Here is a 55,448-nt window from a genome sequence, read left to right as displayed (position 1 = left end):
GATACATCACCAGCGACGACTGCACCGACATCATCGACCGATAGCCGCTGTCCACCCGCTCGATCTCGCGCGCCACCAGGCCGTACGAGACATAGCCCGCGCCCAGGCCGCCATATTCCTCGGGCACGGTGATGCCCAGCAGACCCATCTGCCCCATCTCGGCAAAGATCTCGGGCTCCACCCGTTCCTCGTTGAACGCGGCGATCACGCGCGGCGCCAGTTTCTCGGCAGCGTAGGCGCGCGCGCTGTCGGCGATCATCCGTTCGTCCTCGGTCAGCTGATCGGCCAGACGGAACGGGTCCTGCCAGTCGAACCGGCCCAGGTCGGGCGCGTCCTTGGCTTTCAGGGTCGGGGCGGATTTGCTCATCTCGTTCATGACGGTCTCTCCTCTTGGCGCCAGCATAGCGCATCACGACCCAAGGAAAACGCCGAAAACTGCGGCGCTTTGGCTTGCACGCGCGCCCTGCCCGCGCCAAACAGACGCCATGACGAACGCCCCCGACATCCTGTGCATCGGCTCGGTCCTGTGGGACGTGATCGGGCGCTCGCCGTCGCAGATGCGGGTTGGCTCGGACGTGCCGGGGCGGATCACGCGCGTGCCCGGCGGCGTGGCGCTGAACATCGCGATGACGCTGGTGCGCTTCGGTCTGCGCCCTGCCCTGCTCAGCGCCGTGGGCCGCGATGCCGAAGGCGCCGAGCTGGTGGAATCGGTCAGCCGGATGGGCATCGACTGTGCCCTGCTCTACCGCTCCGAAGACCTGCCCACCGATGTCTACATGGCGATCGAAGGCGCCGGCGGGCTGGTCGCCGCCATCGCGGATGCGCATTCGCTGGAAGCGGCGGGCAAACGCATCCTGAGCCCGCTGTTGGACGGGCCGCTGGGATCGCCGGATGCGCCCTATGCGGGCCGGATCGCGCTGGACGGCAACCTGACCGAGGCGCTTCTGTCCGACATCGCCGCCAGCCCGGCCTTCGCACGCGCCGATCTGCGCATCGCCCCGGCCTCGCCCGGCAAGGCCGAACGGCTGGCGCCTTTCCTGCGCGCAAGACGCGGCACGCTTTACGTCAATCTCGAAGAGGCCGGCTATCTGTGCCAGGCGCAGTTCGACGATGCCGAAAGCGCAGCCCAGGCGCTGCTGAAGCGGGGCGCGGCCCGGGCGCTGGTCACCCATGGTGGTGCGCCCTGCTGCGACGCGACCCAAGACGGCACCCTGAGCCACCAACCGCCCGAAGTGCTGGTCCGCCGGATCACCGGCGCGGGCGACACCTTCATGGCCGCCCATATCGCCGCCGAGGCCGGTGGCGCCGAGCGCGGCGCGGCGCTGGAACGCGCATTGCAAGCCGCCGCCGCCTATGTGTCCGGAGAGATCGTCTGATGCTGACCCTGTCGCCCCCCGTCAAAGCCGCGTTGGCCGACAACCGCCCCGTCGTGGCGCTGGAATCCACCATCATCACCCACGGCATGCCGTGGCCCCGCAATGCCGAGGTGGCCCTGCAGGTCGAAGCGGCCGTGCGAGAGGCCGGCGCAGAGCCAGCCACCATCGCCGTGATCAATGGCACGTTGCATGTCGGCTTGGACACCGCGCAGATCGAGGCGCTGGCCCAGGCCAAGGGGGTCGCCAAGCTCAGCCGCGCCGATATGGCCGTCTGTATCGCGCAGGGCCGCACGGGGGCCACCACCGTGGCCGCGACGATGATCGCGGCCCACCGCGCCGGGATCTGCGTCTTCGCCACCGGCGGGATCGGCGGCGTGCATCGCGGCGCCGAGCACAGCTTCGACATTTCCGCCGACCTGCAGGAACTGGCGCAGACGCCGGTCACCGTGGTGGCAGCCGGTGCCAAGGCGATCCTGGACCTGCCCAAGACGCTGGAAGTGCTCGAGACGCTGGGCGTGCCGGTCATCGCCTATGGCCAGGCCGCCCTGCCCGCCTTCTGGTCATGCGACAGCGGGATCAAGGCACCGCTGCGTATGGACAGCCCAAGCGAGATCGCCCGCGCCCACGTGGCGCGCGCCGAACTTGGCCTGCCGGGCGGGCAGTTGGTGACCAACCCGATCCCGACGCGGGCCGAGATCGCGAAAGCCGAAATGGATCCGATCATCGCCACGGCGACCGCCGACGCCATGCGCCACGGCATCGCCGGCAAGGCGCTTACCCCCTATCTGCTGCAACGGATCTACGAACTGACCGGGGGGCGGTCGCTGGAGGCCAATATCGCGCTGGTCGAAAACAATGCGCGGCTGGCAGCCGCGATTGCCCGGGAATTGACCGAAATCGCCGGGTGAAGCGCCGTTGCGTCACCCTGACCATTGTGAGGGCCGGAACAAGTGCCTAGGTTAGGCGCATTGCAGTCCGCGGAAGATCATGACAACGCCCTTCGACCCTGAAACGCGCAAGCCCGGCCTGTTCGCCAGCCTGCGCTCCTCATTCCTGACCGGCATCGTGGTGATCGCCCCGGTGGGCCTGACGATCTGGCTGATCTGGACATTGTTCGGCTGGGTCGACGGCTTCGTGCTGCCGCTGGTGCCGGACCGCTTCAACCCCGAACAATACATCGGCATCAACCTGCGCGGCGTTGGCGTCATCTTCTTCCTCGTCTTCACCATCCTGGTGGGTTGGGTCGCCAAGGGGCTGATCGGGCGGTCGCTGATCCGTTTCGCCGAAAGCCTGGTCGAACGCACGCCGGTGGTGCGGTCGATCTATTCCGGCATCAAGCAGATCGCCGAAACGGTGTTCGCCCAATCCGAACGCAGCTTCGAAAAGGCCTGCCTGATCGAATACCCCCGCAAGGGCATCTGGGCCATTGCCTTCATCTCGACCGATACGCGCGGCGAAGTGGCCGACAAGGCTGCAGTCATGGGCGGCATGGTGTCGGTCTTCGTTCCGACCACGCCGAACCCGACCTCGGGCTTTCTGCTGTTCTTTCCCAAGGAAGACGTGATCGAACTGGACATGACGATCGAAGACGCGGCCAAGCTGGTGATCTCGGCCGGCCTGGTCTACCCCAACGGCAAGGACGCCAAGGCGGCGGTCGAGGATCTGCGCAAGGCCTCCTGACGTCGTTCAGCCGAACATCGCGCGCAGATCGACGGTTTGCCGTTCGTTCAGGTCCTTCTTGTGCAGGCGCAGGAATTCGCCCGTCGCACGGCGCCCGGCCTCTTTCAGTTGCGCCAGCACGGTGGGCACCGGAACCAGCTTGGTCGCAACCGACAGTTCGTTCATCAGCGCATCGTCCGCGATCATGTGCACGCGCACATCCTTCATGCGCCCCGGCTTGACCGAGCCGTCCGCCAGAAGGCGCTGGACGAACTCGATCGCGCGCAATTCGCGCAAAAGCGACGAGTTGAAGCTGATCTCGTTGATCCGGTTCTGGATCTCGGGCGGCGTGACCGGCACGTCGTCGCGGCGCAGCGGGTTGATGTTGACGATCACAACGTCATCCGGCAAGGCCTTGTCATACAACGGAAACAGCGCCGGATTTCCTGTGTATCCGCCATCCCAGAACGCGTCGACCACACCGGTTTCGGGGTCTTCGACCTCGACCGCCTGGAACAGCGTCGGCAGGCAGGCCGAAGCCAGAATGGACTGCGTGGAAATCGCGTCGCCCTGGAACACGCGGATCTTGCCGTCGCGCACATTGGTGGCACAGACGAAAAACGCCGGCCCCTCATGCGCGCAGACCCGCCCGAAATCGAACCGTTCGACGATCCGCTCGAGCGGGTTGCGGTAGAGCGGCCCCCAGGCATAGGGCGACACCATCCGGCCCACCGCCTCGCCCGCCGTGTATCCCGGCGAATAGGCCAGCGACTGGCTGATCAGCCAGGGATCGGGCAGCCAGGCCTGCATCCAGTCCGGCATTGCGGCATCGTCCATCGCCCCCATCTGGTCCCACAGCCAGTCGAGGTTCTCGCGGGCGCCCTCGCGGCCGCCGGCCAGCAGGCCCGCCTTCAGCGCCGCGCCGTTCAGCGCACCGGCCGAGGTGCCCGAGATCGCCGCGATTTCGACATCGTCTTCGTCCAGCAACCGGTCGAGAACACCCCAGGTGAACGCACCATGCGCGCCGCCACCCTGCAGGGCCAGGTTGATCCGCTTGGTCATCGCCGCTGCTCCTGCTTCATCTTGCCAGATAAACTCCGGGGAGCGCGAGGGGCTGGCCCCTCGCACCCGCCACCGCTCACAAGGCGGTCCAGCCGCCATCCACGGAAATCGTCGTCCCGGTGATCTGCGCCGCCGCGTCGGAACACAGGAACACCACAGTGCCGCCCAGCTGTTCCACCGTTGCGAATTCCTTGGAGGGCTGGCGTTCCAGCATGACCTGTCTGATCACGTCCTCGCGGCTCATGTCGTATTTCTTCATCGTGTCCGGGATCTGCGCTTCGACCAGCGGGGTCAGCACGTAACCGGGGCAGATGGCGTTGGCGGTGATGGGCTCCTGCGCGGTTTCCAGCGCCACGACCTTGGTCATGCCGACGACGCCGTGCTTGGCCGCGACATAGGCGGATTTGTAGGGCGACGCCGTCAGCCCGTGGGCCGAAGCGATGTTGACCACCCGGCCCCACCCCGCCTTGCGCATCATCGGCAGCGCGGCGGCGGTGGTGTGAAAGGCCGAGTTCATGTTGATCGCGATGATCGCGTCCCATTTGTCGACCGGAAATTCGTCGATCGGTGCGACGTGCTGGATGCCGGCATTGTTGACCAGGATATCGCAGGCCCCCGCCTGTTCGACCAGCGCCCGGCATTCGTCGGCTTTCGACATGTCGGCCTTGATGTAGCGCACCGCGACGCCGTGTTCCTCGGCGATCTCGGCGGCCAGCGCGTGATCCTCGGGGCGGTCGGTGAAGGAATTGATCACGACCGACGCGCCGGCGCGTGCCAGTTCCCGCGCAATGCCCAACCCGATGCCGGAATTCGATCCCGTGACGATTGCGGTCTTGCCTGCAAGCGACATGCGTGCCTCCTGATGCTGCTTTGCAGCAAGTCTAGGCGCTGCATCTGCGAGGTAAATCGCTTTTTTCCGAACCCGACCGCGCGCCCCTGTGCCCGGGCCCGTGCAGGGACGATCACAGCGCAGAAAAAAACCCCGGCGCAAGGCCGGGGTTCAGTTATTGAGGCAGGTTTCATACAGGCAAGAAACCTATCGAGCAGTGCTGTTGTTATACGCAATTCACCGCCGCAGTCCAAGCTAAAAGTTTGAAAAGACGTAAAAGCCTCGGTAGTCTCCGCGTCAACAAAACAAGGGCAGACAGGGATTGTTGCGAAAATGCGCTCAGTTTTTTTCCTCTCGTTGCGGCAGCTTGCCGCGACCGTAAGCGTCATCGCCATCGGGGGATTCGCCCTGGCCGAGCCGCAGCATGGCATTGCTATGTATGGCGATCCGCAGCTTCCACCGGATTTTGTGTCTCTGCCCTATGCCAATCCGGATGCACCGAAAGGTGGACGGATCGTTACCGGTGAGGTCGGCAGCTTCGACAGCCTGAACCCGCATATCCGGAAAGGCTCGACGCCATGGCAACTGCGGTTCCTCGGCAGCGAGTCGCTGATGGGGCGCAGCTATGACGAACCCTTCACCCTTTACGGCCTTCTGGCCGAATCGGTGGAAACCGGTCCGAATCGGGAATGGGCGGAATTCACCCTGCGCGAAGAGGCGCGGTTCTCGGACGGCTCGCCCGTGACGGTCGAAGATGTGATGTGGTCCTACGAGACGCTGGGCACCGTCGGACACCCCCGCTATCACGGCGTCTGGGGCAAGATCGCCGGCATGGAACAGACCGGCCCTCGATCCATCCGCTTCACCTTCACCGAAGAGGACCGCGAACTGGCGCTGCTTGTCGGCATGCGACCGATCCTGAAAAAGGCGCAATGGGAGGACGCGGATTTCGCCGAGAGCGGGCTGGACGTGATCCCGATCTCCAGCGCGCCCTACGTGATCGATGATTTCGAAGCCGGTCGCTTCGTCAGCTTGCGCCGGAATCCGGATTATTGGGGTCGCGATCTGCCCTTCATGCGCGGCCAGGCCAACCTGGACGAGATCCGCATGGAGTTCTTCGGCGACGGCACCGCGATGTTCGAGGCGTTCAAGGCAGGCATCCTGAATTCCAACCGCGAATTCAATGCCGAGAAATGGGAAACGCAATACCAGTTCCCCGCCATCGATAGCGGCGATGTGGTGAAATCGGTGCTGCCGCACGAACGGCCCTCGGGCATCACCGGCTTTGTCATGAACACCCGCCGCGACGTGTTCAAGGATTGGCGGGTACGCGACGCGATGCTGCACGCGTTCAACTTCGAATACATCAATGAAACGATGACCGGCTCGGCGCAGCCGCGCATCACCTCGTATTATTCGAACTCGATACTGGGCATGCGCCCCGGCCCCGCCGAAGGCCGCGTGCGCGAATTTCTCGAACCCTTCGCCGCCGATCTGCTGCCCGGAACGCTGGAAGGTTACGAACTGCCCAAGGGCGACGGTTCGGCCCGCAACCGTGCCAATATCGCCAAGGCGATGGACCTGATGGAACAGGCGGGCTGGACGGTGCAGGACGGCACGATGAAGAACGCGGCCGGCCAGCGCTTCACGTTCGAGATCGTCCTGTCCAGCGGCTCGGCCGAGGAACAATCGATCATCGACCTCTATGTCGAAGCGCTGAAGCGGATGGGGATCGAACCGACGGTGACGGCGATCGACAGCGCGCAATACAAGGAACGCGAGGCCAAGTTCGATTTCGACATGACCTATTACCGACGCGGCCTGTCGCTGAGCCCGGGCAACGAACAGCGGCTTTATTGGGGATGCGATGCCGCAGCGACCGAAGGGTCGGGCAATTACATGGGCATGTGTTCGCCGGCCGCCGAGGCGATGATCGACCGGCTGCTGACATCGGAAAGCCGCGATGATTTCCTGGCCGCCGTGCGCGCCTTGGACCGGGTGCTGACCGCGGGGCGCTACGTGATCCCGATCTACCAGTGGAACATCAGCCGCATCGCGCACGCGAAAGAGCTGAAATTCCCCGAAAAGCTGCCGATCTACGGCGATTGGATCGGTTGGCAGCCGGATGTTTGGTGGTACGAGGAATGATGCTATAACATCCCCCACAACCAAGAAAACACGGGCAGAGCAGATGAAAACCAAACTGATGATGATGGCGCTGGCCGCTATTCTGGGCGGCTGCGCAACGATCGACGGGATCGGACAGGACGTTTCGGGCGCGGCGCGAACGGTGCAGGGCTGGTTCTGACCCGGTCACGGTCGCTATAGGACCATTGGGTTAGAGACCGCAGACCTGTCCCGGTCTAAGCTGGCGGAAACTCAGGAACGCTTCCGGAATGACCGAGATCCAGCGCAATTTCCATGAATCCTCGCCCGGCACCGCGCTGGTCGTGGATGACCATCCCCTGTTTTGCGACGCGCTGTCGCTGACACTGCAATCGCTGGCCGATTTCGACGCGATCAGGACCGCGGGAACCTTGGAACAGGCATTGGACATCGTCGGCACGCCGAAGGGCGTCGATCTGATCGTGCTCGATCTCAACCTGCCCGATGTGAACGGGCTGGACGGTCTGGTGCGGTTGCGCAATGCCGCCCCCAAAGCCGCAATCATCATCGCTTCGTCGATGGCCGACAACCGGATGATTTCCCACGCGCTCAAGGCCGGTGCGGACGGGTTCGTGCCGAAACATTCGCAACGCTCGGTCTTCCGCCGCGCCTTCGAAGCCGTGGGCAAGGGCCAGGCATTCGTACCGGACGGCTATATCGACCCGACCGCGGGGTCGGATGACGATCCCGACGACGCATTGGCCCGCCTGGCATCGCTGACCAACCAGCAGGCGCGCATCCTGCACCTGATCTGCGAGGGCAAGCTGAACAAGCAGATCGCCTATGACCTGTCGATCGCCGAAACCACGGTCAAGGCGCATGTCACCGCCATCATGCGCAAGCTGGGCGTGCACAGCCGCACCCAGGCGGTTCTGATCGCGCAGGAGGCGCGCTTCAGCCGGGTCTTGCCAATCGATACGTGACGCTCCTATCGTTGACGCAGCCAACCGGAAGGGAAGCCAACACTTGGACGGAGCGCAGACAAGCTCCGCGCGGGAGGAGACCAGCCGAACCAAGGCTCTGTGCATCGCCGAAGTGGCGTGCACGGCCGTCGACCCCCTGCGCGAGATCAAGGCCCAGCTTGGCGCGGGGCCGTTCGCGCTTGTGTGCCTGTTCGCTTCGCCGCGCACCGATTTCCGGGCACTGGTCCAGGCGACGGCGGGCGGATTCGGCGATGCCGACGTGCTGGCCTGCACCACAGCGGGCGAATTGGGCCGCGGCGGATATGCCGACGGCTTGATCATCGCGGTGGCCTTTCCGGCCGATCTTTATGCCGTGTCCACGGTGCCGATCGACAATCTGGGCGCGCTCGATGCGCCGGTGCTGATGGACATGCTGATCCGCAAGCGGATGGCATTGACGCAGCGGGCCGCCGACATGCCGTTCGAGTTCGGGTTCCTGATGGTCGACGGTCTCAGCCAGCGCGAGGAAAACCTGACCGAGATCCTTGCGTCGGGGCTGGGCCCGATGCCGCTGTTCGGCGGTTCGGCCGGTGACGGGGCGGATTTCAGCGCCACGTGGTTGGCGCATAACGGTCGGATCCGGCAGAACGCCGCGTCGCTGGCGCTGATCCGGTCTCGCTGTCCGGTCAGGGTCTTTTCGCTCGATCACCTGCGTCCGACGGAAACACGCATGGTGGTGACCGCGGCCGATCCCGACAACCGCATCGTGCACGAGATCAACGCAGAACCCGCGGCACTGGAATATGCCCGCCTGCTGGGCAAGGATCCCGAACAACTCGATCCCTTCACCTTCGCCGCGCATCCGGTGGTGGTTCGGCTGGGCGATTCCCATCATGTGCGGTCGATCCGGATGGTCGGCCCGAACAACGAGTTGTATTTCTTTTCGGCCATCAACGAGGGCATGGTGCTGACGCTGGCCACCCATGACGACATGGTCACCGATCTCGACCGCGGCCTGACGGCGCTGGCGGCAGCCGAGCAGCCGGAACAGATCCTGGGGTGCGATTGCCTGCTGCGCCGGATCGAGGCGGAACAGACGCAGAAATCCCGTGCGGTGTCGGACATCCTGGTCCGACACAACGTGATCGGCTTTTCCACCTATGGCGAACAGATCGGCGCCTTGCACGTCAACCAGACCCTGACCGGCGTGGCGATCTATCCCCCGCTTCAGACGGCACCGGGCTGAGCCATGTCGTTGGTCAACCCCTTGGACAGCCTCGAGCGTCAGAACGAGAAGCTGATCAAGATCGCCAGCGCGTTGATGGACCGGGTCGAATTCGGCGCCACCCAATCGGGCCAGGCCTATGCGCAGTTCGAACGGGCGGCGCTGCTTGAGAAACGGGTGCGCGAACGCACGCTCGAACTGGAACGCACGCTTGATCTGCTGCACGATTCCAACGCGCAGCTGTCGCGCGCCAACCAAGCCGCCGAAGCGGCGCGCCGCAACCTCGCCGATGCCATCGAGACCGTATCCGAAGGCTTTGCCCTGTTCGATCCCGACGACATCCTGGTGATGTGCAATTCGCGCTTTTGCAGGGATTTCCGCGACACCGCCACCGACCTTCGACCCGGCCTGCCGTTTTCCGGCTATGTCGACCGGATCAGCCGGTCGCGCTATCTGGCTTTGCCCTCGGGTCAGACCCCGGAAAGTTGGGCCGAGCAACGCAACCGCCGGCACAAGGATCAGCATGTCCTTTTCAATGTCGCCCTGACGCACGATCGCTGGCTACAGGTCTCCGAGCACCGGACCACCAACGGCGGCACCGTGATCCTTCAGACCGATGTGACCGACCTCGTCCGTATCGAACGCCAGGAACGCGACCGGTTGCGGGACAAGCAGACGCGGATGATCCGGGCGACGCTGGACCACCTCAACCAGGGTGTTGCCGTATTCGACGACGGCGCCCGGCTGGTGGGTTGGAACCAGAAGATCGGCAGCCTTCTGTCTGTGCCCGCCCGACGGATGCAGATCGGCGCGTCCTTCGCCGCCCTTGTCGACCAGCTGGACGACGCGGTCGCCTTCACTCGCGGCATAGATCGCGATGGTTTTCGCCGATGGGCGGCACAGGACGGCCCGCGCGCCGCGATCAGCTTTGAAGTCCGCAAGGGCGATCGGATGATCCTGCACATCTTCGGGCGCGGGATGCCGGATGGCGGTTTCGTGATCTCCTGCACCGATGTGACCGCCGAACGCGAGGCGGCGGCCAAGCTCTACGAGATGAACGAAATCCTCGAAGCCCGCGTGATGGAACGCACGCTGGAACTGGAGGACGCACTGAGCGCGGCCGAGCGCGCCAACGCATCGAAATCGCGTTTTGTCGCCGCTGCCAGCCACGACCTGCTGCAACCGTTGTCAGCCGCCAAGCTGTTCGTGTCCTCGCTGGGCGATCGCTGTGCCGACCCGTCGGATGCGGCGGTTCTGGCCAAGGCGGAATCGGCGCTGACCAGCGCCGAACAGATCATCGATGCGCTGCTCGACATCTCGAAACTGGACGGCGACGGTGTCCAGTTCGATATCCGCCCCGTCGCGCTGCGCGACATCCTGCGCCCGCTGCGAGACGAGATGGAGGTGCTGGCAGCGCGCAAGGGATTGCGTTTCGACGTGGTGGAAAGCTCGCTCAAGGTCGAAAGCGACCCCGCCTATCTGCGCCGCGTGGTGCAGAACCTGCTGGCCAACGCGATCCGCTACACGCAAAGCGGCCGGGTGCTGGTGGGCGTGCGCCGCAACGGCGGGTCGGCACGGATCGAGGTCTGGGATACCGGTCCGGGCATCGCCGAGGAACACCAGAGCGCGATTTTCGAAGAGTTTCGCCGCCTGGACGAGCGCGCCAGCACCAATGACGGGTTGGGTTTGGGCCTGGCGATCGTCGAACGCGCCTGCGCGCGCCTGGGCCATCCGCTGGGCCTGTGGTCCGAACTGGGCAAGGGATCTTGTTTCATGGTCGGCCTGCCCATTGCCGGTCTGGCCGATCCGGTCAGCGCCGCCGCGAACCGCCGCGCCCGGCCCAGCGGGCTTGCGCAGTCGGGGCTGATCGTGCTGTTGGTGGAAAACGACCCGGCCATGCGGCGTGCGATCTCGATCCTTCTCGAAAGCTGGGATGTCAACGTGATCGAAGCGGAAACCGCCGACGACGCGATGGACCTGCTGGCCGATCTGGAAATCGCTCCGGACGCGTTGCTGCTGGATTACCAGCTGGGCGCCGGCGATACCGGGCTGGTTCTGTACGACCGCATCGCAGCCCGCCTGGGCCCCCTGCCCTGCGCGATGATTTCGGCCGACCGGTCGACGCAATTGCGCAACGCCTGCAAGGCCCTCGGCCTCGAACTGCACGCAAAGCCCATCGACCGGCACAGGCTGGGGCAATTCCTGGACGCCGTTGCACGGCAACTTTCCACCGGCTAGCGCGCGATCACGATATCCGCCCGCAATCCGCCCAGAGACGCACTTTCGCCCAAACGCAGGACCCCGCCATGGGCCCGCGCGATATCCGCGGCGATGGCAAGCCCCAGGCCCACGCCCGACCCGCGATCCTGATTGCGCGCAGGGTCCAGCCGCACGAAGGGTTTCAAAGCGGTTTCGCGATCCTGCGCCGGAATGCCCGGACCGTCATCCTCGACCCGGATGCGCAACGACCGCGGCGACAGCGCCACCGACACTTCGCAGCGGGTGCCATAGCGCACGGCGTTGGAAATCAGGTTCTCGACCGCCCGGCGCAGCGGGCCTGGGCGCAGTTGTACACGGCCTTCGCCCTCGCTCGAGACAAGCGACACGGTTTGCCCCGCCCGTTCCGCATCGGCGACGATTTCGGCAACGAAAGACAGGGGGTCCACCGGCTCCGGTTGGGCCGCCGCGGCGTCGCCCCGTGCGAAGTCGAGAAACGCGTCGATCAGGCGCTGCATGTCCTCGACATCGCGCTCCAGCGGCTCGCGGTCCTTGTCCTCCAGCATCGACAGACCCAACCGCAACCGCGTCAGCGGTGTGCGCAGGTCGTGGCTGACCCCGGAAAGCATCATGGTGCGCTGTTCGATCTGCCGTTCGATCCGGTTGCGCATGTCCAGGAACGCGTTGCCGGCGGCCCGCACCTCGACCGCACCGGACGGAGAATACGGCAAGGCCCGACCGCGGCCGAACGCTTCGGCCGCCTCGGCCAGCCGGGTGATCGGGCGCAACTGGTTGCGCAGGTAGAGAAAGGCGATCAGCGTCATCAACAGCCCGAACACGACCATGTTGACCAGCAACTGGTGCGGGTTCGACGCCGACATCCGCCCGCGCGGGATATCGGCGCGAAACAGCTGACCGTCATGACGCACAAAGGCAACAACGACGCTGTCATCGGGGATCAAGACCCGTTCGAGACCAGGCAGTTGCTGCCGCAAGGTCCGGATCACGATCGCGCCGGTCAGGTCGTACCAGCGGCGCGCGTTCTGTGCCGGAAGCGCATTGTCCTCGACCGCCGCCAGCCGCAGGTCCAGCGCCTGCGCCAGGGCTTCTGTCGTGCCGCCACCGGGCGCGTCCAGCGCCACGGAGATCGACCGGGACAATTCGCGGGTGAGCTTTTGCGTCACACCTTCGAAATGGCGTTGAATGAACACGACCGAAACCACCAGCTGCAGCGTGACCACCGGAAGGATCAGGATCAGCGCCGCCCGACCGTAAAGGCTTCGGGGCATGTAGTGTTTGAGCCATTGGAACGACATGCGCTAAAGCTATCGCGCCTGCCTTCGGCGCACCATCTCGAAAAGGCCCCGCGATGACCGACCCGCAACCCGATTTCCGGCCCGTCCCGGGCACGGCCGAACAGCTGGAACCCGGTCTTCGCCGGATCGTGGCGCCGAACCCCTCACCGATGACGTTTCGCGGCACCAACACCTATCTGCTGGGCGATCGAGAGATCGCCGTCATCGACCCGGGCCCTGAGGACGATACCCATCTGAAAGCCATCCTCGACGCGGTGCAGGACGGTGCACGCATCAGCCACATCTTGGTAACCCATGCTCATCTTGACCACTCGCCCCTCGCCCGACCGCTGGCGCGGGCGACCGGTGCACCGGTCCTGGCCTTCGGCGATGCGAAGTCTGGCCGATCGGCCATCATGCAGGAACTCGCGGCCACCGGACGGATCGGCGGCGGAGAAGGCGTGGATGCCGGTTTCGCGCCCGACCACCAAATCCGCGACGGCGACCGCATCACCAGCGACGAATGGGTCATCGACGCGCATCACACGCCCGGCCATTTCGGCAACCATCTGTGCTTTTCCTGGAACGATGTCCTGTTCTCGGGCGATCTGGTGATGGGTTGGGCGACTTCGCTGGTCTCTCCCCCCGACGGCGACCTGACCGCCTTCATGGCGTCGCTGAAGCGTTTGCAGAACCGCACATGGCGGGCCTTTCACGCCGGCCACGGGGCGCCGGTCGCCGACCCGGCCGCGCGGTTGTCCGAACTGATCACGCATCGCGACGGCCGGGGCGCGGCAATCATCGCGGCCCTGCAGGACGGTCCGGCCGATGCCGCTTCGCTTGCAGCCCGAATCTACACCGACATCCCGGCCACGCTTCTGCCCATGGCCGAACGCAATGTCCTTGCGCATCTTGTTGACTTGGTGCAACAAAAACGCGTTCAACATGACGGCCCACTGCGCGCCGACGCGGTGTTCCGCAGGCTTTGACCCGACCCGCGCGCGCGGCGAAGTTTTTGTGACAAACCCACTGGACGCGCGGAATCGAGGTTGCTATACGGCCCCCGTGTTCCGGCGTAGCTCAGCGGTAGAGCAGTTGACTGTTAATCAATTGGTCGTAGGTTCGATCCCTACCGCCGGAGCCATATCTTCCTGATGTTGATGAAAGCGGCCGTCCGGTCTGGTTGTTCAGCGAATGCGGGCTAGCATTCCCCATACACGCTGAGGACTGGCCATGTACGATCTTGTGTTCCCTGCGCTGGCATTGCTGACCATTGCGCTGGGCCTTTTCGGCCTTGTCGCGCCACGCTACACGGCGGGCGCGCTGGATCTGGAGACGACCCGCAGCACAATGGGTTTGTCCGAGCTTCGGGCGTCGGCAGGCGGATTGTTCGTCGCGATGGGGATTGTCTGCCTGTGGACCGGCGATCCGGGCGCCTATGCCATGCTGGGCGTGGCTTATGCCGGCGCGGCAACGGGCCGGCTTGCCTCAATCTTCATCGATAACCCACCGAAAAGAAAAGCGTTTGTCTTCTTCCTGTTCGAAGCCGTGCCGGCCGCCATCCTGATCGCGCCGGTCCTAACAAACCGTTGAACAACGCGCAGCGCGCGCCTATATTCAACCTGTTCCGCAAGGAACTATGGACATAAACGCGCGTGAAATAAACGGATCGGACCCGGGGGCGGTACCCGGCGGCTCCACCAAATTCCTTCGTTGGGGGATCATGGGGCCGAAATAGGATCGACGAACGCGTAAAGACGTTGCTTTGTCCCGGTGAGGTACCACCGTTATCGGTCCGTAAAGCATAATTGCCAACGACAATCGTGCTCCGGTTGCTCTGGCTGCGTAAGCAGTCCGAAAAACCGAAAACTAAGCCCTTGCGCCTAGCAGCGTAAGGCGGGGTTCGCAGGCACCTGGCAACAGAAGCCTGCACCTTATCCAGTCACAGCGCCGGCAACCCCGTCACAACGCCTTCGCGGATCACCTCGGGGTCATGGGCCTTGCGGGCAAAGACGGCCCGCACCATCGGTTCGAAATGCGCGATGGGTTTGGTCGGAAAGTCCGGGTCGAACGAGGCCTGGTCCCAACGTTCGCAGAAATCGGCACAGACCTGAAAGCAGGGATGGTCGCGGAACCGGTCGCGCGCGTGGCGATCCCAGCCGTAATGATGCGCGTAGTACAGCATCTGGAAGATGCCGTGATGTCCGACAACCCACGCCACCTCCCACCGCACGAATGGCCGGATCACCTCGGCCGAGAACCGGTCGTGGTTCTGAGGCGCCAGCCCGTCGCCGATGTCGTGCAGCAACGCGCCGACGATCCAGTCGATATCCGCCCCCTGGGCCTCGGCGCGGGTCGCGGCCTGCAGCCCGTGCCCGGCGCGCGTGATCCTGTAGCCCGGCAGCGTCGCCTCGGCCTGCCGTTTCAACTCGTCCAGAACCCGGTCGGCGGTCAGCGCGAGATAGGGTTTTTCCAGTTCTTCCAGCAATAGGTAGTCGTCGCGGGTGCCATCCTTCATCTGCGTGAAGGCCACCGTGCGTTCGCCATTGCCCATGACCGCCTCTCCTTTGCGGCGATCCTGCCGCTATATGCGCCAAAAATCCATCGCCAACTTGACCGCCGCCGCGCTGCCGATCAGGGTCGAACCATGCTGCGATCCGCGCTTCTTGCCCTTCTTCTGCCCTACCCCGCCATGGCCTGTCAGACAGCGCTGCTGCTGGCCATGGACGTGTCGAACTCGGTCGACCCGGCGGAATACCGGCTTCAGGTCGATGGGCTGGCCGCGGCGCTGCGCGATGGCGAGATCGCCGAGATCCTTGTTCGCGACCGGGTGGCGGTGGCGGTGATGCAGTGGTCGGGCGTCGACCGCCAGCAACTGACCATCCCCTGGATCCGCATGGCTGCACCCAGTCAGCCTGCTGCCCTTGCCAACCGGGTCGAGACGATGGAGCGCGCTTATGTGCTGTCCGACACCGCGCCTGCCGAAGCCCTGTTGGCCGCGATCGCGCAGTTCGAAACCGTGCAGGATTGCGCACGCAAGGTGATCGACGTATCGGGCGACGGCACCCCCAATGCAGGGTCCGATGTCGGACGCGCCCGCACCAGGGCTCAGCTGGCGGGCATCACTGTGAACGGTCTTGCGATCGAACATATCGGCATCGCCATCACGAATTTTTACCGCCGGCAATTGATTACCCGCGATGGCTTTGTCGAAACCGCGCAAGGCCACCGCGATTACGCGCGCGCGATCCGGGTCAAGATGCTGCGCGAGATCAGCCGCATCATGGGGGATTCCGGGTTTGACGTTGACGGACGGCGGCACGCGGCCGTATCAAACCCCAAGGGGTCGGCGAACACCCCATGAGGCCACGGCCCAAGATTCGCATCCGCTGAACGTGCTCAGAAAGGATGCGCCATGCCCGCCCTCAACCAGATTTCCGTGACGCAACTCAACCGCCTGATCGGAACGCCCGACTGCCCCGAGATCGTGGATATCTCGATCGACCCGGACTTCGCAGAAGACCCGTTCCTGATTCCCGGTTCGTTCCGTCACCCGCATACCGACATCCCCGGCCTGATCCGGCGTCTGAACGGACGGACTTGCATCGTCACGTGCCAGCGCGGCATCAAGCTCAGCCAGGGCCTGGTCGCCTGGCTGCGGCAAGACGGGATTGCCGCGGAATACCTGCAAGGCGGGATGTATGCCTGGCGGGATGCACCCGACGCGCTGCGCGTCCCCGCCCAGGCGATTCCCGCCCCGATCGACGGCGCCACTCTTTGGGTGACCCGACACCGGCCCAAGATCGACCGCATCGCCTGCCCCTGGCTGATCCGGCGCTTCGTCGATCGGCAGGCGCGGTTCCTGTTCGTTTCGCCGGCCGAGGTCATGGGCGTGGCCGACCGCTATGGCGCGACCCCCTTCGACATGGTCGGTGTGCCGTTCTCGCATCGCGGTGCCAATTGCACCTTCGACACCATGCTGGACGCCTTCGCCCTGCATTGCCCCGCGCTCGACCGCATGGCCGACGTCATTCGCGGCGCCGATACCGACCGGCACGACCTGCATCCGGCTGCGGCCGGCCTGCTGGCTTTGTCCGTAGGGCTGTCGCGGCAATACCGGGACGACAACACGCAATTGCAGGCCGGTATGGCACTTTATGACGCGCTGTTCCGCTGGGCGCGCGATGGCCATGACTGGCCGCACACCACCGGTACCGATCATGGCTGATGTTCCCTTCGCCGATCTGGTCCGCGTGTTCGGACGGATCGGTCTGCTGTCCTTCGGCGGCCCCGCGGCGCAGATCGCCCTGATGCACCGGGAATTGGTGGATGAACGCGACTGGCTCAGCGAACGGCAATTTCTAAGCGCGCTCAGCTTCTGCATGTTGCTTCCCGGGCCGGAGGCGATGCAATTGGCCACCTATGCCGGATGGAAACTGCGGGGCGTCCCGGGCGGCGTGATTGCAGGCGCGCTTTTCGTTCTGCCCGGTGCGCTTCTGATCGCCGTGCTCGCGCTGGCCTACGGCGCCGTCGGCGCGCGCCCGGCAACCGAAGCGCTGCTGCTGGGCGTCAAGGCCACGGTGATCGTCATCGTCATCGAGGCGCTGGTCCGGGTGTCGAAAAAGGCGCTGACGTCGCGCGACTCCTACGGCATCGCAGCTTCGGCCTTCGTGGCGATCTTCGCCTTTTCCGCGCCCTTTCCTCTGATCATCGCCGCGGCCGGAATGTGGGGCTTTGTTCGTGCGCAGGCGGTCGACACCGCGCCGCAACCCGTGGCCCCGCCGCGCCCGACACCAGCCTTGACGCTTGCGATCTGGGCGGCACTCTGGCTGGCTCCCCTGCCCTTGCTCTGGCTGGCGGGCCAGACCCTGCTGTTCGATCTTGCGCTGTTCTTCGGCAAGCTGGCCGTCGTCACCTTTGGCGGGGCCTATGCGGTGCTGGCCTACATGGCGCAAGAGGTCGTCCAGGTGCGGGGCTGGCTGGACGCGACGCAGATGGTCGACGCGCTCGGACTTGCCGAAACCACGCCTGGCCCGCTGATCCTCGTTACACAATTCGTGGGCATGCTGACCGGCTTTGAAAAGGGCGGCGTCGGGCTTGCGCTGGCGGCAGGGGTGGTGACGCTCTGGATGACTTTCGTGCCCTGCTTTCTCTGGATCTTCGCGGGCGCCCCGCATGTGGACGCTCTGCTGGCCCGACCCCGGCTGAACGCCGCCTTGCAGGCGATCACGGCGGCCGTGGTGGGTGTGATCCTGAACCTGTCGCTGTGGTTCGCCATGCACGTGCTGTTCGCGCAGGTTGGCACCGTTTCCATGGGGCCCGTGACGATTCCGATGCCCGATCCTTCCAGCCTGGATGTCCGCGCTGCCGTCCTCGTTGGGTTGGCCGGGATCCTGATGGGCATCCTGCATCGCGGCGTCGTCGCAACCCTTGCGATCAGCGCCGTATGCGGCGCGGTTATGAGCTGGTTCTGAAAAGAAACGGGTCGGGCGCAATTTTGCCGAGCGCCCCCCTTCCATCGCCGGGCAAAACCAATATGCTTGCCTCACAACCGCGAGAGGAGCCGGTCATGTCCCGCGGCATCGACTATGGCAATCTGATGCACCGCGCGATGCGCGGCCTGATCGAAACCGTGCTGCGCGATGTGCAAGCGCGGGGTCTGCCCGGCGATCACCATTTCTTCATCACCTTCGACACCACGCATCCCGATGCGGAACTGGCCGATTGGCTGTCCGACCGCTATCCCGATGAGATGACGGTGGTGATGCAACACTGGTTCGACAAGCTCGAGGTCACCGATGAAGGCTTCTCGGTCACGCTGAATTTCGGCGACGATCCCGAACGGCTGTACATCCCCTATGACGCGATCAAGACCTTCGTCGATCCGTCCGTCGAATTCGGCCTTCGATTCGAAACGCAGGAAGAAGACGACGACAACGACGAGGACGAAGATCCGGTGCCTCCGAAACCAACGCGCACGCGGCAACCGCAGCCGGATGGCAAGGCCAATGGCAAGGATGCCCAGATCGTCCAGCTCGACCGGTTTCGGAAATAGTCCGTTGGCGCAAACAGCGCCGCTTTCCCCACCCTGCGCCGATCTGTCGATTGCCCCCGGGCGATCCGCGCGCTAGAGCGTATGCGACTGTATACCGATAGGAGGCCACCATGGCGCAGACCCGCACCGAAACCGACAGCTTCGGCCCGCTTGAAGTGCCCGCAGACAAGTATTGGGGGGCCCAGACGCAACGGTCGATCCTCAATTTCCCGATCGGCTGGGAACGCCAACCGGTACCGATCATCCGCGCACTCGGCGTTGTGAAAAAGGCCTGCGCCCAGGCCAACAAGGAGCTGGGAACGCTGGAACCGGCGCTGGCCGACGCCATCGTCGCTGCCGCCGGCGAAGTGATCGACGGCCGGTTCGACGACAACTTCCCGCTGGTGGTGTGGCAGACCGGGTCTGGCACCCAGTCGAACATGAACGCGAACGAGGTGATCTCGAACCGCGCGATCGAGATGCTGGGCGGCGAGATGGGCTCGAAAAAGCCGGTCCATCCCAACGATCACTGCAACATGGGCCAGTCGTCGAACGACACCTTCCCGACTGCGATGCATGTCGCCATCGCCATGCAGGCGCGCGACGTGCTGCTGCCAGGGCTGGACAAGCTGCACAAGGCCCTGCTGGCCAAGTCCGAAGCCTTCGCCCATATCATCAAGATCGGCCGCACTCACACCCAGGATGCCACGCCGCTGACCCTCGGCCAGGAATTCGGCGGCTACGCCCATCAGGTCGCCATGGGTATCAAACGGGTCAAGATGTGCCTGCCGCATATCTACGAACTGGCCCAAGGCGGCACGGCCGTGGGCACCGGCCTGAACACCAGGAAGGGCTGGGCCGAGATGGTCGCGAGGAACATGGCCGAAATCACCGGCCTGCCCTTCGTCACCGCGCCCAACAAGTTCGAAGCGCTGGCCGCTCACGACGCGATGGTGATGTTCTCGGGCGCGCTGAAAACCGTGGCAGCCAGTCTCTTCAAGATCGCCAACGACATCCGCCTGCTGGGGTCCGGCCCACGCTCGGGGCTGGGCGAGTTGATCCTGCCGGAAAACGAACCCGGATCGTCGATCATGCCGGGCAAGGTCAACCCGACCCAGGCCGAGGCGCTGACCATGGTCTGCGCCCATGTCATGGGCAATGACGCCGCCGTCGGCTTCGCCGGCAGCCAGGGTCATTTCGAATTGAACGTCTACAACCCGATGATGTCCTACAACGTGCTGCAATCGATGCAACTGCTGGGCGACAGCGCCTCGGCCTTCACCGACAACATGGTGGCGGGGATCCAAGCCAACGAGGTGCGGATCGACAAGCTGATGAAGGAAAGCCTGATGCTGGTAACGGCGCTGGCCCCGACCATAGGCTACGACAACGCCACAAAGGTCGCCAAGACCGCCCACAAGAACGGCACGACGCTGCGCGAAGAGGCGATCGCCCTGGGCTTTGTCGATGGCGACACGTTCGACCGCATCGTCCGCCCCGAGGACATGATCGGCCCGCGCGACTGACCCAGGCGGCGGATCATGCGTATTTGAAAAAGAGAAGAAGCCAGAGGCGCTCTGTACCTTCTTCTCTTTGAAAAATACGCATGCTCGACGCTTGTCATGACACCCACGGTGGGTAAGCTTGGCGCATGGCCGATCCGATCAATCTCAACCGCTTCCGCAAACAGCAGGCTCGCATGAAAAAGCGCGCGCAGGCTGATGAAAATGCAGTGAAATTCGGTCGCACAAAGGCGGTGAAAACACTGGAAGACGCGCAGCGCGAAAAGCAAAAGCGCGATCTCGACGGTCACAAGACCGAATGAGCGGGCGGCCCGTCAAACACTCGTTGACCCTGCACGGGCACCGCACATCTGTGTCGCTGGAAGATGCGTTCTGGGTCGAGTTTCGGCGCATCGCCAAATCCGAAGGCAAGGCGCTGAACGCTTTGGCCGCAGAGATCGATACCGGCCGCGACCCCGAAGTCGGCCTGGCGTCGTCGATCCGGGTGTTCATCCTGGAACGGTTGCGCGCGCAACGCGATGGATCAACTCAACAGCGGTGAAAACCCGCCGGCAAAGGCCGTGATGACCGGCGCGATCACGGCGGTGCTGTCGCGCAGCAATTGTTGCAAATCGAAGGTCAGCCTGGTCTCCTCCTTCCAGGCTTCGAAATCGGGATACGGGCCCTGGTCTTCCATCGCGCGCCGTGCCAGGGCGCGCACCTTGGCTTCGTGCACCAGAACGGCGGGCCCGTAGTAGCTGACCGTGAGAAGCGAGAAATACACGCCCATCATCAACTCGGTGCTGCGCAGCAAGGTCTCGAATTCCTTGCGCATGTCCTCCTTGACCACCGGCAAGGGCCAATGCAGCCAGCCGATGGCCAGGAACACGCCGGCGCTCAGCATCAGCCCGGACATGTACAGAAAGACCCTCATCCGCGTCCGGTTGTAGTGCAACAGCCGCACCTCGGCCTCGAGACTGCTGCCCTGGGGCGCCTCGCGCAGGCACAAGACCACGCCGCAGGCCAGCACGCCCACGCCAAGCGCCGACAGCAAGTTGATGACATCGAGCATGTCCAGCAGCATCGTGAAGACCGGGTTGTCGCCGCAACGCCCCAACAACCAGACCGCATCGGCCCTTTCGCACCCCGCGACACGGCCTTGCGCCAGCGCCGCCTCGTAGACAGCCCGGCCAAGCCGATCGAAACCGCGCGCCGCGTCCGGGTTGGTCTGGTGGCCCCAGACCGACAACAGGACCGGCGCCATCACGACGGCAACGGCGATCAGCGCCACCCGGCGGGTACCCTCAGTCAGCGGGCTGCGCCATTCGTCGAAAAACAGCAGCACGCAGACGAGGACGATGACAAGGAACAGCCAGAACGAAGCCAGGAACCGCGTCCGCCCCGCCGCTTCGAGATGCGCGGCGTCCTCACGCAGGATCTCGGCCCCGATGGGCAGGTCAGGAACGCCCAGTACCGCGTTGAGGTAATGGTGAAAAACGAATGTCGCGACGGGCAGGAGGACTATCGCGAAACATCCCGGCCTGACCCGGTGCAGATGGGTCATGGCGACCTCCTGCAATCGTTCGAATATCGCGACAGGATATCAGAGCGGCCTGGTTTCGCCTATACCGGGAACACGAAACAGCGGTCGCGCCGAACTGTCAGCCACAGCGGCGTCCCGGGCTTGGGCAGGAACACGTTCGGAACCGTCGCCTTGAGCATTTCCTGGTCATGATCCATGCGGAATTCGACCAGGCTTTCGGATCCCATGAACCGCGCCCGTTCGACGATGCCGCGCGCCGGGGTGCCGGCGATCGCGGTGGGATTCGGCCCTTTGCCACCGCGATCGAAATCGATGTGGACATGCTGGGGGCGGAATACGATTTCGACCTCGGCACCGTCGGGCACGCCGGGTGCCAGGAAATGGCCAAAGGGCGTATCGGTCAAAGCCCCGCGAACCTTGCCGCGCAATACGTTGATATCGCTGAAAAAAGCGACCGCAGCCTTGTCGGCGGGCGCGTTGTAGATATTGTAGGGTGCGCCGCGCTGGACGATCCGGCCTTCGCGCATCAAGGCGATCTCGTCGGCCATCCGCATGGCCTCCTCGGGTTCGTGGGTGACCAGCAGAACGCTGGTTCCCTCTTCCTTGAGCAGCGCCAGGGTATCGTCCCGGATGCCGTCGCGCAGCCGGTTGTCGAGACCGGAAAACGGCTCGTCCATCAGCATGATGCGCGGACGTGGCGCCAGGGCGCGCGCCAGCGCCACGCGCTGCTGTTCGCCACCGGACAACCTGTGCGGAAAGTCATCGATGTATTTGCCCAGGCCGACGCGTTCCAGCAATTGCACCGCCCGTGCCCGTTTCTCGAGACCGGGGCCCTTCAAGCCGAAGGCGACGTTTTCTCCCACACTCATATGCGGGAACAGGGCGAAGTCCTGGAACATCAGGCCGATATGGCGCCGTTCGGGCGGAACGCGGAACACCGTATCGCAAATCAGCTGGCCGTCGACGTGAATCGTGCCGCTGTCCTGCATCTCGACACCGGCGATGATCCGCAGTGTCGTGGACTTGCCGCAACCGGACGGCCCAAGCAGGCAGGTCACGTGTCCGGGCTGGATCGACAGCGACACGTGATCGACCACCGGACGCCCCTCGTAGGAGCGCACGATGTCGCGGATCTCCAGGCGCGGTGTCCTTGTCGGGCTCAAGTCCTGCCTCTTGCCGAATTCCGATGAATTTCATCGGGTTTGCCCGCAGACATAGCCGCCGCCCGGTTTGGCCGCAACCCTCGGCCGTTGCGCCGCGACGACACGTCAGCCGAGCGCCTTGGCCAATCGCGGCAGCCGGGCTTTCTTGAGCAGCGGGCGCATCCGCCAATCCTCGCCCGACAGGCGCCGTGCCTCTGCGAGAACGGCTTCGGCCGCCTCGGCCACCAGTCCGGGCTGGGCCCGCCAGAGCCCGTGCAGGAAGGCATCCGGATCGGCCCGGCTCAGCCCCTCCTCGGCCAGCACGTTGCGGGGAAAGTCCGCCGCATTCAGCGTGACGATGACATCGGCCGACCCGGCGATGGCAGCGGCCAGAACGTGGATATCCGACGGGTCCGGGAGCCATAGCCGGTTGGCCAGCCTTTCGGGCCAGACCACCGACGCAACCGGCCATTGCGCCGAGGTCACGGCGATCTCGGCGCGCGCCTGCGCTTCGCCCGCCGGACCGATCTTACGCGCCGCCCGCGCCCATTCCTCGAGGATGTGGTCCGACCAGAGCGGCGTGAACAACCCCCTGGCCGCGACCCCCAGAAGCACCGAGCGCATCACGGTTGGATACAGGACACAGGTGTCCAAGAGCACCTTCACAGGCGGAAGAACAACGCTTTGAGATAGCCGCTTTCGGCCAGTTGCGGCAGGCGCGGGTGATCCGGCCCGGCGCCGCCGGTGTGAATCAACTGGGCCCGGCGCCCGGCCCGTCCGATCCCGCGGAGACAGGCGCCGGTAAAGGCCGACAGGTCGGCGGCGTGCGAGCACGAACACAGAACCAGATAGCCGTCTTCATCGACCAGGGCAGCCGCCAGCCGCGCCACGCGCTCATAGGCCCGCAACCCGGCTTCCAGCGCCGGTTTCGCCGGGGCGAAGGCGGGCGGATCGCAGACCACCAGGCCGAAACGCGCGCCTTCTTCTCCGAGCGCCGCAAGCACGTCGAACGCGTCGCCTTGTCGTGTTGCGAAACGGTCGCCCGCGCCCATCGCGTCCGCCCCCTGCCCGGCAAGCGCAAGGGCCGGAGCCGACCCGTCGACCGCCAGCGCCTGCGCCGCACCGCCGGCGAGCGCTGCAAGAGCGAAGCCGCCGACATGCGAAAACACGTCCAGCACCTGTTGCCCCTGCCCCAGCCGCGCGGCGAACGCGTGGTTCGGGCGCTGATCGTAGAACAGCCCGGTCTTCTGCCCGCCGGTCAGGTCGGCCATGTAGGTGGCACCGTTCATCGGCACCGGAAGCGGCGCGTCGGGCGCCGCGCCATGCAGCACCGCGTCGGTCTCGTCGAGACCTTCCAGCGCACGCCCCCGGCCGCTGGCATTCTTGAGCACCGTCGTCACCCCGGTGACGGCGACAAGCGCGCGGGTCAACGGCTCGATCAGCCGGTCCGCCCAGGCGGCATTGGGCTGGATCACCGCCGCATCGCCGAAACGGTCGATGATGACGCCGGGCAACCCATCGGCTTCGGCATGGACCAGCCGGTAATACGGCGCATCGAACAGGCGGGTCCGCAGCGCCAAGGCACGGGTAAGCCGCGCAACGAACCAGGCGTCGTCGATCGACGCGTCGGTGTCGCGATCCAGAACCCGTGCCGCGATCTTGGAATTGGGGTTCACACCGACCAGCGCAAGCGGCCGGCGTTCGCCGTCCTCCAGCAATGCCAGCGCACCGGGTTCCAGCGCCTTGGTGCGCCGGTCAAGCACCAGTTCGTTGGCGTAGACCCAAGGTGCGCCGCGCCGGAGCGGACGCGGGTCGGATTTCGGTTTCAGTCGGATCACGGGAAAAGCGGAGGTCGTCATGACCTCCGCTTTAGCTCTGTCCTGCGGCCAGGGGAAGCCGGTTCAGATCTGGTCGATGCCGGACTTGCGCAAGGCGCCGGCTGCGGCCCACCCGCCAGGATGGCTGAGCTCGACCGCCAGGACGCGGGCCAGGTGGCGCTGAATGCGTTCCTTCATGCCCAGCCCTTGCCGGTCCGCCGCCAGGGCGCGTTGGCCACCGAAGGCTTCGAGATCGGCCTTGACCTTGCGTCGGTCGATCAGGACTTCGCCGGTTTCCGCGTCGGTCACGGTGACATAGAAAGAAATCGAGTGCATGCCGCCGATGGTGTAGCGCGTCTTCTCGGTGATCGAATGGAAGCGCTTGAGCTCGATGGCCAACGTTACCGGGCGCGGGCCGTCGATGCCGGGCGTGGCCCGCGAGATGCTTTCCTGGAAAATCTCGATGATCTGCCGTTTGCGATTGCCGTAGGGGTCACCGCGCCAGACGATATCGGTAACCGGGTAATACAGGTTGGCTTCGGAAACCTTGAGCTTTTCGGGCACCGAAACCGAATACCCCGAGATCGTGTAGGGCGATCGCGCCTGCGTCGGCAACGGCTGTTCCGGCGGGACGGCTGTCTGCGGTTCGGCCGGCACCGCAACGGCGACGGCCGGCGGGCTGGCGGCGGTGCCATCCGACGGCAGAATTTCGAAGGGCGCGTTGCGGCTGGCGAAATCGGCGCCGCTGCAAGCGGAAAGCACGGTGACGGCGACAAGCGCTGCGACGATGCGGACCATGGGACTGTCCTCTTTGTTTTTTTGCCTGCTCGACCTTTGGCGGTCTTTGTTCTTGATGCCGAGAATCGTCGCGGATTCCGGCCGGATTGTGACGGCCAAGCGGTCATTTCGTGATGGCGCCACGCGCAATACCGGTTTACTGTTAGCGCTAACTGCGCTATCTCCCGATCAAGCATTTCACAAAGGACGCCCGCCATGCCGCTCGACGCGACAATCGCCAAGGTCACCGAACGGATCGAAACCCGCTCCGAAAAGATGCGCGCCACCTATCTCGACAGGATGCGCCGTGCCGCCGACGACGGTCCGCGCCGTGCCCATCTGAGTTGCGGCAACCAGGCCCACGCCTATGCCGCAATGGGCACCGACAAGGATGCGCTGGCCGCGGGTCGCGTGCCCAACCTGGGCATCGTGACGGCCTATAACGACATGCTCTCGGCGCATCAGCCCTTCGAACGCTTCCCGGCGCTGATCAAGGACGCGGCCCGCGCAGCGGGCGGCACGGCGCAGGTCGCCGGGGGCGTTCCGGCCATGTGCGACGGGGTCACGCAGGGCCAGGTCGGAATGGAGCTGAGCCTGTTCTCCCGCGATGTGATTGCGCTGGCCGCGGGCGTGGCGCTTTGCCACAACACCTTTGATGCCGCGCTTTACCTTGGTGTCTGCGACAAGATCGTGCCGGGACTGGTCATCGCCGCGGCGACCTTCGGCTACCTGCCCGGTCTCTTTCTGCCGGCGGGTCCGATGCCGTCGGGTCTGCCCAACGACGAGAAAGCCAAGGTGCGCCAGCAATTTGCCGCCGGCGAAGTCGGCCGCGACAAGCTGATGCAAGCCGAGATGGCTTCTTATCACAGCCCCGGCACCTGCACCTTCTACGGGACCGCCAATTCCAACCAGATGTTGATGGAATTCATGGGTCTGCACCTGCCGGGCGCATCCTTCGTCAATCCGGGCACCGATCTGCGCGACGCGCTGACCGTGGCGGGCGCGGAACGCGCGCTGGAAATCACCGGTCTGGGCAACGACTACCGCCCGGTCTGCGACATCCTGAACGTCAAGGCCTTCGTCAACGGCATCGTCGGGCTGATGGCCACGGGCGGTTCGACCAACCTCGTGCTGCACCTGCCCGCCATGGCCCGCGCCGCCGGCATCGCGCTGGAATTGCAGGACTTCGACGAGATCTCCTCGGTCACGCCTCTGATGGCAAAGGTCTATCCCAACGGGCTAGCCGACGTGAACCATTTTCACGCCGCCGGCGGGCTGCAATTCATGATCGGCGAATTGCTGGATGCCGGCCTGCTGCATGACGACGTCAAGACCGTCGCGGGCGACGGGCTGTCGCTCTACACCCAGGAGCCCAAGCTGCGCAACGGCCAGGTCGTCTATGAAGAGGCCAGCCGCCAGACCCAGAACGACAAGATCCTGCGCCCGGCGCGCACCGCCTTTCAGCCAAGCGGCGGGTTGCGTCAGCTGACCGGCAATCTGGGCACCGGCATGATCAAGGTCTCGGCCGTGGCGCCGGAACGCCACGTGATCGAGGCACCCGTGCGGATCTTCCACGACCAGGAAGACGTCAAGGTCGCTTTCAAGGCTGGCGAATTCACGACCGACACGATCGTCGTCGTGCGCTTCCAGGGGCCGAAATCGAACGGCATGCCGGAACTGCACAGCCTGACGCCGACACTGGCGGTATTGCAGGATCGCGGGCTCAAGGTGGCGCTGGTCACCGATGGCCGGATGTCCGGCGCGTCCGGCAAGGTGCCCGCGGCCATTCACGTCGCGCCCGAAGCCGCCGATGGCGGCCCGCTTGCGCGCTTGCGCGACGGCGATGTCGTCCGGCTGGATGCCAAGGCGGGCACGCTGACCTGCCTGGCGCCGGATTTCGACAGCCGCGAACCCGTCACCGCCGATCTTTCCGGCAATGGCCACGGCGTGGGGCGCGAATTGTTCGCCGCCTTCCGCGCCAATGTCGGCCCCGCCACGTCCGGCGCAGGGGTCGTCGTCTGACCCCTGCCCTTCTTCTCTTTTGAAAATACGCAGCTTCGCTGCCGACACACGCACAAAGGCCCGACCATGACGCCCGAACAAGCCAGCCTCGAGACCGAAAGACTCTGCCGCCTCGCCCCGGTCATCCCGGTCCTGGTGATCGATGACATCGCCCATGCCCGCTCTCTTGCACAAGCCCTGGTGGCGGGCGGTCTGCCGGTCCTGGAAGTCACGCTGCGCACCCCCGTCGCCCTTGATGCGATCCGCGAGATGGCCCAGGTCGAAGGCGGCGTGGTGGGTGCCGGCACGCTGCTGACCCCCGCCGACGTGGCTGCGGCCAAGGCCGCCGGGGCGCGTTTCGGCGTGTCGCCCGGCGCCACCGACCGCCTGCTTGACGCGGTCGAAGACGCAGATCTGCCCACCCTGCCCGGCGCAGCCACCGCGACCGAGGTCATGGCGCTGCTGGAACGCGGCTACAGCGTGCAGAAATTCTTCCCCGCCGAGGCCAATGGCGGCGCGCCGGCCCTCAAAGCCATCGGTGCGCCGATCCCGCAGGTGCGGTTCTGCCCGACCGGCGGCGTGTCGCTGAAGAACGCGCCGGATTACCTGGGATTGTCCAACACGCTCTGCGTCGGCGGGTCGTGGGTGGCGCCCAAGGACAAGATGGTTGCGGGCGATTGGGACGGGATCACCGCCCTGGCGCTCGAGGCGGCCGGTTTGGCAGTCTAAGCCGCACGCGGCAGGATCAAGGCGACGGCCGCCGAACCCGGACCCGGTTCGGGCATTCGCCAGGCGTCGGATGGCGCTTGTAAGGTGCTCTGCCCGGCCCGACACGCGGCCGGCTTGATCGTGCCTCTCGGGCCGTTTCGTCCGGCGGCGACATCAGGCGCCGGGCCGATCAGTTTTCATCCCTTGTTCGGCTGCGCCAACCGCCGCGACGACGCGGGGCCGAAATGCGGGCCAGCCCATCCTCGAGAACCGCCGTCATCGGGTGACCGGTTTCGCCGTGGCGTTCCAGCAGCGTGCCGATCAGCGCCGTCGTGTCGCTGTCCGCAGGCACCGAAAGCGCCCAATCCAGGAAGATCGAGCGGCATTCCTCGGCGGTGATTCCATCGATGCGATAGGCTTCCCGGATCAGACCCTTCGGGTCGATGGCATCGCCCTTCATGATTCCGCATCCTTCCCTGGCAGGACCGCATCGATCAAACCCGCGGCCTCGTCCGCTTGCGCGCTCAGACGCGTCAGAAGCGCATCCATATCCGACGCGCCGGTCAGGCGCTGCAGAAAGGCGCTGCCACCAGCGCCAAGCGCGTCGGCATCCAGTGCGCCGTCACGGATCAGCCGCGCGCCGATCTGCAAGGCCCAGCACAGGTCATAGGTGCTGGCGAGCTGTTCGGCGGCCGCGGGGGCGATCCACCCCGCGCGGGCGCCACCGCGCAAGGCATCGGGAATCCGCCGCGGCGTGTCGGGCAGCAACAAGGCGAAGCCCTGCGCCAGCAATTCGATATCCTGCATCCGGCCTCGGCCCAGCTTGGGATCGGCCGGGGCACCTGCGCCCTTGGCCGCTGCGATCCGCGCACGCATTTCGGCCACGTCGCGCAAGACGGTGTCCTTGTCGCGCGCCTGCCCCAGCAAGTCCGCCCTGAATGCTTCGACATCGGCTCCGAGCCCATCATCGCCGGCAACCACCCGCGCACGGGTCAGGGCAAGATGTTCCCAGGTCCAGGCTTCGTCACGCTGGTAGGACTGGAACGCGGGCCACGACGTCGCCACAGGACCCTGGTTCCCCGATGGCCGCAGACGCATGTCGACCTCGTAGAGCTTGCCCTCCGAGGTTGGTGCGGTCATCGCGGTCACGAGCGCCTGGGTCAGGCGCGCATAGTAGGTGCGGCTGGGCAGCGGGCGGCGCCCCTCGGACGCTTCGACGCCGGCGGGATCGTAGATCACGATCAGGTCCAGGTCCGAACGCGCGTGCAGCCGCGCCGACCCCAGCGATCCCATGCCCAGCACCACCGCGCCGCGCCCGGGCGGGGCGCCGTATTTGCGCGCGAATTCGTCCTGCACCACGGGCCAGAGCCCACGCAACGTGGCTTCGGCCAGTTCCGCGTAGGCGTGTCCGCCTTCCTCGGGCGTCATCAACCCGCGCAGCAGGTGGACACCGGCGCGGAAATGCCATTCCTTGCCCCAGCGGCGCGCCTCGTCCAGCTTGCGCTCGTAATCGTCCTCGCGTGCCAGCCGCGTCTGAAGCATCGCCGCCAGCGGCGCGACACCGGGCCAGGGGCTGAAGAAATCGCCGCCGATGACCGCGTCGAACACGGCCGCGTTCCGTGCCAGATACACGCCCAGATCCGGCGATGTCCCGACGATGTCGATCAACAGGTCGATCAACTGCGGATTGGCTTCGAACAACGAAAACAGCTGCACTCCGGCGGGCAGACCGGCCAGGAAGCCGTCCAGTGCAGACAGCGCCTCTTCGGGGCGCGCCGTATCGCCCAGCCGTGCCAGGATATCGGGCCGCAGGCGGCGGAAAATGGCGGCGGCGCGTTCCGAGCGCAAAGCCGGATAGGTCAGCCAGCGCGCCGGAATCGGGCTGGCGGCGATCTCGGCAGGTGGCTCGGGCGCGGTGCTTTGGCCGTTTTCCGGCGCGAAGAACGATTCGATCCGCGCATGCACGTCCTCGAGCCGGTCGGCGATATCGCGCTTCATTTCGGCCACGTCACGGCCCATCAACGCGGCAAGCCGCGCGAACCCCTCTTCGGTGCCCGGCAAGTCGTGGGTCTGGGCGTCCTGGATCATCTGCACGCGGTGTTCGACTTCGCGGTGCGCGCGATAGTGGCCGGTCAGCGCGGTCGCGGCATCTTCGGGCACCCAGCCCTTGGCCGCCAGCGCCGCCAACCCCTCGACCGTGCCGCGCAGCCGCAGCGACGGATCGCGACCACCGGCGATGATCTGCCGGGTCTGGGTGAAGAACTCGATCTCGCGAATGCCCCCGCGACCCAGCTTCATGTCGTGGCCGGGCAAGGTGATCGGCCCGTGCAGCCTTTTGTGTTCGCGGATGCGCAAACGCATGTCGTGGGCATCCTGGATCGCGGCGAAATCCAGGTGCTTGCGCCAGACGAAGGGCGTCAGCGTGTCGAGGAACCGTTCGCCCGCCGCGATATCGCCGGCGCAGGGCCGCGCCTTGATATATGCCGCGCGTTCCCAGGTCCGGCCCAGGCTTTCGTAATAGCGCTCGGCGGTTTCCATCGCCATGCAGACCGGCGTGACGCCGGGATCCGGCCGCAGCCGCAGATCGGTGCGAAAGACATAACCTTCGCCCGTCAGGTCGCTGAGCAAGGCGCACATCTTGCGGGTGGCACGCACGAACGACGCCCGCGCATCGTGGTAGTCATCGGGATCGAAGCGGGTTTCGTCGAACAGACAGATCAAGTCGATATCCGAAGAATAGTTCAACTCGCCCGCGCCCATCTTGCCCATCGCCAACGCCACCATGCCACCGGCTTGCTGGACATCGTCCTCGGTCATGCCGGGCAGCTTGCCACGCCGGATCTCGCCGCCGATGGCCACCTCGAGCGCGACCTGCACGGCAGTATCGGCGAACCGGGTCAACCGGCCGGTGACCTCTTCCAAGGCCCAGACACCGGCCAGATCGGCCAATGCCAAAAGCAGCGCGACCCGCCGCTTGGCCTGGCGCAGCGCGACGTCGGCCTGGTCGGGCGGCGCCTCCGCCAAGCCGCGCAACACCGCATCGAAGGTCGTTTCGGGGTCGTCGACCGCGCCCATCAGCCAATCGCCTTCACGCTCCATCAGCGCCTTGAGATAGGGGCTCGACCCGCCGGCGCCGCACAGAAGCGCGCGCAGTGCCCCGTCGGCCCAGGGCAGATGTTCGGCGATCTCCGCGGCCCGGTCAGGCTCGAAGGCATGGGGTGTGCGGGTGATGCGCGGGCCAAGTTTCATGCTGCAAGAGGATCGCAAGGCGCGGGCATGTGCAATCGCTTTCCCATCCCGGCGCGGCGTGGCATCAAGCCACGGTCACGCAGGAGCAAAGCCATGAGCAAAAGCATGAAGCGCGTGCAGGCCGCCTTGGAGGCAGCGGGGATCGCGGCCGAAATCCGCGATGTCGGCCAGGCACGCACGGCCCAGGAAGCGGCCGACAGCGTCGGCTGCACGCTGGACCAGATCGCCAAGTCGATCATCTTTCGCGCCGAACGCACCGGCGATGCGGTGCTGTTCCTCACCGCAGGCGGCAATCGGGTCGATGCAGCGTTGGCTTCGGCCTGCGCGGGCGAACCGCTGGGCAAGGCGGACGCGGCGCTGATCCGCGCGCAGACCGGTTTCGCGATCGGCGGGGTCGCGCCGGTTGGACATGTGTCACCCATCCGCGCCTGGCTCGACCCCCGGCTTCTGGACTTCGACATCGTTTGGGCCGCCGCCGGGACGCCCAGGCACGTTTTTTCGCTGGATCCGGCCCGCCTGCCCGCGTTGACCGGTGCCATCGCTGCCCGGTTCACTTCTGGCTAGACTCATTTCAAGTCCCGTAGGCCATTGAATTGAAGAGATCTTTCTGGAAAATGTAAAAAACATTCACATCGACCCTTGAATACCGGCTGGCAAAGTCCGATCTGTTGTAATGTGAATAGCCTTCACATCGCAACCTGATCCCTTAGGAGGACCCAATGAACACCGCCGTTCCCGCCGCCCCCGCCGAGATGCACAACCGCCCCGGCTGGTTCGCCCGTTCCGAGGCCTGGCTCGACGCCCGTGGCAAAGGCGCCTGGATCGCCGCCATGGTGCTCGGCTTCATCTTCTTCTGGCCGATCGGTCTCGCCCTTCTGTTCTACATGATCTGGAGCAAACGCATGTTCAGCAAATCCTGCGGCCATCGCACCGCCCGCCACGCCGCCTGGTCTGCCCTGAAACCTTCGGGCAACAGCGCCTTCGACGCCTACAAGGCGGACATGCTGCAGCGCCTCGAGCGTGAACAGGATGCGTTCGAAGCCTTTCTGCAGCGCCTGCGCGACGCCAAGGACAAGGCCGAATTCGACCAGTTCATGGACGAACGGGCCAAGAAGGCGGCCAACGACCGCACTGACGACAGCGACGACGCTTGATAGGATGACCGACACGGTCCCGCCCGCGCGGGGCCGTGCCCCATTTCAGAGACACACCGATGATGACGTCCGACCCGTATTTCGATCTTCCCGACCCGGTTCGCCAGTCGCAATTCTACAGCGGCGTCGCGGTCAAGCGCGGCCTGGCCTGGGTCATCGACACAGCGATCACCTTCGCTCTGGTTCTGCCGATCCTGCTGATGACCGCGTTCGTCGCGACCTTCTTCCTGCCGCTTCTGTTCTTCACCGTGGGTTTCGCCTATCGCTGGATGACCATCGCAGGCGGTTCCGCGACCTGGGGCATGCGGATGATGGCGGTCGAATTGCGCAATGCCGGCGGCCAGCGGCTGGATGGCGGCGAGGCCTTCCTGCATACGCTGGGCTACACCGTTCAATGGGCATTCCCGGTCCTGCAGGTCGTGTCCATCGTGACCATGCTGGCCAGCGAACGCGGCCAAAGCCTGACCGACATGGTGTTGGGGACCGTGGCGCTCAACCGCCGCGCCTGAGCACGCGTCGCTGAACGCATCGGCATCGCGCCCCCGGGCGCGATGCTCTCGCCATTCCAGGGGACTTGGCCTGTCGCGCAATCGTTGTTACCGTCGATGCGAAACCCGACGATCCGGATACCATGCGCCACGCTCTACCGCTTGCCCCGCAGTTCTACGTGACGGCCCCGCAACCCTGCCCCTACCTGCCGGGCCGGATGGAGCGCAAGCTGTTCACCGCACTGCAGGGTGACCAGGCGCAAAAGCTGAACGACAGCCTGTCGAAACAGGGCTTTCGTAGATCCCAGAACGTACTCTATCGACCTTCCTGTTCGGAATGCGCGGCCTGCCTGTCGGCCAGGATCGACGTGCGCCGTTTCTCGCCGTCGAAAAGCCAGCGCCGCACGATAAGGCGCAACGCCACCCTCGCGCGCCGTGCCTCCAGCCCCTGGGCCACCGAAGAGCAATTCAACCTGTTCCGCCGCTATCTTGATGCACGCCATGCCGATGGCGGCATGGCCGACATGGATGTCTTCGAGTTCGCGGCGATGATCGAGGAGACGCCGATCCGCTCGCGCGTCATCGAATATGCCGATACCGAAACCGGCAATCTCGCCGCGGTCTGCCTGACGGACATGCTCGAGGACGGGCTGTCGATGGTCTATTCCTTCTACGAGCCGACCCGCCCCCAGGCGTCCTTCGGCACATGGATGATCCTCGACCACATCGCCATCGCGCAAGAGGCCGGGCTGCCTTACGTCTATCTGGGCTACTGGGTGCCCGGCTCGCCCAAGATGGGCTACAAGGCGCAGTTTTCGGGGCTGGAACTCTACCGCCGCGGACAATGGGAACGGTTTACCGAAGCCGACGACTACAGCGCCGAGCGTCATCCGCTGTCGACCGACCCTATCGCCGAACAGGTGGCCAACATCTCGCTGCCCGACAGCCGCGCCTGACCTTTCCCACCCTGCCCGTCTTCTCTGGTTCGAAAATATCCCGGGGGCGTCGCCGCTTGCGGCGACGGGGGCAGAGCCCCCTGACACCGAAAAAGCAAAGGCCGCCCGAACGGGCGGCCTTTTCCTTTGGATCGCGCGGCCCGATCAGTTCGGGATCAGGTCGGGCACGATGGTGACGATATCCGGGAAATACCACAGGATCGCCAGGCCCACGACCTGGATCAGCACGAAGGGGATCACGCCGCGGTAGATATGGCCGGTCGTGACCTCTTTCGGCGCCACCCCGCGCAGGTAGAACAACGCGAAACCGAAAGGCGGGGTCAGGAACGAGGTCTGCAGGTTGACCGCGATCATGATCGTCACCCATTTCGGATCGAACGACCCGCCATAGATCACCGGCCCGACGATTGGCACCACGATGTAGATGATCTCGAGGAAGTCCAGCACGAAGCCCAGGATGAACAGCACCAGCATGACCACCAGGAAGGCGACCCATTCCTCCTCGAAACTCTTGAGGAAGTCCTGGATATAGTGTTCGCCCCCGAACGAGATCACCACCAGGTTCAGCAATTGCGAGGCGATCAGAATGGTGAACACCATGCTGGTCACCTTGGCGGTCTCGCGCACGGCGGGGCTCAAGACCCCGGCCTTGAACAGGATCCAGCAGCTGAACAGCAGCCCGAACAGCGCATAGAGATAGGCCGCATAGGCGAAGATGAAGGCGATCCAGGTTTCCACCGTGACCGTTTCGGCATTGATCCGCAGATCGAAATTCACCCCGATCAGGATCATCACCACGACCGCCAGCGTCGACCAGATGATGACCTTGGGATTGCGATCGTCATCCGACAGCTTGCGGTAGGCCGCCAACATGATCGCGCCAGCCGCACCCAGAGCGGCAGCAGGTGTCGGGTTGGTGATACCGCCCAGGATCGACCCCAGCACGGCGACGATCAGAACCAGCGGTGGGAAGACCACGCGCAACAACTCGTTCTTGCTGAGCCGCCTGAAGGCATGGGCACAGCCGTAGACCGCGATGGCCCAGGGGATCAGCATCAGCAGCACCGTGACGCCCGACGACGTTGTCGGCCGGATCAGCAGGATGTCCACCAGCAAGCCGAGCGCCAGCCCGCCCGCGCCGATCAGCAGCGGACGCGGATCTGCGGACGGCGACACGCCGCGCGCGAAGGCAAGGATCAGGCCCAGCATGACCGTCAGGATGGAGATACCGGTGCCGATGGGTGCGGCATTGGCGGCCTTCTCGATCTTCAGGGCCTCGATTTCCTCGGGGCTCAGGCGCCGCGATTGCTGGACGCCACCCGAGTCGTCGATGGCCTTCTGTTGGGCGATGGCCTCGTCCCAGGCCTCTTGCCCGTGCAGTTCGATCATCGCGGCCTGGCACTGCTCGGAGACATTGGTGCGCAGCGATGCGGCCTGACCGATATCGGTAAAGCTGTCGACCTGCGTCGACTGCGAGCCCACCAGTCCGACCTGGGCCAGCAGCATCGTGCCCGCGATCAGGCCGACCGGAACGCCGAGATACCAGGTGAAGGCCTCGCCGCGGGTGACCACTTCGCCGCGGCTGCCACCCAGTTCGACGGCCGGCGCCTTGGAGGGGTTCAGCATGGCAAAGCCGAAGGCATAGGCGCCGTACAGGAAAGCCAGCAGGATGCCGGGCAGCAAAGCCGCCTGGAACAGCGTGCCCACCGACAGGACCGCCGGTTCGCCCAGATAGGTCAGCGCGTCGGTGCAACCCGCCTCGGTCGCGCGGTTCTCTTGCGCGGCGGAATACAGGTCACCGGCCAGCGTGCCCAGCAGGACGATCACGATCGAGGGCGGAATGATCTGGCCCAGCGTGCCGGACGCCGCGATGACGCCCGTCGCCAGTTCGGGGGAATAGTTGTTACGCAACATCGTCGGCAGCGCGAGCAGGCCCATCGTCACCACGGTGGCGCCGACGATCCCGGTCGATGCGGCCAGAAAGGCGCCGACGACGACGATCGACACGGCCAGACCACCCGGCAGCGGGCCGAAGACACGCGCCATGGTGGTCAGCAGATCGTCGGCGATCTTGGAGCGTTCCAGCACGATGCCCATCAGCACGAACATCAGAACCGCCAGAAGCGTCTCGATCGACTGGCCCGCGATGACGCGTTCGTTGATGCGGTTGACGATGAAGGACACGTTGCGGTCAAGCGCGATCTCCCAGCCCTGGGGGAAGACCGGCTCGGCGATGCGTGGCAGGTCCGGGTGTGTGAAGATCGAGATCTTCTCGGGATGCAGCCCGCCCGCGACCACAGCCTGATAAGCCTGCGATCCGGTATCGATGGCCTGGTGGATCAGAAGACCCGCACTGTCCAGCGCCGCGATGATCCCGAAGGAAATGACCCCCGCGCCACCGATGGCGAAGGCCACCGGAAAGCCCGACAGGATCGCCGAAAACAACGTCAGAAAGACGATGATGAGGCCGACCTCGACGCCATCCAATCCAAACAACATCTGCCTGTCCCCTCAGAATTCCGCGTGGTCGTAGGGCTCTTCGCCCGCCTCGAGCACGTCCTTGTCGAAGTATTTGCCCGCGCTTTCCTCGCCTTCCTTCCATTCGAGATACGACCGGAAGAAGAAGGCCCATGCGTGGATGAAGATCATGCCGATCATCACCACGATCAGGATCTTGAAGAGGAAATAGGCGGTGAAGCCGTTGGGGCTGAACCCGATGGTCTCGATGTTCCAGCGCAGCGCCCGCGACTTCAGCAACAGGCGGTCGAGCTGGTCGGAGGCCGACGGGTTCGGAACGATCAGGTGGCGCCACATGAAGAACCACGAATAGAGCCACAACATCACGGCCATCGGCAGCATGAACAGCATCGAGCCGACCATGTCGATGACCCGCTTGGCCCGGAAGCTGACGGCGGAATAGACCAGGTCGACCCGCACGTGCCCACCCTGCACGAAGGTATAGGTCAGGCACAGGGTCACCACGATGGCGTTGTAAAGCTTCAATTCTTCGGCGAACCACGAGATGTCGAATTGCAGCGGGATACCGAAACCGATCGAGATGTCGGGCCGGGTAAAGATCCGCTGCATGAAGACGATGACGACCTGTTGCAACACCATGAGCAGGCCCGCCCAGGCGGCGAAACGGCCGATTGTGTTGGCCATCCCTTCCATCACGCGCACCGCGCCCCACAGGACCGCGTTGCGCCATAGGCCGATGCCGAACAACACCAGGAAGAAGGTGAAGCACACGAAGAAGAATTCGACCGATCCGCCGTAGTAGACGAACCGCATGATCGCTTCCTTGTCGCTCCAGTCGAGCCAGAGACCGGGATGGGTCACGGCATAGCCGAAATTGTAGAACGCCAAGGCGATGTTCTGGATCACCCAGACAATGCCATCGCCCAAAGCGCCGATGCCCGAAGCGCTTGTCTCTTCCATGCTATCCCCCGTGATCTAGCCCGGACCGGGCTGCTCGGTAGAACCCGGGCCGGACCCGGGTTCGCGAAAAGGCCCCTTGCGAAAAGGGGCCTCTCCGGTGTTTCGACGATGGCCGATCAGCCGCCCAGCACGCGCACGCGCTGTTCGACATAGTAGCCGTCCGACTTCTGGATCCAGCTCGACGACTGGGCCAGCGAGGCTTCGAACGACGCACGGATCTTGGCGAACAGCTCGTCGCCCATGTTCTCGTCCATGACCTCTTTCGAGGCCGCGCCGAAGGCATCCCAGACGTCGTCCGAGAATTGCAGCGTCTTGACGCCCTGCGCCTGCAGGCGGGCCAGTGCGGCACCGTTGTTGGCCAGCGTCTCGGCCAGCTGCAGATGCGTGGTGGCCATCGACGCGTAGCGCAGGATCGCCTTGTGGGCGTCGCTCAGTTCGTTCCAGACGTCCAGGTTGACCGACGCGGCCAGTGCCGAGCCCGGCTCGTGGAAACCGGCGGTGTAGTAGACCTTGGCCACTTCCTGGAAGCCAGCGCGTTCGTCGGCCATCGGGCCGACCCACTCGAGGCCGTCCAGCGCGCCCGAGGACAGCGCCTGGTACAGTTCGCCGCCGGGAATGTTCTGGACGCTCGCGCCCATCTTGCCCAGCACCTGACCGCCCAGGCCCGGCATCCGGAACTTCAGGCCGTTGAAGTCATCGGCCGAGGTGATTTCCTTGCGGAACCAGCCACCCGACTGCGAACCCGAGTTGCCCGCCAGCAGGCCCTTGAGGTTGAAGATCTGGCCCAGCTCGTCGTGCAGCTGCTCGCCGCCGCCGTGATAGTACCAGTTGGTGACTTCCTGCGCGGTGCCGCCGAACGGCACGGCGGTGAAATACGCATAGCCCGGGTGCTGGCCGATGAAATAGTAATCGGCCGAGTGATACAGGTCCGCCTGACCCGAGGAAACGGCGTCGAACACTTCGAACGCGCCCACCAGTTCGCCCGGCGCCTTCTTGTCGATGACCAGCGAGCCGTCCGACAATTCGCGCACCATGGTCTCGAAATAGGTCGCGGCGTCGTCGAGCACGGCAAAGCCGCGCGGCCACGAGGTGACCATGGTCAACGTGCGTGCATGGCTGCCGGCGATGGCCGGGGCGGCCAGCGTGGTCGCGGCGGCGCCGACGGTCGATGCACGCAAGAATGAACGACGATCCATAGATAATCCTCCCAATTGGTGATGTGCGCAAAGGCCCCTCGCCCCGCGCGGATCGGTGAAGTGCCGGCACATTAGGCATGTCATTGCCGTCGGGGAATACCCAGCACTACGGAGTTGGGCAGGAAAATTGACCAATAACGGGCCGATTGCCCGGACTGTGAGCGCTCACAGTCCGAATCGATCGAACGCCGTTGAACGGATGCCCGCGAATCGGTCAGTTCCCGGATTCGCCCTGCGACAGAAGCCAGTCGAAAACCGTCGCGACCGGACCCCGACGCGGCCCGGACGGCGCGACGACATGAAAGTCGCGCCCCGCTTCGAACGCGCCGGGCACGACCTGCTCGAGCCGGCCGGCCGCCAGATCGGATTCGATCAAGAACGCGCTGGCCAGCGCGACACCCTGCCCGGACAATGCCGCGTCGATGGCCAGCGTGGTCTGATTGAACCGTGGACCGTTGGCCACCGGTGCGGGTCGCGCCAGGACCACGCGGAAAAACTCGGGCCAAAGATCATGCGCGTCCCGCAACAACACGGCCCGCGCCAGTGCATCGGCGCCGCCATCGCCGACCCGCAACAGACCCGGAGCGGCGACCGCGACGACCCTTTGCCGGAACAGGCGCACCGCCTCGAGCCCGGGCCCGAACGGCGGGTTTCCCTGGCGCACGGCAATGTCCACCCCGTCTTCGGCGAAGCGTGCCACGCTTTCCGTCGCCAGAACGCGCAGGTCGATGCCGGTCTCGCCGGGAAACCGGCCAAGCGCCGGGATCAGCCATTTCGATGCGAATGTCGGTGTCACGCTGACCGTGACGCGGTTGGGCGCAGTCCGCAAGGCCGCGGTCGCACTTGTCAGTCGGGCGAAGGCGTCGGCCACCTCGCGGTGATAGGCGCGGCCCGCTTCGGTCAGGCGCAGCCCCCTGGCATGGCGTTCGAACAGCGCGACCCCCAGACGTGCCTCGAGCCCGCGCACCTGCTGCGCCACCGCGCCCTGCGTGACGCGCAAGTCCTGCGCGGCCCGGGCAAAGCTCAGATGGCGTCCCGCGGCATCGAAAGCCCGCAGGCTGTTGAGCGGAGGCAAGTCGTGATCAGTCAATAGTTTTCCTACTGCAAGTTGCGAATAGATCTGCTGTTTTTTTGTTATTGCAGATGCATTAGCAATAGAATTCATCACCGCATACAGAAATAGGGGAATGTCATGGCGTCGGAAAAGGTGGCCCTGGTCACGGCAGGGGGATCGGGAATGGGCGCCGCCGCTGCGCAGCGGCTGGCCAAAGACGGCTTTCGCGTCGGCATCCTGTCTTCGTCCGGCAAGGGCGAGGCTCTGGGCAAGGAACTGGGTGGCTTCGGCGTGACCGGTTCCAACCTCGATCCGCAGGCGTTGCAAGCGCTGGTGGATGGCGCCAAGACGCGTTGGGGCCGGGTCGATGTGCTGGTCAATTCGGCCGGCCACGGCCCCAAGGGTCCGGTGCTCGAAATTTCCGACGACGACTGGCATCGGGGGATGGAGGTCTACCTGATGAACGTGATCCGCCCCGTGCGCCTTGTCACCCCGCTGATGCAGGCGCAGGGCGGTGGCAGCATCGTCAACATCTCGACCTTCGCGACTTTCGAACCGGACCCGCTGTTCCCGACCTCGGGCGTGTTCCGCGCGGGTCTGGCCGCTTTCACCAAGCTTTTCGCCGACAGGCACGCCGCGGACGGCATCCGCATGAACAATGTCTGCCCCGGCTTCATCGACAGCCTGCCCGAAACCGAAGACCGCCGCGCCCGCATCCCGATGGGCCGGTATGGAACGGTCGCAGAGGTATCGTCGCTGATCGCCTGGCTGGCTTCGGACGATGGCGCCTACATGACCGGGCAGAACCTGCGGATCGATGGCGGGTTGACCCGTGCTGTCTGAAACCCTGACGCGCCCGGCACGCATCGACATTCTGAAATGGGTCGCCTCGATCTCGCAGATCCTGGGCTACGGCGCGACCGGCCTGGGATGGGCGGCCTGGGCACTGCCCTTTTTTCTGCTGGGCGTGGTCGGTTGGGCCATCGTCGGACTGGCCTGGCGCGACCGCGCGTTGATCCTGATCCATATCGTGGCACTGGCGGCCCTGCTTGGCGGTGCGGCGACGCGCTGAGAACGGGGCTTTTCCGCAGTTGCGGAACCTGATTTCATGCGCGCATGGGAGGATCGATCAACCGTTTGCGTCTCAGCTACGGCCAGAAGCTGTTTCTTCTGGCCTCGTTGCCACTTGTGTTCGCCGCCTGCGCCATCGCGATCCTGGTCGCCTACCAGTCACGGGCCCTGGCCGAACGCGAGATCCGCAGCCTCGAGACACAGTTGATCGAGGCCAAGAAACAGGAACTGCGCAACTACGTCACGCAAGCGCGCAACGGCTTCTATTTCGTCTATGGTTCGGCCGCGCCCGACGACGAAGAGGCGAAGGCGCAGGTGATGCAGATCTTCGCAGCGATGATCTACGGCGAAGAGGGTTTCTTCTTTGTCTATGATTACGAAGGCAACAACCTGGTGTCGCCGCGTCAGACCGCGCTGATCAACCAGAACTGGATCGACCTGACCGACAGCGAAGGCACGCCGGTCGTCGCCGAGTTCATCGAAACCGCGCGCCAGGGCGCGGGCTATGTCGAACACCTGTGGCCCAAGCCTTCGACCGGCGAAGAGGCGCGGATGATTACCTATGTCTCGTCCCTGCCCTCGTGGCGATGGGCGGTCGGGACCGGCGTCTTCATCGATGACGTGCTCGACACCGTCGCCGCGGCGCGCGCCGAAGTCGAAGCACGCGTCCGGCGCACGTTCCTGTATATCGGCGGAATCACCCTGGCCGCGCTGCTGGCGGTTTTCCTGTCCGGCATTTTTCTGAACATCCGCGAACGGCGGCTGGCCGATGCCAAGCTCAAGGAACTGACACAGCGCGTCTTCGACGCCCAGGAAGAGGAACGCGGGCGCGTGGCGCGTGAATTGCACGACGGGATCAGCCAGATCCTTGTCGGTGTGAAATTCGCGCTGGACGTCACGCGGCGGCGATTGGCCAATGGCGATAACCGCGCCGGCGAGACGTTGGAAAAGGGCATCGACCACCTCGGCGAAGCGATCGGCGAGGTGCGCCGCATCAGCCGCGACCTGCGTCCCGGCGTGCTGGACGATCTGGGCCTGGGCCCGGCCGTCAAGGCGCTGACCGACGATTTCCGCGCTCGGACCGGAATCGAGACGCAGTTCGACACCGTCGTGTTCCGCAACCGGCTTGACCAGGACGCCAAGATCGCGCTTTACCGCATCGCGCAAGAGGCACTGACCAATGTCGAACGCCACTCCGGCGCCAGCCGCGTGGTGGTCGACCTGCGCGGCCACCGCTCCGGGGCGACGCTGCGGGTTGCGGACAACGGCACCGGGCTGACCCGCTCCGGCGGCGGGCCGGTTTCGGGAATCGGGTTGCGCAACATGCAGGAACGGATGGATCAGCTGGGCGGCACGCTGCGCGTGCTGAGCACGCGGTCCGGCACGGTGATCGAGGCGCAGGTGCCGCTGACGCATCTGCTGCCGCCTGAAAGCGGCAGCGCAACGGAACAGGAGGCCCGCGCATGAGCGAGCGCATCCGGATCGTGGTCGTGGACGACCATCCGATGGTGGCCGAGGGGATCGAGGCCATCCTTGAAAGCTATGACGACGTCGAGGTCGTGGCCACCTTGTCGGACGGCCAGCAGATGATCGACCGGTTGGACGACCTGTGCCCCGACGTGATCCTGATGGATCTCAACATGCCCCGCGTGGGCGGCTTGTCCGCGACCGAGATGATCCTCGAACGCGCCCCCGATACCCGCATCCTCGTGCTGTCGATGCACGACACGCCGGAATACATCTCGACCGCGATGAACCACGGCGCGCGGGGTTACGTGCTCAAGGATGTGCCGACCGACGAAATCAAGCAGGCCATCGACGCCGTCATGCGCGGCGAAAGATACCTGTGCACCGGTGCCGAAGGGGCGCTCAGCCCGTCGGGCGATGGGCGCGAGGCCTTGACCAACCGCGAGCAGTCTGTGCTGCTGCAACTGGCGCAGGGCAAGTCCAACAAGGAAGTGGCGCTGGTGTTGGATATTTCCGTGCGCACGGTCGAAACGCACCGCAAGAACATCAAGCGCAAACTTGGGATCAGTTCAACCGCCGGACTCACACGCTATGCGCTCGAACACGGCGTGCTACAGGGCACCGGCGCCAATGTCTGACCGGGGTCCGATCGAGATCAGAGCGTAACGCCCGTCTCCGTCTCGTCACAGTCCTTCCAGAAGATCAGCAGCTTGACCGGCACGATCCGGGCCTCGGCCGGCTCGATGTCCACATGGTCCTGGCTGGGATGCGGCATCTCGCCCATCAGCGCGGCAGCACCGATCAGACCAGCAAGGAGCGCCGCCTTGCACAGGGTGAAATCGCGGTAAAAGACGTTGCTCTTCATGGTGACCCCCTTTCGTTGGTCCCTTTTCACTTTTGTGCCAAATCGCGCGCTCTCTCACAATTCACGACTGCGCGCACGATTGTTGCAGTTTCAGAAACGCACAACGCGCGCGACCGGGGTCAGCACGGCGCCGTCTTCGGTGGCATAACCGCCCGATGCGGTTTCGCTCAGAGTATGGCACGTGACACCCGCCCGGGGTCCGGTTTGGAAATCGGTGCAGATTTGGTTGTCCAGGATCCGCCAGCGGCCCTCGAACCGGCCATGCGGGCCGGACAGGACCAGCGCGCCATCGTTCAGGAACTCTGCCCGAACGGCGACGGCGCCGCGCGTAACCTCGAAGACCCGGTTGTCGAAATCGCGCGCCTCGGGATGGGCCGCCGATCCGGCAGTGGCCAGCATCGTCAACGAAAACGCCCCGGACAGAACCACGCCAAAGGCCCGTGCCCTTTTGGTTGTCTGTAGTTTCGCCATCGCGTTGCTCCAAAAACTGAACCGTTCGGTTCATAATCCCCGAAACGATGCCGCGGCACAAGTCACGGATCCGTGCGTCGGCGCACAATGGCCTGCTCGGACATGCGCGGCACCCGCGTTATCCTGGAAAATTCCAAATGTTGCGGCGCGCGCTCTGCGTTGCGCAACAAGCGCAAAGTTTTTTCGCGACCTGCGACAACTTTTTCACTGCGTTTGCGGTTGACGCTGTGCACAAGCGCCCATAAGGTCCGCGCAGGCACGAAGGAGACCCCGATGACCCTAGTCGTCGTAATCGTAGAAAAAGCGCGCATGGCCCGGTAAGTCCGAGACCAGACCGGCCCCCATGCGCCCCCGACCAGCTTCGGGGGCTTTTTTGTGTCGAAACGCTAGAACGACCGTGCAGATGGAGAGAGATATGGCACGTCAGATGACCGGAGCGAAAATGGTGGTCCAGGCCCTCAAGGATCAGGGCGTGGATACGGTATTCGGCTACCCGGGCGGCGCCGTTCTACCCATCTATGACGAGATCTTTCAGCAAAACGACATTCGCCACATCCTGGTGCGCCACGAACAGGGCGCGGTTCATGCCGCCGAAGGCTATGCCCGATCGACCGGCAAACCGGGCGTCGTGCTGGTGACCTCGGGTCCCGGCGCGACCAATGCGGTGACCGGATTGACCGACGCGCTGATGGATTCGATCCCGATCGTCGTGCTGACCGGCCAGGTGCCGACCTTCATGATCGGCTCGGACGCCTTCCAGGAGGCCGACACCGTGGGCATCACGCGGCCCTGCACCAAGCATAACTGGCTGGTCAAGGACACCGAGAAACTGTCCGCGACGATCCACCAGGCGTTTTACGTCGCGACATCGGGCCGTCCGGGGCCGGTGCTGGTCGACATCCCCAAGGACGTGCAATTCGCCAGCTCCGACTATACCCCCAAGCCCAAGGTCATGCCGGGCCACTACCAGCCGCGCGTCAAGGGCGACATGGCGATGATCGAAGCGCTGGTGGCCGCGATCGAAACCGCCGAGAAACCGGTCTTCTACACCGGCGGCGGCGTGATCAATTCCGGCCCCGGCGCCAGCCAGTTGCTGCGCGAACTGGTGGACGCCACCGGCTTTCCCATCACCTCGACCCTGATGGGCCTCGGGGCCTATGCAGCCAGCGGCAAGCATTGGCTGGGAATGCTCGGCATGCACGGTCTTTACGAGGCCAATCTGGCGATGCATGGCTGCGACCTGATGATCAATGTCGGTGCGCGGTTCGACGATCGCATCACGGGACGGCTCGATGCGTTTTCGCCGCGCTCGAAAAAGGCCCATATCGACATCGATCCCAGCTCGATCAACAAGGTGGTCAAGACCGACATCCCCATCGTCGGCGATGTCGGACACGTGCTGGAGGATGTGCTCAAGCTGTGGAAATCCCGCGGCCGCAAGGTCAACCGCGAGGCGCTGTCCAAGTGGTGGGCGCAGATCGAGGACTGGAAGAAGGTCGACTGCCTGCACTTCAAGCCGTCGGAAAAGTCGATCAAGCCGCAGCACGCCGTGGCCCGGCTCGAGGCGCTGACCAAGGACCGCGACCGCTATATCTGCACCGAGGTCGGCCAGCACCAGATGTGGGCCGCGCAATACCTGACCTTCGAGGATCCCAACCGCTGGATGACCTCCGGCGGCCTGGGCACGATGGGGTACGGCTTTCCGGCGTCCATCGGCGTGCAGATGGCGCATCCCGACGCGCTGGTCATCAACGTCGCGGGCGAAGCGTCGTGGCTGATGAACATGCAGGAGATGGGCACCGCGGTGCAGTACCGCCTGCCGGTCAAACAGTTCATCCTCAACAATGAGCGTCTGGGCATGGTCCGGCAGTGGCAGGAATTGCTGCATGGCGAGCGCTATTCGCACAGCTGGTCCGAAGCGCTGCCCGATTTCGTCAAGCTGGCCGAAGCGTTCGGCGCCAAGGGCATCCTGTGCAAGGACCCCGCCGACCTGGATGACGCGATCATGGAGATGGTCAATTACGACGGGCCGGTGATTTTCGACTGCCTGGTCGAGAAGCACGAGAACTGTTTCCCGATGATCCCGTCGGGCGAGCCGCACAACAAGATGCTGCTGGGCGAGGCTTCGACCAAGGACGCCATCGGGTCGAAAGGCGCGGTGCTGGTGTAGATGCGGGATCGGACGGGCCAAGCCCCGTCCGACCGAAGTGGGGGGCTGTCTGCCCCCCACACCCCCCGAGGATATTTTCGGCCAGATGAAGGATCCTCTGGCGAGAAAGGAAGAACGATGTCGGCGCTACAGATCAAGAAGGGCTCGTCCAGGCATTCGGCCTACAACCTGCGGCCGAATTTCTCGGACGTGCAGGAACGGCACACGCTGGCGGTGCTGGTGGAAAACGAACCCGGCGTGCTGGCACGCGTCATCGGGTTGTTCTCCGGCCGGGGCTACAACATCGAAAGCCTGACGGTGGCCGAGGTGGACCACGAGGGCCATCTGAGCCGCATCACCATCGTCACCACGGGCACGCCGCAGGTGATCGAGCAGATCAAGGCCCAGCTGGGCCGGATCGTGCCGGTGCATGACGTGCATGACCTGACGGTCGAAGGGTCTTCGGTGGAGCGCGAACTGGCGCTGCTCAAGGTTGCCGGCCAGGGCGACAAGCGCGTCGAGGCGCTGCGACTGGCCGATATCTTTCGCGCCCATGTGGTGGACAGCACGCTGGAAAGCTTTGTTTTCCAGCTGACCGGCACGTCGGAAAAGATCGACGCCTTCGCCGATCTGATGCGGCCGCTGGGATTGGTCGAGATCGCCCGCACCGGCGTTGCGGCGCTCAGCCGTGGCAATTGACCGTCGGCAGGCGTCACCCAGTCGCGAAAAGAAAAGGCGCCGGTGTGAAAACCGGCGCCTTTCTTTGCGCGTCGTGTGAGTGTGCTGGTACTTGGGGAACGACGCGGTCAGGCCTCGGCCAGGTAGAGCGGTCTGGCGCGTCTTGGCCGGAACGCGATAACCTGTGCCGTGTCCGCCGGTCCGGATCGGACCGGCGGACGGGTCTGGGGGGTGGCTTTCTTGAGGTCTTGGGCAAGCATGGGGGCATGGCCCGCATCGACAAGCGCCGGATTGCGTACGAGGCGTAAATCCGCCTCTTCGCGCATGTCGAATTCGATCAGATCGCCGGCGTCCAGCGCAATTCCGTCATGGGAAGGGCAATCTTGGTGCCCGGCATAATACGCCAGGTTGCCCTGATCCTCGCACCAGACGACGGCTTTGCTGTCGCTGGCGTTGGCCCATAACACAACACCGAACATTCTTGCGGCCATCTTTAATCCTTTCCGGCTCTCGCAAGTTAAAATTGTGACAAGAACCTCTGAAACGACATGACTAATCCTGCGCAGTCGGGTTGATTTTTGTGTCGCGTGGTGACAATCCTGTCGCCAGTAAGCATCACGCATGACGCCAAACCGCATCAGTATTGGGGAATTTGTTCCGCCCTACCCACGAAAAACGCGTATTGCCAAGCCAGGCCACAACCGGAAGTAATTCGATACCATGGCCAAAGACAAGAAAATGATGCGGAACGGCCCCAGCCCGTCCGAATTGCGCAGCAGGCTCGGCGCCAATCTGCGTCAATTGTCCAGCAGTGCCGTATCAATCTCGGCCTTGTGCCGGGAATTGGGAATAAACCGGACACAATACAACCGCTACCTCGCCGGTGACAGCTTTCCGCGGCCGGATGTCCTGCACAAGATCTGCGACTTTTTCGGGGTCGATGCGCGAATCCTGCTCGAACCGGTCGACCAGATCGAGGCGGCCGAACCGGGTATCCTGCGCCATCCCGCCGTGGTCGATTTCCTCGGCGGCAGCGCCAGCCCGATCCCCGAGGCGGACTTTCCGTCCGGCTTCTATCGTTTCGCGCGCCGCAGCTTTCTGGACGAGGCGCGTTTCGTCCAGGGTTTGATCTACGTGTTCCGGGCCGATGACCACGCCTTCCTGCGCGGTTTCGAGGCAAAAGAGGCTATGGCATCCCAGGGATTGGTCACGACCCCGGCCAACCGCGAATTCCGCGGTGTCATCCTGACCCAGGAAGACGGTCTGGCGATGTTGGTATCGCGACGCGGCAGTTCGACCGCCTCGTTCAACTACCTGGCCCATATCCCGTCATTCGAAAACAACTACTGGGTCGGCTACGTCGCGCGCACGGTGCGTGAAGGCATGGCGGGTCGGCGGGTGGAAAGGCTGGTCTACGAATATCTGGGCCGCAAGACATCCAAGGTTCTGGCCGCCGCGCGATCGGCCGGGTTCTGCGGCAAGGACGACCTGATCCCCTATCACCGAACGCTTTTGCAAATCGGCGATCCGTTCGTCTGACCGTTTCGCGACAGCGTCGACCGGGCGCGAGCGTCTCAATTCCGCCCGCGCCCGGCTTTGTCTTCGGCTATTGCTGGATCCGCTCGAGGAAATAGGCCAGCGACAGGACCTTGCCGCGGCTGTAGAGCACATCCGAATACGGTGTCATTCCACCGCTTTCCTCGACGAACAAGGCGCCATAGACCGGCATCGGGCCGCCGTGAGCCCTCATTCCGGTCCGTCCGTCGATTATGTGGATGACCTCGAGCATCGGAAAGACGCCGTCATGGCGTTCGGTCAGGGTCCGAAGATCCGGCACCGATGCGGTCATCATCTCGGTCAGGGGACCGTCCCCGGCTCCGGTCGCACCGTGACAGGTGGCGCAATACTGGGCATAGGCCTCGGCCCCGGGATCCTTCGCCTCCTGCGCGAAGGCTGCGCCAGCCGAAACGGCGATACCGATCAATGCGGGAACAAGGGCCATGGGTCGCATTCTGTCCTCCTGAAAATCATTCCTCCGAAATCGCCGGAAGGATCACCTTCCAGCTTTCACATATGTAGCAAAGGGAATGTCAGGCCGATTGATGCAAATCAATCGGTGGCGCAGCTTCCGCGGTTCAGCCGTGTTCGGCTCCGCGTGCGACACCGTAGGCGACCATGTCGTAAAGGTGCCAGGTCGCGTGTCCGAGCACAGGAAGCGACAAGAGCAAGCCCAGAAATCCGGGCAGCATCGACACGAACAGAACCACGGCGATGAAGGCGCCCCAGCCCAGCATCAGGACAGGTTGATTGGCGACGAACTGGAACGACGTGATCATTGCCGTGACGAAGTCGATCTCGCGGTCCAGCAAAAGCGGAAGGGCCAGAACGGTGATCATGAACAGCAATGTGGCGAAGCCCGCCCCCACCAACGTTCCGAAGCCCAGCATCGTCAACCCGTTGGGTGTGCCGTAGATCTCGAGACTGGTCGACACGTTGGTCATCGTCGAAAGGCCCATGAACAGGGCGAAGATCATGTGCGCCAGGAAGAACCAGAACAGGAAGACGATCACGATCACCGCGCAGATCGACGGCAATTGCCGGCCCGACTGACGCAGAACGACGGTCAGGATCGCGCGCCGATCCAGTGGCTCGCCCGCCTCGATCCGGCGGCTGGTCTCGTAAAGCCCCACCGCCGCGAAAGGACCGATCAGCGGAAACCCGATCGCCGCCAGGACAAGCCAATAGCTTTCCCCGGTCGCAGCGGTGATCCAGGCCATCAGCCAGCCGCCGACCACGTAGACCCCGGCAAAGAAAAACGCCAGTCCGGGCGCGCGCCACAGGTCCCGCCAGCCCCGTCGCAGCGCTTCGCGCAGGATCGACAGGTCTGCCCGTCCCAGCTCCGGCACACCCATTTTCATGTCTTCGGGCATCGGCCCCTCCCCGAGCACGACCCGCGCGTTTCCATGGTCCAATAAAAGGCAGCCGTCGTTTCCTGTCCAGCCCGAGAACAGCGCGGCAAAAGTCTTTGAAAGACTTTTGCAAATCTCTGACCAGAGATTTGCCGGCTCAATCCTCGGCCGTGGCTTCGGCCCGGCTCTTGCCCGCCACCTTCATCGCCAGCGTGGCGGCCATGAAATCGTCCAGGTCGCCGTCCAGCACACCCTGTATGTCCGCCGTCTCGAAGCTGGTGCGCAGATCCTTGACCATCTGGTAGGGCTGCATGACGTAGGACCGGATCTGATTGCCCCAGCCCGCGTCGCCCTTGGCCTCGTGCAGCGCGTTGACCTCGGCGTTGCGACGATCCAGTTCCAGCTGATACAGCCGCGACTTCAGCGCCTTCATGGCGATGTCCCTGTTCTGGTGTTGCGATTTCTCGGAGCTGGTGACGACGATACCGGTGGGCATGTGGGTGATCCGCACGGCCGAATCCGTGGTGTTGACGTGCTGCCCGCCGGCGCCCGAACTGCGATAGGTGTCGATGCGGATATCTGCCGGGTTCACGGTGATCTCGATATTGTCGTCGATCACCGGATAGGCGCCCACCGCGGCAAAGGAGGTCTCGCGCGTGCCCTTGCCGAAGGGCGAAATGCGCACCAGCCGGTGCGTGCCCGATTCCGATTTCAGCCAGCCATAGGCGTTCTTGCCACGGATCTGGTAGGTGACCGACTTGATGCCTGCCTCCGCACCCGGCGTTTCTTCCTGCAGCTCCACCTCGTAGCCGCGGCTTTCGGCCCAGCGGACATACATGCGCGCCAGCATCTGCGCCCAATCGCAGGCCTCGGTGCCGCCCGCCCCGGCCTTGATTTCCAGGAAACTGTCATTGCCGTCGGTCTCGCCGTCCAGCAGCGCCTCCAGCTCCTTCTTGGCGGCCTTGTCCACCAGCGCCTTCAGCGCCGCCTCGGCTTCGGCCACGACCTCGGCGTCGTCCTCGATCTCGCCCAGTTCGATCAATTCGATCTGATCCGACAGCTCCTGCTTGATCGACGCATAGGTCTCCATCGCATCCACCAGCGCCTGGCGCTCGCGCATCAGCTTCTGCGCCGCTTCGGGATCGTCCCACAGATTGGGGTCCTCGACGCGGGCGTTGAATTCCTCCAACCGGTGCTGCGCGGTGCCGACATTCAGACGCTGGCCCAACAGCTCGAGCGACTTCTCGATCTTGTCGACGTTGTTCTGGGCTTCGGCGCGCATGGCGGATCACTCGATGGTTGCGGTCCCGCCTGATAACAAGACGCCCCCGCACCGGCAAGACGGCACGGGGGCTGGCTTTGAACGCCCCAGACGGACCGGGGCGCCGGGTCGTCAGGCTGCCGCGACCGCGCGCTTGGTCATCACGCCCACGAGATGGGCGCGATAGGCGCCCGAGCCGTGCAGGTCGGAAATCATGCCATCGCCCGAAAGCGACAGCCCCGACACCGCATCGGCCGAGAAATTCGACGACAATGCCGCCTCGGCCTCGGACCAGCGGAACACGCCGCCTTCCGATGCACCGGTCACGGCGACGCGCACGCCATCGGCGTATTTGGCCACGAACACACCCACCAGCGCAAAGCGCGACGCGGGCTGTTCGAACTTCATGTAGGCGGCTTTCTCGGGCACCGGGAATTTCACCTCGGTGATGATCTCGCCCTCGTTCAGCGCGGTGGCGAACATGCCCTGGAAATAGTCGTCCGCCGCGATTTCGCGGGCATTGGTGACGATCGTCGCGCCCGAAGCCAGCGCCGCCGACGGATAACAGGCCGAGGGGTCGTTGTTGGCCAGTGACCCGCCGATCGTGCCACGGTTGCGCACTGCCGGATCGCCGATATTGGCCGCCAGACTTGCCAAGGCCGGATAATGCGCTGCCGCTTCGCGTGCGACGGTTGCGTGGGTCGTGGCGCCGCCGATACAGACCCGCCCGGCGTCGTCCTTGCACACGCCCCTGATCTCGGCGATGCCGCCAAGGCTCACCAGAACCGACGGGCTGGCCAGCCGCTGCTTGAGTGTCGGGATCAGCGTCTGTCCGCCGCCAAGCGGCTGCGCCTCGTCCTTGCCCAAAGCCTTGACCGCATCCGCGACGCTCGTGGGCCGTACCATGTCGAATGAGTACATCTTGTCTTTCCTCCCTTGGCCGTCCGAAAGGGCCTTGCCCCTTCATCTTGCCAGATAAACTCCGGGGAGCGCGAGGGGCTGGCCCCTCGCACCCACGCTTGATCAGCCGTGCATTGCCGCCCAGACGCGCGACGGCGAGGCGGGCATGTCGATATGCGTCACGTTGTGACCGCCCGATTGCAGCGCGTCGATCACCGCGTTGATGACCGATGGCGGCGATCCGATGGCCCCAGCCTCGCCGCAGCCCTTCACCCCGAGCGGGTTGTGGGTGCACGGCGTCTGGCAGGAATGATCGACCGCGTAGAACGGCACATCGTCGGCGCGCGGCATGGCGTAATCCATGTAGGACGCCGACAGCAGCTGGCCGTTCTCGTCATAGGCGCAGTTTTCCAGCAACGCCTGCCCGATGCCCTGGGCCAGCCCGCCATGGACCTGGCCGCTGACGATCATCGGGTTGACCACGTTACCGAAATCATCCGCCGCGCTGAACCGCTCGATCGTGACCTTGCCGGTCTCGGGATCGACCTCGACCTCGCAGGCATAGGCGCCGGCGGGATAGGTGAAGTTGGCCGGATCGTAGAACGCGGTCTCCTCCAGCCCCGGTTCGATATCCTCGAGCGGGTAGTTGTGCGGCACGTAGGCCGCCAGCGTGACATCGCCCCAGGCCACCGACTTGTCGGTGCCCGCGACGGTGAACTGGCCGTTCTTCAGCTCGATATCGGCTTCCGAGGCTTCCATCAGGTGGGCCGCGATCTTCTTGGCCTTGTTGATGATCTTCTCGGTCGCCCGCACCATCGCGCTGCCGCACACGGCCAGCGACCGCGAACCGTAGGTGCCCATGCCGAACGGGATTTTGCTGCTGTCGCCGTGCACGATGTCGATCATGCTTTCGTCGATGCCCAGCATCTCGGCCACCACTTGCGGGAAGGTCGTCTCGTGACCCTGTCCGTGGCTGTGGGCGCCGACCATGACGCTGATCGTACCGGTGGCGTTGACCCGCACGGTGGCAGCGTCATACAGCCCCGCCCGCGCGCCCAGCTGGCCCACCAGGTTCGACGGCGCGATGCCACAGGCCTCGATGTAGCAGTTCACGCCCAGGCCGCGCAGCTTGCCGCGCTTTTCGCTTTCCGCCCGCCTTGCAGCAAAGCCCTTGACGTCGGCGATCTCTTCAAGCTTGTCCATCGTGGCGACGTAATCGCCGGTGTCGTATTCCACCGCGACCGGGGTCGCATAGGGGAACTCGGTGATGAAGTTCTGCCGCCGCAACGCGATCGGATCGACACCCAGTTCGCGCGCCGCCTTGTCGATCACGCGCTCCAGCTGGAACGTCGCCTCGGGCCGGCCCGCGCCGCGATAGGCATCGACCGGAACGGTGTTGGTGAAGACCGCCTTGACGTTCACGTAGATCAGCGGGGTCTTGTAGTTCCCGGCCATCAGCGTGCCGTGCAGCCAGGTCGGCACCGACGGCGCGAAGGTCGACAGGTAGGCGCCCATATTCGCGAAGGTCTCGGTGCGGATGGCGGTAAAGTTGTTGTCCGCGTCCAGCGCCAGTTCGATCTTGGTGACGTGGTCGCGGCCATGGGCATCCGACATGAACGCCTCGGACCGGCTGGCCGTCCACTTGACCGGGCGGTTGCAGGCCTTGGCCGCGAAGGTGCAGAACGCCTCTTCGGCATAGTGAAAGATCTTGGTGCCGAAACCGCCGCCCACATCCGGTGCCACGACGCGCAGCTTGTGCTCGGGAATGCCCAGCACGAAGGCACCCATCAGCAGCCGGATCACGTGCGGGTTCTGGCTGGTGGTGTAGAGCGTGGATTCACCGTTGGCGCGGTTGTAATCGCCCACCGCCACACGCGGCTCCATCGGGTTGGCGACCAGGCGCTGGTTCACCAGCTCCAGCGTGGTGACATGCGCGGCGCTCTTGATGGCCTTGTCCACCGCCTCGCGATTGTCCTCGACGAAGCCCCAGTCGTAGCACAGGTTGGTGCCCAGATCGTCATGCACCAGCGTCCCGCCCGCAACGGCCGCCTTCATGTCCATGACCGCTGGCAGTTCGCTGATGTCCAGCACGATCGCCTCGGCGGCGTTGCGCGCCTCTTCCAGGCTGTCGGCAACCACCGCGGCGATCGGGTCGCCGACATGGCGCACCTTGCCCTGCGCCAGAACCGGATGGGCGGGTTCCTTCATCACTTCGCCGAACCGGTCGGTGACCTGCCAGCCGCAGGGCAGACCGCCCACGCCTTCGAAATCGGCGCCGGTGAAGATGCGCACCACGCCGGGCATCGATGCCGCGGCCGAGGTGTCGATGCTGTTGATCTTGCCATGCGCGACGTCGGAACGCAGGAAATAGACATATGCCTGGCCGTGCACGTTGATGTCGTCGGTGTATTGACCGGCGCCGGTCAGAAAGCGGACGTCCTCGCGCCGCTTCGGGCTTGCGCCGATTCCATGATCCTTCGGCATGTAAGTTCCTCCCCTTGAGGTCGGTGCGTGCAGACACGCACCCTACAGTCGGTTCTAGGTAGGATGCGTGCTTGCACGCACCTCAAGCTCAATTCACTCGGCCGCGATCGCGCTCACATCCTGGCCGGACGCCGCCATGATCGCCTTGACGATGTTGTGATACCCGGTGCAGCGACAGATATTGCCCTCCAGGTAGTCGCGGATCTCGTGCTCGGTCGGCTTGGGATTTTCCTTGAGCAGCGCAGCGGCGCTCATCACCATGCCCGGCGTGCAGAACCCGCATTGCAGACCGTGGTGATCCTGGAACGCCTGCTGGATCACCGACAGCGATCCGTCGGCATTGGCCATGCCCTCGATGGTCTTGACCTCGGCGCCGTCCGCCTCGGCGGCGAACATCGTGCAGGCCTTGACCGCCTCGCCGTTCACATGGATCACGCAGGCGCCGCACTGGCTGGTATCGCAGCCCACATGGGTGCCGGTCAGCCGCAGATCGTCGCGCAGGAAATCGGTCATCAGGGTATTGCCCTTGACCGAACGGGTCACGGACTTGCCGTTCACCGTCATCGTCACTTCCGCCATTTTTCTCCTCCCTTGGGAATTCAATCGAAATCGATCTTGAAAAGCACTCTACGACACAAGCCGCTTGAACCAGCCCTTCTTCTTGTTTTCGGTGCCGTGGCCTTCCTCGGCTTTCGCCGCGTCCGAGGGGCCTTCGATGGCCTCCTGGAAATTCTGAAAGAACTGATCGGCCATCTTCTTTGCAAAGCCGTCGATGATGCGGCTGCCAAGCTGTGCCAGCTTGCCGCCGACCTTGGCCTCGACATCGTAATGCAGCATCGTTCCGCCGTCGGTCGGTTCCAGCCGCACCACCGCGCCGCCCTTGGCGAATCCGGCGGCCCCGCCCTTGCCCTCGCCGTTCAGGGTGACCGTGTTGGGCGCGTCCATGTTTTCCAGCAGGACCTGGCCCTTGAAAGTGGCTTTCACCGGGCCGACCTTTTGCACGACCGTGGCCTCGAAACCCTCTTCGGGTGAGCCGGTCAGCTCCGTGCAACCCGGCACGCATTCCTTCAGGACCTCGGGGCTGAGGATCGCCGCCCAGACCATCTCCCGCGGGGCGTTGATTTCCCGGGAATCGCTCATCTGCATGAAGAACTTCCTTCCATGTGGCGCCAGCCTAGGCGCGCCGCCCCGCGGGGCATATTAGACCAATGGCCTACGCCGAAACGTTTGCCTCACCATTCCGGCGGTTTATGGGTCAGACCGTATGCCGCGAAGATCCCGGCGATCCGCCCGTCCGACAGCGCCTCGGTCACCGCGTCACCCACCGTGTAGCTGAGCGGGCGGTAGGCGAAATGCACCGCCGCGCCCAATGTCCATTGCGACCGCGCAAGCCCCGGCAGCGG

The 55,448-nt window shown here is 64.6% G+C and carries 57 protein-coding genes, 1 tRNA gene and 1 other RNA gene (2 of these 59 cut by a window edge); 32 read left to right on the top strand and 27 right to left on the bottom strand.

Going from position 1 to position 55,448, the window contains the following annotated elements; all coding sequences use genetic code 11:
- Positions 1-367 carry the 5' portion of an acyl-CoA dehydrogenase gene (locus KUH32_RS14280; protein WP_217779837.1) on the bottom strand. It extends 857 nt beyond the left edge of the window, so only the first 367 of its 1,224 coding nucleotides appear in the window; its start codon is at positions 365-367; its stop codon lies beyond the left edge, outside the window.
- Positions 368-485: 118 nt separating this feature from the next.
- Between KUH32_RS14280 and KUH32_RS14275 the strand changes: the two genes are divergently transcribed.
- The 3 genes from KUH32_RS14275 (at position 486) to KUH32_RS14265 (ending at position 3,056) form a co-directional block, all read left to right on the top strand.
- Complete coding sequence (locus KUH32_RS14275; protein ID WP_217779272.1) at positions 486-1,376, top strand: PfkB family carbohydrate kinase; 891 nt, start codon at positions 486-488, stop codon at positions 1,374-1,376.
- Positions 1,376-2,284, top strand: coding sequence for a pseudouridine-5'-phosphate glycosidase (locus KUH32_RS14270; protein ID WP_217779271.1), 909 nt, complete (start codon positions 1,376-1,378; stop codon positions 2,282-2,284). Before KUH32_RS14275 ends, KUH32_RS14270 begins: the two co-directional genes overlap by 1 nt.
- A 79-nt stretch (positions 2,285-2,363) precedes the next feature.
- Entirely contained in the window at positions 2,364-3,056 is a 693-nt protein-coding gene (locus KUH32_RS14265; protein WP_217779270.1) for a DUF502 domain-containing protein, read from the top strand.
- A 6-nt stretch (positions 3,057-3,062) separates the two neighbouring features.
- On the opposite strand, the gene KUH32_RS14260 is transcribed toward KUH32_RS14265, so the two are convergent.
- Together KUH32_RS14260 and KUH32_RS14255 are read right to left on the bottom strand one after the other, a co-directional pair.
- The gene (locus tag KUH32_RS14260) at positions 3,063-4,097 is read right to left on the bottom strand and encodes a patatin-like phospholipase family protein (protein ID WP_217779269.1); all 1,035 of its coding nucleotides are present in this window, start codon (positions 4,095-4,097) and stop codon (positions 3,063-3,065) included.
- Between the two features lie 76 nt (positions 4,098-4,173).
- Positions 4,174-4,947, bottom strand: coding sequence for a 3-hydroxybutyrate dehydrogenase (locus KUH32_RS14255; protein ID WP_217779268.1), 774 nt, complete (start codon positions 4,945-4,947; stop codon positions 4,174-4,176).
- A gap of 312 nt (positions 4,948-5,259) precedes the next feature.
- Between KUH32_RS14255 and KUH32_RS14250 the strand changes: the two genes are divergently transcribed.
- From KUH32_RS14250 to KUH32_RS14230, 5 genes are all read left to right on the top strand, one after another.
- Positions 5,260-7,074 (top strand): extracellular solute-binding protein, encoded by a 1,815-nt coding sequence (locus tag KUH32_RS14250; protein ID WP_217779267.1) that lies wholly within the window; start codon positions 5,260-5,262, stop codon positions 7,072-7,074.
- Between the two features lie 43 nt (positions 7,075-7,117).
- The gene (locus KUH32_RS14245; RefSeq protein ID WP_217779266.1) at positions 7,118-7,234 is read left to right on the top strand and encodes an entericidin EcnA/B family protein; all 117 of its coding nucleotides are present in this window, start codon (positions 7,118-7,120) and stop codon (positions 7,232-7,234) included.
- An 88-nt stretch (positions 7,235-7,322) separates the two neighbouring features.
- A complete protein-coding gene (locus tag KUH32_RS14240; protein WP_217779265.1) occupies positions 7,323-8,015 on the top strand; it encodes a response regulator in 693 nt (230 codons plus the stop codon).
- 43 nt (positions 8,016-8,058) lie between these two features.
- Positions 8,059-9,240 (top strand): FIST N-terminal domain-containing protein, encoded by a 1,182-nt coding sequence (locus tag KUH32_RS14235; protein ID WP_254899177.1) that lies wholly within the window; start codon positions 8,059-8,061, stop codon positions 9,238-9,240.
- A gap of 3 nt (positions 9,241-9,243) precedes the next feature.
- Positions 9,244-11,457: a PAS domain-containing hybrid sensor histidine kinase/response regulator gene (locus tag KUH32_RS14230; RefSeq protein ID WP_217779264.1), complete on the top strand. Its 2,214-nt coding sequence runs from the start codon at positions 9,244-9,246 to the stop codon at positions 11,455-11,457.
- Here KUH32_RS14230 and KUH32_RS14225 read toward each other — a convergent pair.
- Positions 11,454-12,752 carry an ATP-binding protein gene (locus KUH32_RS14225; protein WP_217779263.1) on the bottom strand — a complete coding sequence of 433 codons (1,299 nt, stop codon included), beginning with the start codon at positions 12,750-12,752 and terminating at the stop codon, positions 11,454-11,456. The two genes, KUH32_RS14230 and KUH32_RS14225, sit on opposite strands and share 4 nt — an antisense overlap.
- A gap of 53 nt (positions 12,753-12,805) precedes the next feature.
- Between KUH32_RS14225 and KUH32_RS14220 the strand changes: the two genes are divergently transcribed.
- The 4 genes from KUH32_RS14220 to ssrA all read left to right on the top strand — a co-directional run bounded on the left by KUH32_RS14220 (position 12,806) and on the right by ssrA (position 14,665).
- Positions 12,806-13,720, top strand: a complete 915-nt coding sequence (locus KUH32_RS14220) for an MBL fold metallo-hydrolase (RefSeq protein ID WP_217779262.1) — start codon at positions 12,806-12,808, stop codon at positions 13,718-13,720.
- 80 nt (positions 13,721-13,800) lie between these two features.
- Positions 13,801-13,875, top strand: a tRNA-Asn gene (locus KUH32_RS14215).
- Positions 13,876-13,964: 89 nt separating this feature from the next.
- The gene (locus KUH32_RS14210) at positions 13,965-14,324 is read left to right on the top strand and encodes a DUF4345 family protein (RefSeq protein ID WP_217779261.1); all 360 of its coding nucleotides are present in this window, start codon (positions 13,965-13,967) and stop codon (positions 14,322-14,324) included.
- Positions 14,317-14,665: a transfer-messenger RNA gene (gene ssrA / locus KUH32_RS14205) on the top strand. The genes KUH32_RS14210 and ssrA overlap by 8 nt, the downstream gene beginning before the upstream one ends.
- An 8-nt stretch (positions 14,666-14,673) precedes the next feature.
- Here the strand turns inward: ssrA and KUH32_RS14200 are convergent.
- Positions 14,674-15,285, bottom strand: a complete 612-nt coding sequence (locus KUH32_RS14200; protein ID WP_254899176.1) for an HD domain-containing protein — start codon at positions 15,283-15,285, stop codon at positions 14,674-14,676.
- A 93-nt stretch (positions 15,286-15,378) separates the two neighbouring features.
- On the opposite strand from KUH32_RS14200, the gene KUH32_RS14195 reads away from it, so the two are divergent.
- From KUH32_RS14195 to KUH32_RS14165, 7 genes are all read left to right on the top strand, one after another.
- Positions 15,379-16,095: a DUF1194 domain-containing protein gene (locus KUH32_RS14195; RefSeq protein ID WP_217779260.1), complete on the top strand. Its 717-nt coding sequence runs from the start codon at positions 15,379-15,381 to the stop codon at positions 16,093-16,095.
- A 51-nt stretch (positions 16,096-16,146) separates the two neighbouring features.
- Positions 16,147-16,959, top strand: a complete 813-nt coding sequence (locus KUH32_RS14190) for a chromate resistance protein ChrB domain-containing protein (protein ID WP_217779259.1) — start codon at positions 16,147-16,149, stop codon at positions 16,957-16,959.
- Positions 16,952-18,205 (top strand): chromate efflux transporter, encoded by a 1,254-nt coding sequence (chrA, locus tag KUH32_RS14185; RefSeq protein ID WP_217779258.1) that lies wholly within the window; start codon positions 16,952-16,954, stop codon positions 18,203-18,205. The genes KUH32_RS14190 and chrA overlap by 8 nt, the downstream gene beginning before the upstream one ends.
- A gap of 95 nt (positions 18,206-18,300) precedes the next feature.
- A complete protein-coding gene (locus KUH32_RS14180) occupies positions 18,301-18,786 on the top strand; it encodes an SspB family protein (RefSeq protein WP_217779257.1) in 486 nt (161 codons plus the stop codon).
- A gap of 110 nt (positions 18,787-18,896) precedes the next feature.
- A complete protein-coding gene (fumC, locus tag KUH32_RS14175) occupies positions 18,897-20,291 on the top strand; it encodes a class II fumarate hydratase (protein ID WP_217779256.1) in 1,395 nt (464 codons plus the stop codon).
- A gap of 125 nt (positions 20,292-20,416) precedes the next feature.
- Positions 20,417-20,590 carry a DUF4169 family protein gene (locus KUH32_RS14170; protein WP_217779255.1) on the top strand — a complete coding sequence of 58 codons (174 nt, stop codon included), beginning with the start codon at positions 20,417-20,419 and terminating at the stop codon, positions 20,588-20,590.
- The gene (locus tag KUH32_RS14165; RefSeq protein ID WP_217779254.1) at positions 20,587-20,829 is read left to right on the top strand and encodes a ribbon-helix-helix domain-containing protein; all 243 of its coding nucleotides are present in this window, start codon (positions 20,587-20,589) and stop codon (positions 20,827-20,829) included. Before KUH32_RS14170 ends, KUH32_RS14165 begins: the two co-directional genes overlap by 4 nt.
- On the opposite strand, the gene KUH32_RS14160 is transcribed toward KUH32_RS14165, so the two are convergent.
- From KUH32_RS14160 to KUH32_RS14140, 5 genes are all read right to left on the bottom strand, one after another.
- The gene (locus KUH32_RS14160) at positions 20,812-21,831 is read right to left on the bottom strand and encodes a hypothetical protein (RefSeq protein ID WP_217779253.1); all 1,020 of its coding nucleotides are present in this window, start codon (positions 21,829-21,831) and stop codon (positions 20,812-20,814) included. The two genes, KUH32_RS14165 and KUH32_RS14160, sit on opposite strands and share 18 nt — an antisense overlap.
- A 59-nt stretch (positions 21,832-21,890) precedes the next feature.
- Positions 21,891-22,973, bottom strand: a complete 1,083-nt coding sequence (locus tag KUH32_RS14155) for an ABC transporter ATP-binding protein (RefSeq protein WP_217779252.1) — start codon at positions 22,971-22,973, stop codon at positions 21,891-21,893.
- 105 nt (positions 22,974-23,078) lie between these two features.
- Positions 23,079-23,618 (bottom strand): RSP_2648 family PIN domain-containing protein, encoded by a 540-nt coding sequence (locus KUH32_RS14150; RefSeq protein ID WP_217779251.1) that lies wholly within the window; start codon positions 23,616-23,618, stop codon positions 23,079-23,081.
- Positions 23,615-24,811 carry an RSP_2647 family RNA methyltransferase gene (locus tag KUH32_RS14145; RefSeq protein ID WP_217779250.1) on the bottom strand — a complete coding sequence of 399 codons (1,197 nt, stop codon included), beginning with the start codon at positions 24,809-24,811 and terminating at the stop codon, positions 23,615-23,617. Before KUH32_RS14145 ends, KUH32_RS14150 begins: the two co-directional genes overlap by 4 nt.
- Positions 24,812-24,853: 42 nt before the next feature.
- Entirely contained in the window at positions 24,854-25,567 is a 714-nt protein-coding gene (locus KUH32_RS14140) for a DUF6778 family protein (protein ID WP_217779249.1), read from the bottom strand.
- Between the two features lie 195 nt (positions 25,568-25,762).
- Between KUH32_RS14140 and edd the strand changes: the two genes are divergently transcribed.
- Positions 25,763-27,568 (top strand): phosphogluconate dehydratase, encoded by a 1,806-nt coding sequence (edd, locus tag KUH32_RS14135; protein ID WP_217779248.1) that lies wholly within the window; start codon positions 25,763-25,765, stop codon positions 27,566-27,568.
- 66 nt (positions 27,569-27,634) lie between these two features.
- Positions 27,635-28,276, top strand: a complete 642-nt coding sequence (gene eda, locus KUH32_RS14130; RefSeq protein WP_217779247.1) for a bifunctional 4-hydroxy-2-oxoglutarate aldolase/2-dehydro-3-deoxy-phosphogluconate aldolase — start codon at positions 27,635-27,637, stop codon at positions 28,274-28,276.
- Between the two features lie 169 nt (positions 28,277-28,445).
- Here eda and KUH32_RS14125 read toward each other — a convergent pair whose 3' ends face one another.
- The gene (locus KUH32_RS14125) at positions 28,446-28,715 is read right to left on the bottom strand and encodes a hypothetical protein (protein ID WP_217779246.1); all 270 of its coding nucleotides are present in this window, start codon (positions 28,713-28,715) and stop codon (positions 28,446-28,448) included.
- On the bottom strand, positions 28,712-31,504 hold the full coding sequence (locus tag KUH32_RS14120; RefSeq protein WP_217779245.1) for a [protein-PII] uridylyltransferase family protein: 2,793 nt from the start codon (positions 31,502-31,504) through the stop codon (positions 28,712-28,714). Before KUH32_RS14120 ends, KUH32_RS14125 begins: the two co-directional genes overlap by 4 nt.
- Positions 31,505-31,597: 93 nt before the next feature.
- On the opposite strand from KUH32_RS14120, the gene KUH32_RS14115 reads away from it, so the two are divergent.
- From KUH32_RS14115 to KUH32_RS14100, 4 genes are all read left to right on the top strand, one after another.
- Positions 31,598-32,068: a YbaK/EbsC family protein gene (locus tag KUH32_RS14115; RefSeq protein ID WP_217779244.1), complete on the top strand. Its 471-nt coding sequence runs from the start codon at positions 31,598-31,600 to the stop codon at positions 32,066-32,068.
- Positions 32,069-32,223: 155 nt separating this feature from the next.
- Positions 32,224-32,658 carry a DUF2852 domain-containing protein gene (locus tag KUH32_RS14110; RefSeq protein WP_254899175.1) on the top strand — a complete coding sequence of 145 codons (435 nt, stop codon included), beginning with the start codon at positions 32,224-32,226 and terminating at the stop codon, positions 32,656-32,658.
- A 59-nt stretch (positions 32,659-32,717) separates the two neighbouring features.
- Positions 32,718-33,167 carry an RDD family protein gene (locus tag KUH32_RS14105; protein WP_431358194.1) on the top strand — a complete coding sequence of 150 codons (450 nt, stop codon included), beginning with the start codon at positions 32,718-32,720 and terminating at the stop codon, positions 33,165-33,167.
- A gap of 122 nt (positions 33,168-33,289) precedes the next feature.
- Complete coding sequence (locus tag KUH32_RS14100) at positions 33,290-34,102, top strand: arginyltransferase (RefSeq protein WP_217779243.1); 813 nt, start codon at positions 33,290-33,292, stop codon at positions 34,100-34,102.
- Positions 34,103-34,246: 144 nt separating this feature from the next.
- Here KUH32_RS14100 and KUH32_RS14095 read toward each other — a convergent pair whose 3' ends face one another.
- From KUH32_RS14095 to KUH32_RS14080, 4 genes are all read right to left on the bottom strand, one after another.
- Entirely contained in the window at positions 34,247-36,601 is a 2,355-nt protein-coding gene (locus KUH32_RS14095; RefSeq protein WP_217779242.1) for a TRAP transporter large permease, read from the bottom strand.
- Positions 36,602-36,613: 12 nt separating this feature from the next.
- The gene (locus tag KUH32_RS14090) at positions 36,614-37,540 is read right to left on the bottom strand and encodes a TRAP transporter small permease subunit (RefSeq protein ID WP_217779241.1); all 927 of its coding nucleotides are present in this window, start codon (positions 37,538-37,540) and stop codon (positions 36,614-36,616) included.
- A 116-nt stretch (positions 37,541-37,656) separates the two neighbouring features.
- Positions 37,657-38,736 carry a TRAP transporter substrate-binding protein gene (locus KUH32_RS14085; protein ID WP_217779240.1) on the bottom strand — a complete coding sequence of 360 codons (1,080 nt, stop codon included), beginning with the start codon at positions 38,734-38,736 and terminating at the stop codon, positions 37,657-37,659.
- 214 nt (positions 38,737-38,950) lie between these two features.
- Entirely contained in the window at positions 38,951-39,826 is an 876-nt protein-coding gene (locus KUH32_RS14080) for a LysR substrate-binding domain-containing protein (RefSeq protein WP_254899174.1), read from the bottom strand.
- Between the two features lie 102 nt (positions 39,827-39,928).
- On the opposite strand from KUH32_RS14080, the gene KUH32_RS14075 reads away from it, so the two are divergent.
- The 4 genes from KUH32_RS14075 to KUH32_RS14060 are packed head-to-tail and all read left to right on the top strand — an operon-like array spanning position 39,929 to position 42,966.
- Entirely contained in the window at positions 39,929-40,633 is a 705-nt protein-coding gene (locus KUH32_RS14075) for an SDR family oxidoreductase (protein WP_217779238.1), read from the top strand.
- Positions 40,623-40,862, top strand: a complete 240-nt coding sequence (locus tag KUH32_RS14070; RefSeq protein WP_217779237.1) for a DUF6552 family protein — start codon at positions 40,623-40,625, stop codon at positions 40,860-40,862. The genes KUH32_RS14075 and KUH32_RS14070 overlap by 11 nt, the downstream gene beginning before the upstream one ends.
- A gap of 44 nt (positions 40,863-40,906) precedes the next feature.
- Positions 40,907-42,328 (top strand): cache domain-containing protein, encoded by a 1,422-nt coding sequence (locus tag KUH32_RS14065; protein WP_217779236.1) that lies wholly within the window; start codon positions 40,907-40,909, stop codon positions 42,326-42,328.
- Positions 42,325-42,966, top strand: a complete 642-nt coding sequence (locus tag KUH32_RS14060) for a response regulator transcription factor (RefSeq protein ID WP_217779235.1) — start codon at positions 42,325-42,327, stop codon at positions 42,964-42,966. Before KUH32_RS14065 ends, KUH32_RS14060 begins: the two co-directional genes overlap by 4 nt.
- 17 nt (positions 42,967-42,983) lie before the next feature.
- On the opposite strand, the gene KUH32_RS14055 is transcribed toward KUH32_RS14060, so the two are convergent.
- On the bottom strand, positions 42,984-43,193 hold the full coding sequence (locus KUH32_RS14055; RefSeq protein WP_217779234.1) for a hypothetical protein: 210 nt from the start codon (positions 43,191-43,193) through the stop codon (positions 42,984-42,986).
- Between the two features lie 90 nt (positions 43,194-43,283).
- Entirely contained in the window at positions 43,284-43,664 is a 381-nt protein-coding gene (locus tag KUH32_RS14050) for a hypothetical protein (RefSeq protein WP_217779233.1), read from the bottom strand.
- Positions 43,665-44,079: 415 nt separating this feature from the next.
- Here KUH32_RS14050 and KUH32_RS14045 point away from each other — a divergent pair, with 415 nt between their 5' ends.
- Together KUH32_RS14045 and ilvN are read left to right on the top strand one after the other, a co-directional pair.
- Entirely contained in the window at positions 44,080-45,834 is a 1,755-nt protein-coding gene (locus KUH32_RS14045; RefSeq protein WP_217779232.1) for an acetolactate synthase 3 large subunit, read from the top strand.
- Positions 45,835-45,951: 117 nt separating this feature from the next.
- A complete protein-coding gene (gene ilvN / locus KUH32_RS14040; RefSeq protein ID WP_217779231.1) occupies positions 45,952-46,512 on the top strand; it encodes an acetolactate synthase small subunit in 561 nt (186 codons plus the stop codon).
- Between the two features lie 107 nt (positions 46,513-46,619).
- Here the strand turns inward: ilvN and KUH32_RS14035 are convergent, their stop codons facing one another.
- Positions 46,620-46,982, bottom strand: a complete 363-nt coding sequence (locus KUH32_RS14035) for a hypothetical protein (protein WP_217779230.1) — start codon at positions 46,980-46,982, stop codon at positions 46,620-46,622.
- A 247-nt stretch (positions 46,983-47,229) separates the two neighbouring features.
- Here KUH32_RS14035 and KUH32_RS14030 point away from each other — a divergent pair, with 247 nt between their 5' ends.
- The gene (locus tag KUH32_RS14030; protein WP_217779229.1) at positions 47,230-48,030 is read left to right on the top strand and encodes a helix-turn-helix domain-containing protein; all 801 of its coding nucleotides are present in this window, start codon (positions 47,230-47,232) and stop codon (positions 48,028-48,030) included.
- A 67-nt stretch (positions 48,031-48,097) separates the two neighbouring features.
- Here the strand turns inward: KUH32_RS14030 and KUH32_RS14025 are convergent, their stop codons facing one another.
- The 8 genes from KUH32_RS14025 to KUH32_RS13990 form a co-directional block, all read right to left on the bottom strand.
- Positions 48,098-48,493: a c-type cytochrome gene (locus tag KUH32_RS14025; RefSeq protein ID WP_254899173.1), complete on the bottom strand. Its 396-nt coding sequence runs from the start codon at positions 48,491-48,493 to the stop codon at positions 48,098-48,100.
- Positions 48,494-48,626: 133 nt separating this feature from the next.
- Positions 48,627-49,421, bottom strand: coding sequence for a DUF2189 domain-containing protein (locus KUH32_RS14020; RefSeq protein WP_217779227.1), 795 nt, complete (start codon positions 49,419-49,421; stop codon positions 48,627-48,629).
- A gap of 136 nt (positions 49,422-49,557) precedes the next feature.
- Positions 49,558-50,682, bottom strand: coding sequence for a peptide chain release factor 2 (prfB, locus tag KUH32_RS14015; RefSeq protein ID WP_217779226.1), 1,125 nt, complete (start codon positions 50,680-50,682; stop codon positions 49,558-49,560).
- 111 nt (positions 50,683-50,793) lie between these two features.
- Positions 50,794-51,582: an FAD binding domain-containing protein gene (locus tag KUH32_RS14010; protein ID WP_217779225.1), complete on the bottom strand. Its 789-nt coding sequence runs from the start codon at positions 51,580-51,582 to the stop codon at positions 50,794-50,796.
- Between the two features lie 102 nt (positions 51,583-51,684).
- Positions 51,685-54,045, bottom strand: coding sequence for a xanthine dehydrogenase family protein molybdopterin-binding subunit (locus KUH32_RS14005; protein ID WP_217779224.1), 2,361 nt, complete (start codon positions 54,043-54,045; stop codon positions 51,685-51,687).
- A 93-nt stretch (positions 54,046-54,138) separates the two neighbouring features.
- The gene (locus tag KUH32_RS14000; protein ID WP_217779223.1) at positions 54,139-54,624 is read right to left on the bottom strand and encodes a (2Fe-2S)-binding protein; all 486 of its coding nucleotides are present in this window, start codon (positions 54,622-54,624) and stop codon (positions 54,139-54,141) included.
- Positions 54,625-54,672: 48 nt separating this feature from the next.
- Positions 54,673-55,191, bottom strand: coding sequence for an SRPBCC family protein (locus KUH32_RS13995; RefSeq protein WP_217779222.1), 519 nt, complete (start codon positions 55,189-55,191; stop codon positions 54,673-54,675).
- Between the two features lie 86 nt (positions 55,192-55,277).
- Positions 55,278-55,448 carry the 3' portion of a substrate-binding periplasmic protein gene (locus KUH32_RS13990; protein WP_254899231.1) on the bottom strand. It continues 687 nt past the right edge of the window, so the window shows 171 of its 858 coding nt (coding positions 688-858); its start codon lies off the right edge, out of view; the stop codon is at positions 55,278-55,280.

Source organism: Thalassococcus arenae (assembly GCF_019104745.1).
Lineage (GTDB): Bacteria > Pseudomonadota > Alphaproteobacteria > Rhodobacterales > Rhodobacteraceae > Thalassococcus_B > Thalassococcus_B arenae.
This window is presented reverse-complemented; position numbering and strand designations above follow the sequence as displayed.

Coding starts and splice junctions, on each gene's coding strand:
- KUH32_RS14065 (WP_217779236.1), top strand. CDS start 40,907: ATGGGAGGATCGATCAACCGTTTGCGTCTCAGCTACGGCCAGAAGCTG.
- KUH32_RS14125 (WP_217779246.1), bottom strand. CDS start 28,715: ATGAAGGGCGATGCCATCGACCCGAAGGGTCTGATCCGGGAAGCCTAT.
- KUH32_RS14260 (WP_217779269.1), bottom strand. CDS start 4,097: ATGACCAAGCGGATCAACCTGGCCCTGCAGGGTGGCGGCGCGCATGGT.
- KUH32_RS14230 (WP_217779264.1), top strand. CDS start 9,244: ATGTCGTTGGTCAACCCCTTGGACAGCCTCGAGCGTCAGAACGAGAAG.
- KUH32_RS14145 (WP_217779250.1), bottom strand. CDS start 24,811: ATGACGACCTCCGCTTTTCCCGTGATCCGACTGAAACCGAAATCCGAC.
- ilvN (WP_217779231.1), top strand. CDS start 45,952: ATGTCGGCGCTACAGATCAAGAAGGGCTCGTCCAGGCATTCGGCCTAC.
- KUH32_RS14045 (WP_217779232.1), top strand. CDS start 44,080: ATGGCACGTCAGATGACCGGAGCGAAAATGGTGGTCCAGGCCCTCAAG.
- KUH32_RS14245 (WP_217779266.1), top strand. CDS start 7,118: ATGAAAACCAAACTGATGATGATGGCGCTGGCCGCTATTCTGGGCGGC.
- KUH32_RS14265 (WP_217779270.1), top strand. CDS start 2,364: ATGACAACGCCCTTCGACCCTGAAACGCGCAAGCCCGGCCTGTTCGCC.
- KUH32_RS14100 (WP_217779243.1), top strand. CDS start 33,290: ATGCGCCACGCTCTACCGCTTGCCCCGCAGTTCTACGTGACGGCCCCG.
- KUH32_RS14190 (WP_217779259.1), top strand. CDS start 16,147: ATGCCCGCCCTCAACCAGATTTCCGTGACGCAACTCAACCGCCTGATC.
- eda (WP_217779247.1), top strand. CDS start 27,635: ATGACGCCCGAACAAGCCAGCCTCGAGACCGAAAGACTCTGCCGCCTC.
- KUH32_RS14020 (WP_217779227.1), bottom strand. CDS start 49,421: ATGCCCGAAGACATGAAAATGGGTGTGCCGGAGCTGGGACGGGCAGAC.
- KUH32_RS14110 (WP_254899175.1), top strand. CDS start 32,224: ATGAACACCGCCGTTCCCGCCGCCCCCGCCGAGATGCACAACCGCCCC.
- KUH32_RS14275 (WP_217779272.1), top strand. CDS start 486: ATGACGAACGCCCCCGACATCCTGTGCATCGGCTCGGTCCTGTGGGAC.
- fumC (WP_217779256.1), top strand. CDS start 18,897: ATGGCGCAGACCCGCACCGAAACCGACAGCTTCGGCCCGCTTGAAGTG.
- KUH32_RS14075 (WP_217779238.1), top strand. CDS start 39,929: ATGGCGTCGGAAAAGGTGGCCCTGGTCACGGCAGGGGGATCGGGAATG.
- KUH32_RS14165 (WP_217779254.1), top strand. CDS start 20,587: ATGAGCGGGCGGCCCGTCAAACACTCGTTGACCCTGCACGGGCACCGC.
- KUH32_RS14270 (WP_217779271.1), top strand. CDS start 1,376: ATGCTGACCCTGTCGCCCCCCGTCAAAGCCGCGTTGGCCGACAACCGC.
- KUH32_RS14030 (WP_217779229.1), top strand. CDS start 47,230: ATGATGCGGAACGGCCCCAGCCCGTCCGAATTGCGCAGCAGGCTCGGC.
- KUH32_RS14160 (WP_217779253.1), bottom strand. CDS start 21,831: ATGACCCATCTGCACCGGGTCAGGCCGGGATGTTTCGCGATAGTCCTC.
- KUH32_RS14035 (WP_217779230.1), bottom strand. CDS start 46,982: ATGGCCGCAAGAATGTTCGGTGTTGTGTTATGGGCCAACGCCAGCGAC.
- prfB (WP_217779226.1), bottom strand. CDS start 50,682: ATGCGCGCCGAAGCCCAGAACAACGTCGACAAGATCGAGAAGTCGCTC.
- KUH32_RS14090 (WP_217779241.1), bottom strand. CDS start 37,540: ATGGAAGAGACAAGCGCTTCGGGCATCGGCGCTTTGGGCGATGGCATT.
- KUH32_RS14255 (WP_217779268.1), bottom strand. CDS start 4,947: ATGTCGCTTGCAGGCAAGACCGCAATCGTCACGGGATCGAATTCCGGC.
- KUH32_RS14115 (WP_217779244.1), top strand. CDS start 31,598: ATGAGCAAAAGCATGAAGCGCGTGCAGGCCGCCTTGGAGGCAGCGGGG.
- KUH32_RS13995 (WP_217779222.1), bottom strand. CDS start 55,191: ATGCAGATGAGCGATTCCCGGGAAATCAACGCCCCGCGGGAGATGGTC.
- KUH32_RS14225 (WP_217779263.1), bottom strand. CDS start 12,752: ATGTCGTTCCAATGGCTCAAACACTACATGCCCCGAAGCCTTTACGGT.
- KUH32_RS14085 (WP_217779240.1), bottom strand. CDS start 38,736: ATGGATCGTCGTTCATTCTTGCGTGCATCGACCGTCGGCGCCGCCGCG.
- KUH32_RS14180 (WP_217779257.1), top strand. CDS start 18,301: ATGTCCCGCGGCATCGACTATGGCAATCTGATGCACCGCGCGATGCGC.
- KUH32_RS14055 (WP_217779234.1), bottom strand. CDS start 43,193: ATGAAGAGCAACGTCTTTTACCGCGATTTCACCCTGTGCAAGGCGGCG.
- KUH32_RS14140 (WP_217779249.1), bottom strand. CDS start 25,567: ATGGTCCGCATCGTCGCAGCGCTTGTCGCCGTCACCGTGCTTTCCGCT.
- KUH32_RS14060 (WP_217779235.1), top strand. CDS start 42,325: ATGAGCGAGCGCATCCGGATCGTGGTCGTGGACGACCATCCGATGGTG.
- KUH32_RS14220 (WP_217779262.1), top strand. CDS start 12,806: ATGACCGACCCGCAACCCGATTTCCGGCCCGTCCCGGGCACGGCCGAA.
- KUH32_RS14105 (WP_431358194.1), top strand. CDS start 32,718: ATGATGACGTCCGACCCGTATTTCGATCTTCCCGACCCGGTTCGCCAG.
- KUH32_RS14050 (WP_217779233.1), bottom strand. CDS start 43,664: ATGGCGAAACTACAGACAACCAAAAGGGCACGGGCCTTTGGCGTGGTT.
- edd (WP_217779248.1), top strand. CDS start 25,763: ATGCCGCTCGACGCGACAATCGCCAAGGTCACCGAACGGATCGAAACC.
- KUH32_RS14210 (WP_217779261.1), top strand. CDS start 13,965: ATGTACGATCTTGTGTTCCCTGCGCTGGCATTGCTGACCATTGCGCTG.
- KUH32_RS14200 (WP_254899176.1), bottom strand. CDS start 15,285: ATGGGCAATGGCGAACGCACGGTGGCCTTCACGCAGATGAAGGATGGC.
- KUH32_RS14120 (WP_217779245.1), bottom strand. CDS start 31,504: ATGAAACTTGGCCCGCGCATCACCCGCACACCCCATGCCTTCGAGCCT.
- KUH32_RS14240 (WP_217779265.1), top strand. CDS start 7,323: ATGACCGAGATCCAGCGCAATTTCCATGAATCCTCGCCCGGCACCGCG.
- KUH32_RS14005 (WP_217779224.1), bottom strand. CDS start 54,045: ATGCCGAAGGATCATGGAATCGGCGCAAGCCCGAAGCGGCGCGAGGAC.
- KUH32_RS14170 (WP_217779255.1), top strand. CDS start 20,417: ATGGCCGATCCGATCAATCTCAACCGCTTCCGCAAACAGCAGGCTCGC.
- KUH32_RS14000 (WP_217779223.1), bottom strand. CDS start 54,624: ATGGCGGAAGTGACGATGACGGTGAACGGCAAGTCCGTGACCCGTTCG.
- KUH32_RS14095 (WP_217779242.1), bottom strand. CDS start 36,601: ATGTTGTTTGGATTGGATGGCGTCGAGGTCGGCCTCATCATCGTCTTT.
- KUH32_RS14250 (WP_217779267.1), top strand. CDS start 5,260: ATGCGCTCAGTTTTTTTCCTCTCGTTGCGGCAGCTTGCCGCGACCGTA.
- chrA (WP_217779258.1), top strand. CDS start 16,952: ATGGCTGATGTTCCCTTCGCCGATCTGGTCCGCGTGTTCGGACGGATC.
- KUH32_RS14195 (WP_217779260.1), top strand. CDS start 15,379: ATGCTGCGATCCGCGCTTCTTGCCCTTCTTCTGCCCTACCCCGCCATG.
- KUH32_RS14010 (WP_217779225.1), bottom strand. CDS start 51,582: ATGTACTCATTCGACATGGTACGGCCCACGAGCGTCGCGGATGCGGTC.
- KUH32_RS14025 (WP_254899173.1), bottom strand. CDS start 48,493: ATGGCCCTTGTTCCCGCATTGATCGGTATCGCCGTTTCGGCTGGCGCA.